The 57,671-nt window shown below is 51.5% G+C and carries 51 protein-coding genes and 2 tRNA genes (2 of these 53 only partly in view); 30 read left to right on the top strand and 23 right to left on the bottom strand.

The window, feature by feature from the left end; all coding sequences use genetic code 11:
• From Pr1d_RS14625 to Pr1d_RS14605, 5 genes are all read left to right on the top strand, one after another.
• On the top strand, nucleotides 1–1,187 hold the 3' portion of the coding sequence (locus tag Pr1d_RS14625) for a ribulose-bisphosphate carboxylase large subunit family protein (protein ID WP_148074219.1). The gene continues 109 nt to the left of window position 1, outside the view; only the last 1,187 of its 1,296 coding nucleotides appear in the window; the start codon falls outside the window, past its left edge; it ends in the stop codon at nucleotides 1,185–1,187.
• Entirely contained in the window at nucleotides 1,184–2,572 is a 1,389-nt protein-coding gene (locus Pr1d_RS14620) for a four-carbon acid sugar kinase family protein (protein WP_148074218.1), read from the top strand. Before Pr1d_RS14625 ends, Pr1d_RS14620 begins: the two co-directional genes overlap by 4 nt.
• A 37-nt stretch (nucleotides 2,573–2,609) precedes the next feature.
• Nucleotides 2,610–3,269: an aspartate/glutamate racemase family protein gene (locus Pr1d_RS14615; RefSeq protein WP_148074217.1), complete on the top strand. Its 660-nt coding sequence runs from the start codon at nucleotides 2,610–2,612 to the stop codon at nucleotides 3,267–3,269.
• Nucleotides 3,270–3,461: 192 nt separating this feature from the next.
• Nucleotides 3,462–4,595: a bile acid:sodium symporter family protein gene (locus Pr1d_RS14610; RefSeq protein ID WP_210417715.1), complete on the top strand. Its 1,134-nt coding sequence runs from the start codon at nucleotides 3,462–3,464 to the stop codon at nucleotides 4,593–4,595.
• Nucleotides 4,596–4,722: 127 nt separating this feature from the next.
• Nucleotides 4,723–7,809: a DUF6298 domain-containing protein gene (locus Pr1d_RS14605; protein WP_148074215.1), complete on the top strand. Its 3,087-nt coding sequence runs from the start codon at nucleotides 4,723–4,725 to the stop codon at nucleotides 7,807–7,809.
• Nucleotides 7,810–7,832: 23 nt separating this feature from the next.
• Here Pr1d_RS14605 and Pr1d_RS14600 read toward each other — a convergent pair whose 3' ends face one another.
• Nucleotides 7,833–9,803 carry an aceric acid hydrolase gene (locus Pr1d_RS14600; protein WP_168205240.1) on the bottom strand — a complete coding sequence of 657 codons (1,971 nt, stop codon included), beginning with the start codon at nucleotides 9,801–9,803 and terminating at the stop codon, nucleotides 7,833–7,835.
• 340 nt (nucleotides 9,804–10,143) lie between these two features.
• Between Pr1d_RS14600 and Pr1d_RS14595 the strand changes: the two genes are divergently transcribed.
• From Pr1d_RS14595 to ltrA (Pr1d_RS14560), 8 genes are all read left to right on the top strand, one after another.
• Nucleotides 10,144–11,652, top strand: a complete 1,509-nt coding sequence (locus Pr1d_RS14595) for an MGH1-like glycoside hydrolase domain-containing protein (RefSeq protein ID WP_210417714.1) — start codon at nucleotides 10,144–10,146, stop codon at nucleotides 11,650–11,652.
• Nucleotides 11,649–14,060 (top strand): glycoside hydrolase family 95 protein, encoded by a 2,412-nt coding sequence (locus Pr1d_RS14590; RefSeq protein ID WP_148074213.1) that lies wholly within the window; start codon nucleotides 11,649–11,651, stop codon nucleotides 14,058–14,060. The genes Pr1d_RS14595 and Pr1d_RS14590 overlap by 4 nt, the downstream gene beginning before the upstream one ends.
• 286 nt (nucleotides 14,061–14,346) lie before the next feature.
• Complete coding sequence (locus tag Pr1d_RS14585; protein WP_148074212.1) at nucleotides 14,347–16,218, top strand: adenylate/guanylate cyclase domain-containing protein; 1,872 nt, start codon at nucleotides 14,347–14,349, stop codon at nucleotides 16,216–16,218.
• A 168-nt stretch (nucleotides 16,219–16,386) separates the two neighbouring features.
• Nucleotides 16,387–16,460 (top strand) — tRNA-Asp (locus tag Pr1d_RS14580).
• A 164-nt stretch (nucleotides 16,461–16,624) separates the two neighbouring features.
• Nucleotides 16,625–16,698, top strand: a tRNA-Arg gene (locus Pr1d_RS14575).
• A gap of 260 nt (nucleotides 16,699–16,958) precedes the next feature.
• A complete protein-coding gene (locus tag Pr1d_RS14570) occupies nucleotides 16,959–17,636 on the top strand; it encodes a hypothetical protein (RefSeq protein WP_148074211.1) in 678 nt (225 codons plus the stop codon).
• A 127-nt stretch (nucleotides 17,637–17,763) separates the two neighbouring features.
• Entirely contained in the window at nucleotides 17,764–18,135 is a 372-nt protein-coding gene (locus tag Pr1d_RS14565; RefSeq protein ID WP_148072168.1) for a hypothetical protein, read from the top strand.
• Nucleotides 18,129–19,607 carry a group II intron reverse transcriptase/maturase gene (gene ltrA, locus Pr1d_RS14560; RefSeq protein ID WP_148072169.1) on the top strand — a complete coding sequence of 493 codons (1,479 nt, stop codon included), beginning with the start codon at nucleotides 18,129–18,131 and terminating at the stop codon, nucleotides 19,605–19,607. Before Pr1d_RS14565 ends, ltrA (Pr1d_RS14560) begins: the two co-directional genes overlap by 7 nt.
• Before the next feature lie 106 nt (nucleotides 19,608–19,713).
• Here the strand turns inward: ltrA (Pr1d_RS14560) and Pr1d_RS14555 are convergent, their stop codons facing one another.
• From Pr1d_RS14555 to Pr1d_RS14545, 3 genes are all read right to left on the bottom strand, one after another.
• Nucleotides 19,714–20,928: an IS256 family transposase gene (locus Pr1d_RS14555; protein ID WP_168205239.1), complete on the bottom strand. Its 1,215-nt coding sequence runs from the start codon at nucleotides 20,926–20,928 to the stop codon at nucleotides 19,714–19,716.
• A 356-nt stretch (nucleotides 20,929–21,284) separates the two neighbouring features.
• On the bottom strand, nucleotides 21,285–22,631 hold the full coding sequence (locus tag Pr1d_RS14550) for a hypothetical protein (protein WP_168205238.1): 1,347 nt from the start codon (nucleotides 22,629–22,631) through the stop codon (nucleotides 21,285–21,287).
• A 23-nt stretch (nucleotides 22,632–22,654) separates the two neighbouring features.
• Nucleotides 22,655–23,179: an RNA polymerase sigma factor gene (locus Pr1d_RS14545; protein ID WP_148074209.1), complete on the bottom strand. Its 525-nt coding sequence runs from the start codon at nucleotides 23,177–23,179 to the stop codon at nucleotides 22,655–22,657.
• Between the two features lie 1,717 nt (nucleotides 23,180–24,896).
• Between Pr1d_RS14545 and Pr1d_RS14540 the strand changes: the two genes are divergently transcribed.
• From Pr1d_RS14540 to Pr1d_RS14475, 14 genes are all read left to right on the top strand, one after another.
• A complete protein-coding gene (locus tag Pr1d_RS14540) occupies nucleotides 24,897–26,165 on the top strand; it encodes a nickel-dependent lactate racemase family protein (protein WP_148074208.1) in 1,269 nt (422 codons plus the stop codon).
• A gap of 193 nt (nucleotides 26,166–26,358) precedes the next feature.
• A complete protein-coding gene (locus Pr1d_RS14535) occupies nucleotides 26,359–27,408 on the top strand; it encodes a sigma-54 interaction domain-containing protein (RefSeq protein WP_148074207.1) in 1,050 nt (349 codons plus the stop codon).
• A gap of 326 nt (nucleotides 27,409–27,734) precedes the next feature.
• The gene (locus Pr1d_RS14530) at nucleotides 27,735–28,217 is read left to right on the top strand and encodes a response regulator (RefSeq protein ID WP_148074206.1); all 483 of its coding nucleotides are present in this window, start codon (nucleotides 27,735–27,737) and stop codon (nucleotides 28,215–28,217) included.
• A 2-nt stretch (nucleotides 28,218–28,219) separates the two neighbouring features.
• Nucleotides 28,220–28,414, top strand: coding sequence for a hypothetical protein (locus Pr1d_RS14525; protein ID WP_148074205.1), 195 nt, complete (start codon nucleotides 28,220–28,222; stop codon nucleotides 28,412–28,414).
• Between the two features lie 191 nt (nucleotides 28,415–28,605).
• Nucleotides 28,606–29,325: a PEP-CTERM sorting domain-containing protein gene (locus Pr1d_RS14520; protein ID WP_148074204.1), complete on the top strand. Its 720-nt coding sequence runs from the start codon at nucleotides 28,606–28,608 to the stop codon at nucleotides 29,323–29,325.
• A gap of 55 nt (nucleotides 29,326–29,380) precedes the next feature.
• Entirely contained in the window at nucleotides 29,381–30,019 is a 639-nt protein-coding gene (locus Pr1d_RS14515; RefSeq protein ID WP_148074203.1) for a hypothetical protein, read from the top strand.
• A 53-nt stretch (nucleotides 30,020–30,072) separates the two neighbouring features.
• Nucleotides 30,073–31,152 carry a DUF7901 domain-containing protein gene (locus tag Pr1d_RS14510; protein ID WP_148074202.1) on the top strand — a complete coding sequence of 360 codons (1,080 nt, stop codon included), beginning with the start codon at nucleotides 30,073–30,075 and terminating at the stop codon, nucleotides 31,150–31,152.
• A gap of 91 nt (nucleotides 31,153–31,243) precedes the next feature.
• Entirely contained in the window at nucleotides 31,244–31,885 is a 642-nt protein-coding gene (locus Pr1d_RS14505; RefSeq protein WP_148074201.1) for a hypothetical protein, read from the top strand.
• Nucleotides 31,886–31,977: 92 nt separating this feature from the next.
• Nucleotides 31,978–32,679 carry a hypothetical protein gene (locus Pr1d_RS14500; RefSeq protein ID WP_148074200.1) on the top strand — a complete coding sequence of 234 codons (702 nt, stop codon included), beginning with the start codon at nucleotides 31,978–31,980 and terminating at the stop codon, nucleotides 32,677–32,679.
• 85 nt (nucleotides 32,680–32,764) lie between these two features.
• Nucleotides 32,765–33,469 (top strand): hypothetical protein, encoded by a 705-nt coding sequence (locus Pr1d_RS14495; RefSeq protein WP_148074199.1) that lies wholly within the window; start codon nucleotides 32,765–32,767, stop codon nucleotides 33,467–33,469.
• Between the two features lie 46 nt (nucleotides 33,470–33,515).
• Nucleotides 33,516–34,193: a PEP-CTERM sorting domain-containing protein gene (locus Pr1d_RS25780; RefSeq protein WP_168205237.1), complete on the top strand. Its 678-nt coding sequence runs from the start codon at nucleotides 33,516–33,518 to the stop codon at nucleotides 34,191–34,193.
• 164 nt (nucleotides 34,194–34,357) lie between these two features.
• Nucleotides 34,358–35,173, top strand: a complete 816-nt coding sequence (locus tag Pr1d_RS14485; protein ID WP_168205236.1) for a PEP-CTERM sorting domain-containing protein — start codon at nucleotides 34,358–34,360, stop codon at nucleotides 35,171–35,173.
• Nucleotides 35,174–35,237: 64 nt separating this feature from the next.
• Nucleotides 35,238–38,684: a PEP-CTERM sorting domain-containing protein gene (locus Pr1d_RS14480; RefSeq protein ID WP_148074197.1), complete on the top strand. Its 3,447-nt coding sequence runs from the start codon at nucleotides 35,238–35,240 to the stop codon at nucleotides 38,682–38,684.
• Between the two features lie 69 nt (nucleotides 38,685–38,753).
• Nucleotides 38,754–39,536 carry a hypothetical protein gene (locus Pr1d_RS14475; RefSeq protein WP_148074196.1) on the top strand — a complete coding sequence of 261 codons (783 nt, stop codon included), beginning with the start codon at nucleotides 38,754–38,756 and terminating at the stop codon, nucleotides 39,534–39,536.
• Between the two features lie 322 nt (nucleotides 39,537–39,858).
• On the opposite strand, the gene Pr1d_RS14470 is transcribed toward Pr1d_RS14475, so the two are convergent.
• The gene (locus Pr1d_RS14470) at nucleotides 39,859–40,077 is read right to left on the bottom strand and encodes a hypothetical protein (protein ID WP_148074195.1); all 219 of its coding nucleotides are present in this window, start codon (nucleotides 40,075–40,077) and stop codon (nucleotides 39,859–39,861) included.
• Between the two features lie 113 nt (nucleotides 40,078–40,190).
• On the opposite strand from Pr1d_RS14470, the gene Pr1d_RS14465 reads away from it, so the two are divergent.
• Entirely contained in the window at nucleotides 40,191–41,405 is a 1,215-nt protein-coding gene (locus Pr1d_RS14465; RefSeq protein ID WP_168205201.1) for an IS256 family transposase, read from the top strand.
• Between the two features lie 106 nt (nucleotides 41,406–41,511).
• Here the strand turns inward: Pr1d_RS14465 and ltrA (Pr1d_RS14460) are convergent, their stop codons facing one another.
• The 3 genes from ltrA (Pr1d_RS14460) to Pr1d_RS14450 all read right to left on the bottom strand — a co-directional run bounded on the left by ltrA (Pr1d_RS14460) (nucleotide 41,512) and on the right by Pr1d_RS14450 (nucleotide 44,097).
• Nucleotides 41,512–42,990, bottom strand: a complete 1,479-nt coding sequence (ltrA, locus tag Pr1d_RS14460; protein WP_148072169.1) for a group II intron reverse transcriptase/maturase — start codon at nucleotides 42,988–42,990, stop codon at nucleotides 41,512–41,514.
• On the bottom strand, nucleotides 42,984–43,355 hold the full coding sequence (locus tag Pr1d_RS14455) for a hypothetical protein (RefSeq protein ID WP_148072168.1): 372 nt from the start codon (nucleotides 43,353–43,355) through the stop codon (nucleotides 42,984–42,986). The genes ltrA (Pr1d_RS14460) and Pr1d_RS14455 overlap by 7 nt, the downstream gene beginning before the upstream one ends.
• Before the next feature lie 124 nt (nucleotides 43,356–43,479).
• Entirely contained in the window at nucleotides 43,480–44,097 is a 618-nt protein-coding gene (locus tag Pr1d_RS14450) for a hypothetical protein (RefSeq protein WP_148074194.1), read from the bottom strand.
• A 66-nt stretch (nucleotides 44,098–44,163) separates the two neighbouring features.
• On the opposite strand from Pr1d_RS14450, the gene Pr1d_RS14445 reads away from it, so the two are divergent.
• On the top strand, nucleotides 44,164–44,733 hold the full coding sequence (locus Pr1d_RS14445; RefSeq protein WP_148074193.1) for a hypothetical protein: 570 nt from the start codon (nucleotides 44,164–44,166) through the stop codon (nucleotides 44,731–44,733).
• 21 nt (nucleotides 44,734–44,754) lie between these two features.
• On the opposite strand, the gene Pr1d_RS14440 is transcribed toward Pr1d_RS14445, so the two are convergent.
• From Pr1d_RS14440 to Pr1d_RS14420, 5 genes are all read right to left on the bottom strand, one after another.
• Nucleotides 44,755–45,423, bottom strand: coding sequence for a DUF4956 domain-containing protein (locus Pr1d_RS14440; protein ID WP_210417713.1), 669 nt, complete (start codon nucleotides 45,421–45,423; stop codon nucleotides 44,755–44,757).
• 35 nt (nucleotides 45,424–45,458) lie between these two features.
• Entirely contained in the window at nucleotides 45,459–46,241 is a 783-nt protein-coding gene (locus tag Pr1d_RS14435; RefSeq protein WP_168205235.1) for a polyphosphate polymerase domain-containing protein, read from the bottom strand.
• Nucleotides 46,225–47,205: a DUF1559 domain-containing protein gene (locus Pr1d_RS14430; protein WP_168205234.1), complete on the bottom strand. Its 981-nt coding sequence runs from the start codon at nucleotides 47,203–47,205 to the stop codon at nucleotides 46,225–46,227. The genes Pr1d_RS14435 and Pr1d_RS14430 overlap by 17 nt, the downstream gene beginning before the upstream one ends.
• Before the next feature lie 332 nt (nucleotides 47,206–47,537).
• Nucleotides 47,538–48,659, bottom strand: coding sequence for a glycine oxidase ThiO (gene thiO, locus Pr1d_RS14425; RefSeq protein WP_148074190.1), 1,122 nt, complete (start codon nucleotides 48,657–48,659; stop codon nucleotides 47,538–47,540).
• 33 nt (nucleotides 48,660–48,692) lie between these two features.
• A complete protein-coding gene (locus Pr1d_RS14420; protein ID WP_210417712.1) occupies nucleotides 48,693–48,986 on the bottom strand; it encodes a glutaredoxin family protein in 294 nt (97 codons plus the stop codon).
• 301 nt (nucleotides 48,987–49,287) lie between these two features.
• Between Pr1d_RS14420 and Pr1d_RS14415 the strand changes: the two genes are divergently transcribed.
• Nucleotides 49,288–49,983: a hypothetical protein gene (locus Pr1d_RS14415; RefSeq protein ID WP_148074189.1), complete on the top strand. Its 696-nt coding sequence runs from the start codon at nucleotides 49,288–49,290 to the stop codon at nucleotides 49,981–49,983.
• Nucleotides 49,984–50,043: 60 nt separating this feature from the next.
• Here the strand turns inward: Pr1d_RS14415 and Pr1d_RS14410 are convergent, their stop codons facing one another.
• The 10 genes from Pr1d_RS14410 to Pr1d_RS14365 all read right to left on the bottom strand — a co-directional run.
• Complete coding sequence (locus Pr1d_RS14410) at nucleotides 50,044–50,460, bottom strand: F0F1 ATP synthase subunit epsilon (protein ID WP_148074188.1); 417 nt, start codon at nucleotides 50,458–50,460, stop codon at nucleotides 50,044–50,046.
• A gap of 12 nt (nucleotides 50,461–50,472) precedes the next feature.
• Nucleotides 50,473–51,915 (bottom strand): F0F1 ATP synthase subunit beta, encoded by a 1,443-nt coding sequence (gene atpD, locus Pr1d_RS14405; RefSeq protein WP_148074187.1) that lies wholly within the window; start codon nucleotides 51,913–51,915, stop codon nucleotides 50,473–50,475.
• 63 nt (nucleotides 51,916–51,978) lie between these two features.
• Entirely contained in the window at nucleotides 51,979–52,866 is an 888-nt protein-coding gene (gene atpG / locus Pr1d_RS14400; RefSeq protein WP_148074186.1) for an ATP synthase F1 subunit gamma, read from the bottom strand.
• Nucleotides 52,867–52,948: 82 nt separating this feature from the next.
• Nucleotides 52,949–54,490 (bottom strand): F0F1 ATP synthase subunit alpha, encoded by a 1,542-nt coding sequence (gene atpA, locus Pr1d_RS14395; protein WP_148074185.1) that lies wholly within the window; start codon nucleotides 54,488–54,490, stop codon nucleotides 52,949–52,951.
• Between the two features lie 51 nt (nucleotides 54,491–54,541).
• A complete protein-coding gene (atpH, locus tag Pr1d_RS14390; protein ID WP_148074184.1) occupies nucleotides 54,542–55,168 on the bottom strand; it encodes an ATP synthase F1 subunit delta in 627 nt (208 codons plus the stop codon).
• Between the two features lie 9 nt (nucleotides 55,169–55,177).
• A complete protein-coding gene (atpF, locus tag Pr1d_RS14385; RefSeq protein ID WP_148074183.1) occupies nucleotides 55,178–55,828 on the bottom strand; it encodes a F0F1 ATP synthase subunit B in 651 nt (216 codons plus the stop codon).
• A 61-nt stretch (nucleotides 55,829–55,889) separates the two neighbouring features.
• Nucleotides 55,890–56,138, bottom strand: coding sequence for an ATP synthase F0 subunit C (gene atpE / locus Pr1d_RS14380; RefSeq protein ID WP_148076392.1), 249 nt, complete (start codon nucleotides 56,136–56,138; stop codon nucleotides 55,890–55,892).
• A gap of 137 nt (nucleotides 56,139–56,275) precedes the next feature.
• Nucleotides 56,276–57,184 carry a F0F1 ATP synthase subunit A gene (gene atpB / locus Pr1d_RS14375; RefSeq protein WP_148074182.1) on the bottom strand — a complete coding sequence of 303 codons (909 nt, stop codon included), beginning with the start codon at nucleotides 57,182–57,184 and terminating at the stop codon, nucleotides 56,276–56,278.
• 16 nt (nucleotides 57,185–57,200) lie between these two features.
• Entirely contained in the window at nucleotides 57,201–57,635 is a 435-nt protein-coding gene (locus Pr1d_RS14370; protein WP_148074181.1) for a hypothetical protein, read from the bottom strand.
• Nucleotides 57,632–57,671 carry the final stretch of an AtpZ/AtpI family protein gene (locus tag Pr1d_RS14365; protein WP_148074180.1) on the bottom strand. It continues 311 nt past the right edge of the window, so 40 of the gene's 351 nt are visible here — the last part of the coding sequence; its start codon lies beyond the right edge, outside the window — the gene reads right to left on this strand; it ends in the stop codon at nucleotides 57,632–57,634. The genes Pr1d_RS14370 and Pr1d_RS14365 overlap by 4 nt, the downstream gene beginning before the upstream one ends.

Genomic DNA, 57,671 nt, shown 5'->3' with positions numbered 1-57,671 from the left:
GTGAAACTGCAGCCCTAAAAGAACGCTTTGCCGCTCGCGTTGAAAGTATTAGGGAGATCGAAGAATGCAGTTCACCAAGTCTACCTGGCTGCTCGGCCAATGCTAACAGCTATCGTCGTGCCGAGGTAGTCGTCTCCTGGTCACTTGAAAACGTTGGGTACAACCTGCCAACGATTGTCTCGACAGTGCAGGGCAACCTCTATGAAATGCGACAGTTTTCTGGCCTGAAATTAGTAGACTTGGAGTTCCCTCCGACTTTCTCATCGCATTTTAACGGTCCCAATTTTGGAATTGAAGGTTCTCGACGGTTGACTGGCATCCAAGATCGTCCGCTCTTAGGGACAATCATCAAGCCAAGTGTGGGGATGTCTCCCCAGGAAACTGCCGAACTAGTGAGGACACTTGCAGAGGCGGGGGTCGATTTCATCAAAGACGATGAGCTAATGGCTGATGCTCCTCACTCACCTTTTAACGAACGTGTTGCAGAGGTTATGCGTGTAATCAATGATCACGCAGATCGCAGTGGCAAGAAGATCATGTTTGCATTCAATCTCAGCGACGAGATGGATCGCATGCTAGATCACTATGATACTGTGATTAGTCATGGTGGTACCTGTGCGATGGTCAGCCTTAATAGCGTCGGTATCGCGGGAGTCAAGAAGATTTGTGATCGAGGAAAGCTCGCTATCCATGGACACCGCAATGGCTGGGGGATGCTCAATCGACACCCCTTGTTGGGTATTGATTTCAAAGCCTACCAAAAACTATGGCGATTGGTCGGAGTCGATCAGATCCATGTCAACGGTCTTCAGAACAAATTCTGCGAATCAGATGATTCGGTAATCCGATCCATCAAGGCATGTCAAGAACCGATGTTTGGTGGATGGGAGATTCTGCCAGTTGTATCTTCCGGCCAATGGGGGGGGCAGGCACCAGAGACTTATCGCCAGACACAATCTATCGACCTATTGTATCTCGCCGGAGGAGGAATATTGGCGCATCCCGATGGTCCTTCCGAAGGAGTGAAAGCACTCCAGCAAGCTTGGGAGGCTGCTGTTGCCGGCCTTTCCCTGGAAGAAGCGATTGTAGAATCTCCAGCTTTGTTGCGATCTACAGAAAAATTCTCGAAACATCTTTGCACTGGTTTAGATCAGACTCCAACATCTCAGGGAGCCCTGGTCCAATGAATGAATTGTTGCTCGCCTATTATGGAGACGATTTCACCGGCTCCACCGATGCATTGGAATGTCTAGCTCGAGCAGGAGTCCGATCGGCTTTGTTCACTCAGCCTCCCACTCCAGAGATGCTATCTCGACACAACGGATTGCAAGCCATAGGAGTGGCTGGAACAACTCGTTCTCTTGCGCCTAAGGCCATGGAGAGCGAGTTAGTCCATGCATTCACCGCATTTCTAGAGCACCGTCCACGTCATATTCACTACAAAGTGTGCTCAACGTTCGATTCTACTCCTGAGACTGGAAGCATAGGCTGCGCAATTGATGTTGGCCGACGAGTTGTCGGCTCGGCCTATGTTCCACTCGTAGTAGGTTCGCCGTCGTTGGGACGCTATTGTTTGTTTGGTAATCTGTTTGCAGCAGCTGGAGTTGGGCATTCGGGGGAAGTATACCGACTTGATCGACACCCCTCGATGAGTTGCCATCCCAAGACTCCCATGACAGAAAGTGATCTTCGTGTTCATCTAGCAGCACAGACACAATCGAAGACTGATTTGTTCAGTGTGCTGAAGCTCGCATTGCCTGATGAACAGCAAAAAAAAGAGCTGGATCATCTCATTGCTGCAGGCGCTGAGGTCGTGCTCTTTGACGTTCTAAATAACCAACATATAAAGCACATTGGTAGCTTAATCGACGAGGGAAGTTGCCCCGGACAGCCACTTTTTTCCGTGGGTTCTTCTGCGATTGAAACGGCTCTGTGCTCGAAGTGGACATCGGATGGCACAATTTCCCCAGTAACGCATTGGGATATTCCGGAAAAGACAAACAATGTCTTGGTTGTATCTGGCAGCTGTTCCCCCATTACAGATTCCCAGATTGCTTGGGCAGCCAAGAACGGGTTCGCAGAAGTAGCAATTGATACACCGGCGGTAGCTGCCAAGGAAGGTACGGAAGAATCTATCCAGCGGTCAACTCGCGAAGTAATCGGATTGTTAAAATCAGGGAAAAGTGTCGTCGCACATACGAGCAAGGGGTCTTCTGACCCGCGCATAGCAGCTACAGTAGAGGTGTTCTCCAAATGGAGCCCTAATGGTCAGCCAATAGCAGCACACAGTTCGCAAGTTCTTGGAACTGCGATGGGGCACTTGGTAAGACAGTCTTTAGCGGAAACATCAGTACGAAGACTTTGTGTGGCAGGTGGCGATACCTCCAGCTATATCGCTCAGGAAATCGGTGTCGAGAGTATTGAGATGCTCTACCCTTTGGCAATAGGAGCTCCATTATGCTCCGCTCGGGCTCCAAGGTCTCCTGCCGACGGAGTCGAGATTAGTTTTAAAGGAGGTCAAGTCGGACGAGAGGAATACTTCGGGTCGCTGCTCACAGGAACAATCCAATAGGTTGTATCGATCCCAACGATCGAGATTAGATAAAAACATGAATCGTAAAACATTAGCTTTGGTTCACACTTCATCATCTCTGGAACCTGTTTTTGAACAGTTGTGTAAAGAGAAGAAACTTGATGTGGATTTAGTTCATATAGCGGATTCGACTTTGATTCGAGATGTGATTGCGGATGGAGAATTGACTGCCGATACTTTGGAGCGAGTACTACATCATCTCACCGCCGCTGAAGACACGATCGCCGACTACATTATGGTGACTTGTTCTTCGATAGGCCCTGCGGTGGATGCTGCCCAGTCTCGGCTCCACAAGCCAATTTTGCGTGTCGATCAACCCTTGGCGGAAGAGGCAGTCAAACTAGGTGCCAAGATTGGCGTGGTAGCAACCTTAGTTACTACCTTGACGCCAACTGCTGATCTCATCCGACGCCAAGCAGAGAAGGTTGGGAAGGAGATCAGTATTGAAACAGAGTTGTGCAGCGGTGCTTTCGACGCATTTCTCATCGGAGACCTTGAGAAGCATGATCTCGCCGTGAAGGATGCTATTGAGAGGCTTGCTCCGAAGGTCGACGTCATTGTCCTGGCCCAAGCTTCCATGGCCAGAGTGGCAAGCCAGTTGGAGGCTGGCGCTGTCAGTATTCCTATTCTGTCGAGTCCTTCTTTGGCTGTAGACTATCTCGCAAGTGTGTTATAAACGCCTAGTATGTCAATTGCGTATAAACTCTGCTTAGTAGTTGCAGGCTTGGCTCTTATCTTATGTTTGCTGGGAGTATTTTTCTCCTCTGCCCAACTTTGGCAACCGGCGGCAGTGGTTGCTTCTGTAGCAACTGCTCTCGGCCTCGGTGCGTTTCCAAACTATTCCGGCTATCGATTCACACTGTGGATCTTGGCAGCCGTAGTCTCAGCATTAATCTATCCAACCCACTTCCTTCACTTGGGCCCCTTTGATCTTAAGCTGTTTCAGATACCAGAAATCGACTTGCAAAATAAATGGGTGATTTTGGTTATCGTCCAACTGGTAATGTTTGGCATGGGAACAAAAATGGGCTTCAGGGACTTCGCAGGTGTGGCGAAAATGCCATACCCGGTCTTTATAGGCGTGGGACTGCAATTTCTTATTATGCCGTTGATGGGCTACGCCTTGGCCAAGTTTTTTGCGTTTCCTCCAGAAATAGCAGCAGGGGTAGTGCTTATTGGCTCATGTTCCAGTGGTCTAGCATCAAACGTGATGTGTTATCTTGCTGGCGCAAACTTAGCACTCTCGATCACGCTCACGGCAGTAGCCACATTGCTTGCCCCCCTAGCGACAACCTTTTGGATGCAACGACTTGCCGGAGAGTTCGTAGAAATTGATTCCTTGGCAATGCTGGGGCAGATCGTCAAAATTGTGCTCGTGCCAATTGGCGCTGCCCTGCTGCAAGACTACTTGAAACACGCGACTCTCCCGATGAGAAAGATAGTAGTCGCTACTGGAATGATCTGCGGGGTGGTTTGTATCCTATTGGTAATAAATAGCTGGCTCATAAAGGACGCTTATGTTCTTCCTCTGTCGCCTGCTGCTTTAGAAGCACTCGTTATTTTCAGCGGAGCAGTGACCTTTGCATTAGCTTATCACTTTATCGCGAGTCGGTTACCTTGGATTGATCGCAACATGCATGTTATTTCTATGTTCGGAATCGTTTTCTTTACCGCGGTCACTACAGCAGCCGGAAGAGACAATTTACTGGTAGCTGGTATGGCTCTTTTCCTCGCGGCTGTTATTCATAATTTTTCCGGCTATACACTTGGCTATTTGATGAGTCGCCTCGCAGGACTCGACAAGAAGTCGGCAATTACCGTAGGTTTTGAAGTCGGAATGCAAAACGGCGGGATGGCTTCTGGATTGGCAGGCTTGATGGGAAAGTTGGGTACAGTCGGCTTGGCAGCGGCAGTGTTCAGTCCATGGATGAATATCTCAGGATCGCTCCTAGCCAACCAGATCCGCCGTCACAACGAGTCGAAAGCATCAAATTCCGATTGATTTCATAACCCAATTTATTACTTCAGAGGACATTCCAGTGCAACGATATCTGCAAGCTCTTATGATGTTGGTTTTCAGGACTTTTGGAAAACTCTGTCTGACTTGCGTATTGTGTTTAGTGGTTTCTTTGGCATTTACTTCTGCTCAGCCATCAGTGAGGCCAGATGACAACGGCAAGTTGAACTACGCGCAGGATGAGCAAGGAAATGCGATACCCGATTTTTCTTACTGTGGCTACGACATGGCTTCCAGTGATATTCCGCAAGTTACCGTTCGGGTCGTTGTGAAACCGGCAGATGGCGATGATGGAGAACGAATCCAGACAGCAATAGATTATGTAGCTGACTTGCCAAAAGACAGTGATGGCTATCGCGGTGCCGTGGGGCTTGCACCGGGGGAGTTCCAAGTCGCCGGACAGATCCTAATCAGGACTTCCGGAGTTGTACTCCAAGGATCCGGCGCCAACAAAGGTGGGACTACCGTTCTAGCTACTGGACAGGATCGACGGGCACTGATCAAGGTTATGGGAGTAGATGACCGTACGATCCAAGATGAGCCCGGTATTCAGGAAATCAGAGACGACTATGTCAATGTGGGCGCATATATATTCAACGTCGGATCCGCTGATTCATTTGCGGTCGGGGATTCTGTGTTGATTACTCGTCCCAGCACAGCAGAGTGGATTCAGGAAGTTGGAGGAAGAGCGGAGGGGATAGGTTGGAAGCCTGGTTCGAGAGATATTTATTGGGATCGAAAGATAACCCAAGTTGATGAGGATTCTATAACTGTTGACGCTCCCATAACTACGGCGCTGGAAAAACACTTTGGTGGGGGCACCGTACATATCTACGACTGGCCTGGGCGACTCCAGCACGTAGGCATCGAAGACGTTTGCCTTCAGTCGAGTTATTCCGAGGACAATCCTAAGGATGAAGACCATTCGTGGTTTGGCATCACGATGGACAACGTGCAAAATGCATGGGTACGACGGACAACTTTTGAACACTTTGCCGGGGGAGCCGTCTCGCTAGGCCGCAATACGAAATCGATCACTGTGGAAGACTGCATTTCCCTTGCTCCCATCTCAGAAATTGGTGGCTATCGGCGGCATACTTTTTTCACTCTGGGCCAATTGACCTTGTTCAATCGGTGTTGGTCAGAATCGGGACGACACGATTTCTCAGTGGGGCATTGTGCTCCTGGCCCGAATGCATTTGTTCAGTGTCATGCCGATCGTGCTCTCGGAGAAAGCGGTCCCATCGAGAGTTGGGCCTCGGGAGTTCTCTATGATAATGTTCGAATCGATGGAAGCGATCTGCAACTACAGAATCGCTGGAACGATCCGCCTGGTACGGGTTGGGCCGCCGCGAATTGCCTCCTTTGGCAGTGTCGAGCAGCAAACGTCCGCTGCTTTCGTCCACCTGATGCGAACAATTGGACAATAGGTGCGTGGGCGACTCCTGCCGGAGATGGAGTTTTCGAGAGTTCGAGTGATTTCGTAAAGCCGCAGAGCTTGTATCAGGCACAGTTAAGACAGCGTTTGGATGAAAGTGCGGCGGCTCGCCTCGATCTGATATTGGGTAAGCCAATTGCTGCCACCAACCCAAGCTATCAAGAGGCAGCGCATTTTCTTGAGCAATCGGAGCTCCCAGCCAAACAACTTGTGGATTTGATTGAGGACAACATCGCGCGGGCGACAGAAGAGCTGGCAGTTAAATTTGAGGCCGGCGAACTCAATGATGCGGTTGATCTTGAGAATCTTCCGAATCAAGAAGCCTTGCAAAAAGTAGCGTCTGAAAAGGAAGTATCCGTTGAGAATGGTTGGCTCGTTGCAAACGGCCAACTGATAACCGGGAAACGCCTCACGCCCACCTGGTGGAGAGGCAAACTTCACCCTGAAGAAGCTGAAAGTTTTGGTCATAATATCTCTCGGTTTGTCCCTGGCAGAGAAGGTGTCGGCCTCACGGAAGATATTCAAGACGTGGTAGAGGATATGGTTGCTAAGAGCACAGCAGTTTATGAACATCACTACGGTTTATGGTACGACCGCCGGCGCGATGACCATTTAATGGTGAGACGGGCCGACGGAGCGGTTGCTCCACCATTTTACGAACAGCCATTCGCAAGAAGCGGGCAGGGATTAGCTTGGGATGGATTGAGTAAATACGATCTGACCAAGGAGAATCCCTGGTATTGGCACCGCCTCAAAGCCTTTGCACAGCAATGTGAAGAAAATGGACTGGTACTCGTTCATCAAAACTACTTTCAGCATAACATCCTGGAAGCGGGTGCGCACTGGGCCGATTGTCCCTGGAGGCCGGCGAACAATATCAATGAGACGGGCCTCCCTGAGCCACCTCCTTATATTGGCGACAAACGTCTTTTCATGGCTCAACACTTCTATGATGTTGCCAATCCCAATCTCCGCGAGCTACACCGACGGTACATTCGCCAATGTTTAGATGCGTTTAAAGATCGCTCCAATGTCATTCAGATGACAAGTGCCGAATTCACTGGACCCTTGGAGTTCGTTCAGTTTTGGATCGACACAATCGTCGAGTGGGAACAAGAGACTGGTAACAAAATACTTCTCGGACTTAGCTGCACGAAAGATGTACAAGATGTGATTCTGGCAGATCCAGAGCGAGGACCTCATGTTGACATCATCGATATCCGCTACTGGACATACGATAAGGATTTCAAACTGTACGCGCCTGAAGGGGGGAAGTATCTAGCACCACGTCAACATATGCGGCAAATGAGACCACAGGCCTCCTCTTTCGACTCGATCGTAAAGGCAGTAAGCGAATACCGCAGCATCTATCCGGAGAAAGTAGTTCTGTACAATGCTGATCTCGTTTGCCGAAGTCCTAACGCGGGATGGGCAGTCGTAATGGGAGGAGGTTCATTGCCGAATGTGAGCCTGCCACCGGAATTAGCCCGCGAAGCACCACGAATGCTTCCGGTTGACAATGTAGTGAAGGGCAACGGCCAGTGGTCCATGGCGTCCCAAGATGGCGATCTTCTGGTCTACACAGAAACTTCATCAGATGAGCTTGCGATAGACTTTGCAACCAATGCTAAAACTCTACGATTGCGATGGATCGATACTGAAACCGGAGAAATAGTTGAAGATACCGAGATTCGATCCGAGAAACATTTAGAGCTGTCACCGAAATCTAAAGCAATCTGGATTTCAGAGGTTAAACCATAGAGAAACCCATCGACCGCGCTGCTCTACCGCACAGGTAGCCAAACCGACATTTCTGATTGCCCGCGATTTGCCCAAGCATAGTACGGAATTAAACGAAGTTCGAACTCTTTGGTAGTACGTTTACCCGCTTCACGATATAGCTTTTCACCCCATTCGGGGGTACTTGAGACTAGTGCCGTTCCTTCGATCAATGTGATACCCTGAAGGAAATCTGCATCATAGCGTTCTTGAAGCTGGATGTCTTGAGGGATAATCACATCCTCAATGTTTACGCCGCTTGGTAAATCGACTGATTCCAAACAATATACGATCGGACCTCGCTGAACGGCTACCTGATTCGTGGTTTCTTCAACTAGCGGATTTGCTCTCATTAACTTTGCCTGCATGGGTAGGTTGAGTTCGACGCGGTCACCTATTTTCCATCTGCGGCGGATTTGGCAAAAGCCTTTTACTATGCTCAATGTTTCTAGCTGTTCGTCATTGACAGCGACAGTAGCCCCGTCCGCCCACTCTGGTATCCGCAGATTAATCGCGAATTCCTGCTTGGGACAAGCTTCAATTTGCAATTGGACAATTCCGTTCCAAGGATAGGCAGTCTGCTGTGAAATTGTTAACGGTTCTCCAAGGAACTCCATGGAAACCGTGTTGGCACCATACAGATTGAGCCAAAAAGTATTTTCACTCTTGCTGTAGGCGTATCCGCTGATCTCAGCAATGGTGCGCAATAGGTTGGGGGGGCAACAAAAGGAAACAAAAAAGGGCTGGCGTGTCCGAGGATATCTCAAACTTGTCGGCAAAGGATCAACGACTCGCATCGGATTGACGTAGAAATACTCTGTGCCGCTCAGACTCACACCACTCAGGATGCTGTTGTATAGAGCCAGCTCCAGGACATCGACGTATTTGGCATCACCGGTTAGCTGAAACATTCGCCACGACCACATAAGATTGGCGATATTCGCACATGTCTCGTTGTGCGAGGTGGTATTGGGCAACTGATAGTTTCGTCCGTACGACTGATGTACGCGTGTAATATGCTGCTGATCAGCTGAACCATCCGGAGAGGCGCCATCGTAAAGAGCCCCGCAAGCTCCCGTTATATACATTTTCTTGGAGACCATGTTGTTCCAGGCCGCCTCTAGAGGTTCCAGGAGATCTGATTCACCTGTCTCCGCGTACAGGTCAGCCGCACCAGCGTAGAGGTAATTGGCCCTTACAGCATGTCCCACTGCTTCTCGCTGTTCGACAAACGGAATACGATCTTGATTATCGTCACCCCCGTCAGTTACAAGATTTCGCATTGCCAGAAAGTTCTTTGCCAAATCCAAATAGCGAGCCTCGCCAGTCGTGCGATAAAGCTCCACAGCACCCATGTAATGAGATGGACAGATAGAATTGCGGGCCTGTTCGGGGGTGGGATTGCGAAAAGTCTCAATCAGATAGTCCGCTGCTTTCTTGGAGATATCGAGAAGGGTAGTCTCACCGGTTACTCGATAGTGGATGCATCCCGTCGTCATCAGGTGACCCATGTTATACATTTCAAAAGCATGTCGATCTTGGAACGGCTTCGCGTTTGTGTCACCGTTGCGTTGAGCAATGAGTACCGGAGTGTGAATATAACCGTCAGGACGTTGCGCCAGTCCAATCGCCTCGATGGATTGATTGATTGCATCCCTCAATTGCGAATCATCCGTCACCGCTACCGTTGCTATGGCAGCTTCAAGCCATTTGTAGAAGTCGCCATCATTCCATTTTGCTCCGTGATGATCTCCATCAGCCAGGCCAGCCGCAATGAGGAAATGCTCTAGAAATGGTTTGTACTCATGCCCTTTCATCAGTTCCCACATCGCCGGGATAGACTTTTCTCGGCATACATTCATTCGGTCTGCCCAAAACCCTTCGGTCCAATGAACTTCGTCGAGACCGACCGGACTTGTGACGGTGAATTTGCTGTTTGACGTGTCAACAATGTCCGCCGCAGTGAGTAAGTTCATTTCGAGAGATATCATGCCGACGAGAGTCAACCTGACGAACCCCAAAAGAACAAATGAAGGTCTAAGCATTGTGGGATATCACCGTGAGTTAAAAAGACTTTATTTGCAGAAAATGGACTACTGCCTGCAATAATGATTCTACGTTAGTTTCGTTTCTGGTTCCACTCAATTGAAAGCAGCTTGTTCGATTCCCTTTCCAGAGCTAGTATGAATCTAACGTTGACGCTTCACTGTCTAATTCGGTGATTTGCGATTTTTCACTCGACAAAGCTGTCTCATCTAGGATTACCGAGAGCAAACTGTGAAACAATTGTTGCTTGTTATTACGGTGATATTTCCCATGCAATGGATGTCAGTCTCAATCTGCGCTGAGCCTGCAATCCTAGAGCCAAATGGTTTTCGTCAATATGTTGAGAGGTTCAACGACTGTGATAGCGAGCAGATAGTCAATCTTATTCCTAATTCAGAATCCTGGCAGTGGATTGTCGATCAAGCACCTCTGTTTGAATGTCCCTCCACGCGGCTTGAAGAGACTTACTATTTTCGCTGGTGGACCTATCGAAAACACATCAAACAGACTCCGGCGGGAATGGTGCTGACCGAGTTTATTCTCCCTGTTAGCCATGCTGGAGAGTACAACACAGTTTCATGTGCTTTTGGACATCAAATTGCCGAAGGACGTTGGCTACGCAGCCAAAGACTGCTCGATGAGTACACACTGTTTTGGTTCCGTTCCGGCCCAGACGGTGGCCCAGCCGACCATTTCCATAAGTTTAGCAGTTGGGCGGCAGCAGCATTGTACGATCGGTATCTTGTCACTTTGGACCGTAGTTTCATCATCAACATTCTTCCCGATTTGGTCGCGGATTACGCAATCTGGGAGGAAGAACGCCAAACGCCTGACGGTCTCTTCTGGCAACACGATGTTAAGGATGGCATGGAGGAATCTATCAGCGGAGGCCGGCGAGAAGAGAATATCCGCCCCACAATTAACAGCTACATGGCTGCCAATGCCTTGGCGATTTCGCATATAGCAGCACTAGCGGGCAATATGGAACTTAGCAAGGAATTCGCAGGGAAAACTCAAGTATTGACAGCTGAACTGAATCAGAAACTCTGGGATAGTGAGGCGCAATTCTACAAAGTTTTGCTCGAAAGCGGAGAATTCTCCACAGCCAGAGAAGCCATCGGCTTTATTCCATGGATGTTTAACCTTGCCGACTCGGAACATGCCATAGCTTGGTCACAATTGAAAGATCCGGAGGGATTTCGGGGGCCCTGGGGAATAACGACAGCCGAAAGAAGACATCCCGAATTTCGCACCCACGGCACAGGCACCTGCGAGTGGGATGGTGCCGTCTGGCCTTTCGCTACAAGCCAGACCTTGAATGGGCTAGCAAATCTGTTGCGAAATAAACCCCAATCAATTGTTACTAAGCAAGACTTTTTCGAGCAGTTGTTGCTATATGCCGAGGCCCAGGAGCAAGACGGCATGGCATACATCGGTGAGTACTATGACGAACAAACGGGGCAATGGTTAATTACTGGCCCCAAGGCGGAGAGAAGTCGCTTCTACAATCACTCCACCTTCAATGATCTCGTCATATCCGGACTTTTGGGGATTGTTCCTCGAGCGGACAGAATCTTAGAGGTCGATCCACTCATTCCGGAGAATACTTGGGATTGGTTTTGCCTCGATAACGTGAAGTACCATGATCACACGCTAACCATCCTCTGGGACCGCACAGGAGAACGATACCATCGTGGGAAGGGGCTCATCGTACTTGCTGACGGGGTAGAAATCGGGCGAGCTTCCGCAATTGAACGGCTAACAGTGGAATTGCCATGAACAAACGTGCTCTGTCGTTGCTTCTTGTGAGTTTAGTATTGTCGCTCTGCTCATCTTACCCATGGTCTGAATCTGCTTCAGCATCCGAAAGCGAATCTACATCAGATTCCCAGACTCCCAGACTTGAGCTTTGGTACACTTCTCCAGCCAAGAAATGGACCGAGGCCCTGCCACTTGGAAACGGTCGGATGGGTGTTATGGTCTTTGGAGGCCCCCAGCAGGCAAGATACCAATTCAATGAGGACACGCTTTGGTCCGGAAGCCCTCGTAGCTATGCGAACCCTGGTGCGGCCGAATACTTACCTCAGATTCGATCACTGTTATTCGAAGGCAAACAGCGTGAAGCGGAACAAATGGCAACGAAACATTTTATGTCGGTTCCCATCAGGCAAATGGCATATCAACCGTTTGGGGATCTCATTCTAGAGTTCCCTGGTCACCAGGGCTACGAAGAGTATCGTCGATCACTCGACCTCGACTCGGCGGTAGCAACTACGCAATATCGGGTGAACGGCGTCTCTTATAAACGAGAGTGTTTTGCCAGCTATCCTGCCAGGGCTATCATTATTCACCTTTCTTGTGATACTCCGCGGGGCCTTTCTTTTTCTGCCTCTATGACAAGCCCACAGGAGGATATCAGCAGTACTCTCGTTGATGACCAGACGCTGACTATGACTGGGCGCGTGAGAGATGCCGAGATTAAGCAAGTCGGCGAGATCGCGAGCAAAATGCTTTTAACCTCACATTTACACGTGCTAGAAACGGATGGAATTACCTCAGCTTCAAATGGCGTCTTGCACGTGAAAGACGCCAGCAATGTAACTTTAGTCCTAACTGCATCTACAAACTTTGTGAGTTTCCGAGACCTCACGGGAAATCCACAATTGCGCAGCCGACAGGACCTGGAACATATCCAGAACAAGTCCTATCAAGTTTTGCGCGAAGAACACATTTCTGACCATCAAGAACTATTCGAAAGAGTATCGCTCAACTTAGGGAATCCGCCGAAAATCGATTTGCCAACCGATAAACGAGTAATTAGATATGCGGATCATCCCGATCCAGAGTTGGAAGCATTGTTCTTTCAATACGGCCGCTATTTGATGATCGCTTCCAGTCGACCCAATTGCCAACCTGCCAGTTTACAAGGACTATGGAACAATCAACTTAATCCTCCTTGGGATAGTAAATACACGGTCAATATCAATACAGAAATGAACTACTGGCTGACTGAACCGTGCAATTTGTCTGAGTGCGGCGAGCCGCTGTTTCTCGCACTTGGCGACTTGGCGATCTCGGGCAGTGAGACTGCCCGAGAGCAATATGACGCGCCGGGTTGGGTATTGCACCACAACTTTGATCTCTGGCGAGGTACGGCACCGATTAATGCCTCCAACCATGGTATCTGGCCAACGGGGGGGGCGTGGTTGTGTCAGCACCTCTGGTGGCACTATCTCTATACCGGCGACCGCGACTTTCTAGAGACGACAGCCTATCCCATTATGAAAGCTGCCGCAGAGTTCTTTGCAGACTATCTTGTTGAAGATCCACGGCAGGATTCTCACTGGCTCATTAGTGGTCCCAGCAATTCGCCAGAGCAAGGAGGGTTGGTGATGGGTCCCACGATGGACCATCAGATCATTCGCGAGTTATTTAAGAGTACAATCGAGGCTTCGGAAATCCTTGAAGCCGACCAAGACTTTCGAGCCAACCTGATATCGCTACGTGCACGCATCGCTCCTAATCAGATTGGCCAATATGGCCAGCTCCAAGAATGGCTCGACGATGTGGATGATCCAGAAAACGAGCATCGCCACGTCTCTCATCTATGGGGAGTCTTTCCAGGTGAGGAAATCTCGATAGATACTCCAGGACTTCTGGAGGCTGCAAAGCAATCACTCAATTTCCGGGGGGATGAGGGGACGGGATGGGCACGCGCCTGGAAGATCAATCTGTGGGCACGCATGCGAGAGGGAAATCGAGCTCATAAAGTATTACATGGATTGCTGAAGCTCACGGATTCGCCCCTCACTGATTACCGAGGTGGAGGCGTCTATCCAAACCTATTCGATGCCCATCCTCCGTTTCAGATCGACGGCAACTTCGGTGCGACAAATGGAATATGCGAGATGCTATTACAGTCCTATCGCAGAACTGATGATGGGTTGTGGTTGATCGAACTCCTGCCCGCCTTGCCAGATGCCTGGCCAAAAGGCAAGGTCACTGGATTGCGTGCACGTGGTGGCTTTGACATTGATTTCTCTTGGCTAGAGGGTCAGCTGAGAGAAGTTGTGATTCTCAGCACAAGCGGCGGTGCATGCTGTCTGAGTTACAATTCGCTGCAGACGACTGTAAACTTTGCACGAGGAGAAACAAAGAAGTTCGATGGATCACTATTGTTGAAGTGATTCTGGGCTGGGAGAACTAGATCAAGACGTTGTGGCTTCTTTGTCCTGAGCATTTGCTGATCTATCCATAGTTTTGTGGGGTAAGTTCTGCTTGATCTCTATTGGGGAGAAGATTCAGACTCCCCGAGAGGCACCCTAAACCTCATATTTTTCCGTTCAATCTCTTTGTAAGATCCGCTATTCATCAAGAACTAGTAGGCTGGCGTAGTTTCTTTGATTAACATAGAAGTGTCAGAGTTTCCGTCGACATCTAGTATTCCACTTTGAAACGTGCCCCAGTCGGCATATGCCAGAATCATCATTGCAAAGAGCGACCGACCGCGATAGTACCGATCAGGATAAGGTAATACTGTCGGTCTTATTCTATCATCGCCACCAAAGAGTCTTTGCCACTCCGCTGGATACGCGTTTGGAAATCGGGAGGCAGCGTTCTGGCGAGCCATCGCCACGTAGGCGAATCGACCGCACCGGTTATGCTCGCATCGTATTAGCGCCCTTTGACGACGTGGACATTTCCCGTTCACACCTCTCGCTCGTTGCCTTGAATGAGAATGAGATTGAAGTAACCAATCTCAGTCGATCGCAACCGGTGCGTTTGTCGCGGGAGAAGATGCTTAGTCCGGGTGAGAAGGCGATTATTTCTCCCCCCTTGTTAGCCCAATTCAGCTCCTATGCAGTGCGCGTAGAACCGCCCCTTGAGGAAGACCTTGACCTTCAGCCGTTGCCGGAAGCTACGATACCCCCCGGTCCGAAATCTGTGGAAAGTGGGCTTGGGCGGTTAAACATTGACACGATGGATGAGCGTTTGTTGCTGCGGTGGCTGGAAACGGTGTTGGGGGTATTTCAGAGCGCCGCAAACTCGCGTGATTTCCCGGTGCTGGCGGCTAAGGCACTGGTGAAGATCGTCGGACTTGACGCAGCAGCCATGATTGAATGCGATGAAGCAAAACGCTGGAATGTTGCGGCACTCCATTCAATTGTCGAAGGACAAAGTGAGGAAACTTGGGTCCCTAGTCAAACGCTGCTTACACGAGTACTCCAGGAAAGGAGGACTTTTCGCCATGTGCCGGCGAATGTACCTGACACGGCCAAGAGCCTCCAAAATGTTTTGGCACTCGTAGCTGCTCCGATTCTCGACGGGGAGGGGCAGGTACTAGGAGTTCTTTACGGAGACCGGCGCGGCGGTGGATCTGTCAATGAGATTCCTGAGATCAGTCCTTTCGAGGCAAAGCTAGTTGAAGTATTAGCCAGTGGTATAGCTGCCGGTCTTGCGCGAGTGAAAGAGGAAAAGGCTGCGATGGCTGCTCGAGTTCAATTCGAACAGTTTTTCACTCCCCAGCTTGCTGCTCAGATGGAGGAAGACCCTCAACTTCTCGATGGCCGTGACGCAAACATTACCGTTCTTTTTGCCGACATTCGAGGATTCAGTAGAATCAGTGAACAACTCGGCCCGGCACGTACGATGGCCTGGATCCAGGATGTCATGGGTACTTTATCCGAATGCGTTTTAGAGTCTGATGGTGTTTTGGTCGATTTCTTGGGCGATGAAATCATGGCAATGTGGGGGGCTCCAATTGCTCAGTCGGATCACGCTGATTTAGCCTGTCGGGCGGCTATGAAGATGATCGCCTCCCTGCCAGAAATAAATAATCGTTGGCAGAAGGAACTCTCATCTCAAGTTCATATCGGAATCGGTATCAACTCAGGATTGGCACGAGTTGGGAACACAGGATCCAAGCAAAAATTCAAATACGGCCCGTTGGGGGATACTGTCAATATCGCAAGCAGAGTCCAAGGCGCGACCAAATATGTTGGTACCGACTGCCTGATTACCGGTTCAACACTCGCCAACCTGTCGAATTCACATACGACCCGGAGACTCGCATGCGTGAAAGTAGTCAACATCGAGCAACCACTAGAACTCTACGAACTTATTCCCGATGTTCCGGAGAACTGGCAGATACATTGCGACCGCTACCAGGAAGTTCTGAGTGCTTTGGAAACCAAGAACCACACTCTGGCAGGTGACCTTTCAGAAAAGCTGTGCAAGGACTTTCCAAACGATTTGGCAGCTCAGGCCCTAGCTACGCGCATTGAAGAGGCATGCAATTCCCAGGCGACGGCCGATAGTGCTGTTTGGAAGCTTCCGGGTAAATAGTGCCAACTGAAGTCAATTTCCCAGCCTCCAGCTCTCTATTTGGTTCGCTGAAGGCCCCTTGTCAATTTCCGCCTCAACCGCTATATTTCCGGGTCTGATTTGCAGATAAATATGCTTTCTAACTTGGGCCATTGAAGTGCCGCAGGAGGCTTTTTATTTTGAAATCAAGGCGCCGTAGCTCAATTGGTTAGAGTACTGGACTGTCGATCCAGTGGTTGCGGGTTCGAGCCCCGTCGGCGTCGCTTCTTTTTTTGTAGTCAGTGCTACAAGGTAATTGCGGATCGAGTCTTGCAGGTCCGTTTTCTTCTTTCTGGGATCTGGTCCGTCACTCGTCAATTGATTCGATTGTGTTCCGTCGTCGGACTCCACTACCTAGGAGCACGCAAGACGCTAGAATAGCGATATTGCCCCGGTAGCTCAGCTGGATAGAGCATGGGATTTCTAATCCCAGGGTCGCAGGTTCGAGTCCTGCCCGGGGTGCTCTCCTGTTGAACCGTATTGACGCGATCAAGGTTTTTCTTGTCTATAGTTTGGGGGAGCTTTTTCCAAATCGGCCAAGTATCATCGTAACATCTGAGGAATGCACAACGCATTCCGTCAACTATCCTTTATGCCCGCGCGTCGATTCAATGGGCTTACGACGCACTATGTTGGATAATACGAAGTTTCGGAGGCGGATCGCCTGGGAGGCGGCTCGAATGTTGTACTAACGCCAGGTATCCGAATACTATCGTGCTCAGATGAAGGCGGCTCGGCAACTATGCCGAGGTTGGGCAAGACCGGCCGATCTGCCAAGTAATGCCGAAATCCGTGATCAGATTCAACTCTTTGCCAGGCTTTATGCAGGTGAGCAGCGGATACCCGACCTGCTGCACATGCGAATTGCAGCGCTGCAGATGATGCGGTTACTATCGCGTTTTCGGCCATGCCTGATTGGCAGCGTCTTGACTGGCCGTATCCGCAAGGGTTCTGACATCGATCTCCATCTGTTTTCCAATAATGTTGAGGCGGTGACGCATGTACTTGATCAGGAAGGGTTTGTCTACGATGTCGAGCGCAAGCGGGTTCGCAAGGATGGCGAGCAGCGTGTTTACCAGCATGTCCATATTCTCAGTGAACATACCTATGAACTGACCATCTATGCGACGAACTTAGCGCACTATGTCTTCAAGAGTTCGATCACCGGCAAAGCGATCGAGCGCGCAAGCATTGCCGAGTTGGAGCAGTTCTTGCAGCGCGAGTATCCCGACTTCGATCTAGATGCGGCGATCCTCGATGCCGAGCAGCAGGTCGACCGCTTTCAATTTTTTGAAGCGTTGCTGCTTCCCCTGGAGAATGTCAACCAGAATCTCAAGTACCATCCGGAGGGGGACGCGCTTTACGGTAGTGTCCGTCAAGATGCGCACATTTGTTTTTAGGGTTTAGCCCTGTCGGTAGGTCCGCCCCCAACTCCGTAGCTGCGTAGCAGCGGAGGAGGTGCGCTGTGCATGGTCGAGCGATTGAGGGTGGAAGTCCCCTGTGGATCCTAACGGAGGTAACCACGAGGTGAAAGCAACTGCACGAGACGGAGTTTGGACATTGGACAATCGAAGTCTATCCCGCGAGGGCGTGTGGGGAGGAAGCCGTAGCCGAACTGCAGCACCGAACGTAAGTGAACCCTCAAACGGGCTTCTCGGACCTGGGTTAGCGTGCCTTCCAGCGCGACGCCCGATATCCGTTGGTGGCCGAGGAGTAGTGAGGGCGGAGGCGGCAGGACATTGTTCGATCTTACCCCAGGAGATCTCTGCGGGTCCGCCTATCGGTATTCCGGAAGAAGGCAACGACGACCGGTTGATGCCCGCAGAGAAGTCGGATCGCCCCATAGTAGTGCTGAAGCTGGGTAATGCCGGTGGAGCGAAGGGGGCGACAAGTTGTTAAGTGCTGGAACATGCCAACTGGCTTTCGCGTTTGCCGACAGCCCGCATGGGGGCAAGGACGAGAGAACCTCGGACGAATCCAAGGGAAAGTCGCACCTGCTGCTCAGAGCGAATACCAAGGAGGTAGATCATCCAGCCACCTGGGTAGCCGACGACACAAGTCGGTCACTGGAACAAGTAGCCTCGGTGTCTAATTTGGCCCGGGCGTTGCTTAACGTCGCGCGCAATAAAGGTGCGGCAGGTGTGGACGGACGTGGTGTACGGGAAGTGGTTGAGGCTTCGCCCCAACTGCTTGCTCAGCTACGCCGTGAATTGCTTTCGGGTACCTACCTGCCTGGCGACATTCGCCGGGTCTGGATTCCCAAGTCCGGTGGCGGGCATCGGGGCCTAGGTATTCCGAATGTCGTGGACCGCTGGGTTCAGCAGGCCGTACTCCAAGTTTTGGAGCCGATCTTCGAGCCGACGTTTCACGACAGCAGTCACGGATTCCGTCCGAGGCGTGGTGCACAAACGGCCATTGCTGCGGCCAAGCAATATCTGGCAGAAGGATATGCCTGGACGGTCGATATTGACCTTTCAAAGTTCTTCGATCGTGTTCACCACCAGCGGCTATTAAACCGCTTGGCGAACCACGTAAAGGATGGGCGTCTCCTAAAGCTAGTGCATGGCATGCTCAAGGCGAAGGTTGTGTTGCCCGATGGCACACGAACGGCCACGACCGAAGGCGCACCGCAAGGTGGTCCGCTTTCTCCGCTACTTTCCAATGTAGTTCTTGACGAACTCGATTGGGAACTGGCACGTCGTGGACTTCGGTTCGTGCGTTACGCCGACGACTTCAGCGTGTTCGTGAAAAGCGAACGTGCCGGTCGTCGGGTGATGGACTCCGTCAGTAAATTCATTGATAGACGCTTGCGTCTGCTGGTCAATGAAGACAAGAGTTCCGTCACGGGTCCGAATTATCTAACTTTCCTCGGCTTTCAACTCGGCAAGAATGCCGAGGGCCAAGTCATGGTGGCAATCTCTCGCCGAACTAAGGAGCGAATGGATGCCCGTATTCGTGAGCTAACGCCACGAGTCTGGGGTCAATCGCTGTCGACGTGCTTCGAGAGAACCGAACGCTACCTGCGAGGATGGATTGGATACTTTCGGTTGTGTACCGAAGATTCCCTGCGACCGCTCCACAAGTTCGACGCCCACATTCGGCGTCGTATTCGGGCGATTATCATTCGTCAGAAGAAGCGGGACCGGTATCTGTTCCGCCACCTGCAAACACGTGGCGTTTCTCGGAAGTCGGCGGCTAAGACCGCCTTCACTCGTGCTGGCGTTTGGAGACGCAGTGTCAGCTATGGCATCCATCAGGCGTATTCCAACGCCTGGTTCGCCGAACGATTGATGCCGCTCACCGACCGTTGGCATGCCTTGAACCCTTCCCGACAGGTCTTCATCAAACAGCAACGACTGTTTGAAACCTAAGGCAGCAACTTGAAGAGCCGGATGCGTGACCCGCAAGTCCGGTTCTGTGAGAGGCTTGGGGGAGAGATCCCCCGGGCCTACTCGACGAGTTGGGGGCGTGCGCGGCCTACGAGGCCACTCCGCTGGTCTCCTTCGTTGTCTCTTGCAATCGCTCCATATCGAGGTACTTGCGCGTGCCCCATTTGGTACCAGCGACGTGTCGCAGTCTTGCGGATACCAGCATCAATGCGCTGTTGCCGTCCGGGAAGGCACCCACGACGCGCGTCCGCCGGCGGACTTCGCGCATCAATCGCTCCAAAGCGTTGTTCGTGCGAATCCGCGTCCAATGCTCGCGAGGATAGGACATGTACCGCAACGTCTCGCCCACGCCCTCCTCGACCACCTTGGCTGCCTTGGTGAGCTTCATCGCTCGCAGCTTCTCCACAACGTCGCCCGCCTTCTTCTTGGCCGCCTCGCGGTCTTCCTGCGCGTGAATTGCCTTGAGCATCGCCATCACCTCCTTCATTCGATGACGAGGAACTTCCGAGCCAACGTTGCGATACCAGTGGACCACACACCGTTGCCAGTCTGCCTCCGGATAAAACTCGCCCAAGGCTTCTACCAACCCTAAACACTTGTCGCTGGTCACCAGGCGAACTCCCTTCAGGCCACGCTCCTTGAGATGCCGGAGGAACTTCCGCCAACTCTCGGTATCTTCCTTCGTCCCTTCGCAAACACCCAGAACCTGCCGATAGCCGTCCTGGTCGACGCCCACGGCAACCAATACCGCCACGTTCTTCACCTCGCCGCCCCACGACCGTTTCAGCCAAATACCATCCAGGGCCACGTAGGCAAAATCGCCCTCGATCGGCTGGTTTCGCCAGGCTTCGATCCGCTCGTAGAGCTGCTGATTCAGCTCGCTCACCGTGCTCGGAGAAACTCGTGTTCCCCACAACGCCTCGGTGATGTCCTCCACCCGGCGAACGCTCACCCCGGCGAGGTACATCTCCATTAGCGCCTCTTCGACCGACGACTCCCGTCGTCGGTACCGCTCAATAATCTGCGTCTCAAATGGCAAACTGCGGAGTCTAGGAACCTTGAGCGTCACTTGGCCTGCCTTTGTCTGCAGTCCGCGATCGTATGACCCGGCCCGCGTATCCACGCGGTCGGGGCTCCGCTCGTAACGCTTCGCTCCACAGAGTTGATCAGCTTCGGCCTCCAACAGTCCATTGAGCGTCTCCTCGACGCTCTTGCGAACCACCTCGTCGACGTGCCCTCGAATCTGAGCCTCGTCGATCCGAACCATGCTTCCGTTTTCAGTACTTCCTGTTAAACTCGCCATCGTGGCAGTCTCCTTCGCTTGGGGGAATGAATCGTAACAATCCAATTCCTACCAAGCAGGGGCTGCCCAAACAATCTGCGCAATAATTAGGACGTTATCGGCAACGACCTAGCCGGTCGATCTTCCAAGCCCAATTCTCTGCCACGCTTGCCAAGCTTGTGAAGAAACTGCGCAAACATCGCGCACTTTCTTCCTCTGACACGGCGAACCGAGCCATCTCGCTCGCCATTCGCGAGCGAAACACCGCCAAGCGGGCTTCAGATTGCACAAGTAGCAAGGAGATGGTACCCGCTCTTCAATTGCGCCTGTCCTTTTTGCTATGGCGAGTGGTGAATTCCGTAGCTGGTGCAGCCAATTCACTGTTCTAGCAAGTTAAGCGGAAGCTGAGACTCAGTTATATCTTTGACTGAGAGGTCACCATAAAAAGCTCGGAGCTGCTTGCCTTGGCGAAGTCTGTACCAACCTACAATCTTGTCAGCTTGCCCAATTTCCACTCCCGTGCCTACATAATAGAAACTATTCGGCACAGTCTGGTCTTCCTCAAACTGCTTAACAGGTGACCGATAGATCTCTCGCATCATGATCTTGTCGCGAATGTCGATCATCGCTTGTTCCACTTTCGTGCGATCTTTTGGATCTTTATAGCTCGCAGCATTGAACTTATCGCTGTCAAATGCATTGTAGGGAGATTCAGGAAACACTTGGTTGTTAAATCGAGCTGCGGCTCCTAAGTAAGCGATCATCTCGCCTTCTGTGACGGTTGGTTTCGCCATTTTTTCGAACGCATAGTCTGCCGGAGGATCCAAGCTAAACTCAGATGCGGCGATCTTTGTGTCGAGTACTATTTCGTGTGTCAGGCCGCCGATGGGCTCCATACGGTACCACTCATTCTTGGACACACTAGCTCCATTTTCCAGGGTTTCAAATTCGAGATCTACCTCATTCGGACCCCACATGCCGACCAGTTGCTTTGTTGATGCATCAAAGAAAAAATCAGTCCGATGGTCGTTCTGGTCCAACCCATTTAAAGTTATCACTCGGACGACATTTGCCTGGATCCTGTCAATCTCTTTTTGTCCTTGCAGAGAAACCGATTTCACCCGACATCCTTCGCCATCGCCAGGGTACTTGCGTTCACGAATCATGTCTCCAACCCAGGCGAACGGACTGCGCAAATCGCGTCGGAAAGGCGGAAATTTTAGCACAGCCTTTTTTTCTCGGAGATCTAAAGTCAGCATTCTCCCTGCGTTCAGATCCGTGATTTCAACACTATACGGCTTGCCTTCTTCGTCCAAAAACGTTTCGCGGTATTGACCTGGGTGGCGATACGCATATAAGCGTCGTTCTTTTCTGATCAAGCTTTTCTTGCCGTCTTTGTCGGAGAGGCGGATATATATAGTTGACGTCCATTTCATTGTTTGGACGTTGTCAATACCTGGAATAGAGTTTGCAAACGCACTTTGGCTAAGAGTGTTGCTGTCTGGACCTATCCACATCAGCCCACAGACAATAAGCAATGAAGCAGCAAGTACCTTTGAAATGATCATCACAGTTCTCCTATCGATGTATTTTGATAATTCGTGAGTATGAGCTGGTGGAGCAAGGGATTTTAGAACTGCAGTTGCGTCGGGATGCCGTTTGCACCAGGAATCGAAATCTGGTGTGGGTGCTGTCCCCAAAGATGCACGTAGCTGTTCTTCCAAATCCTGATCCTGAGGTGACATATTCATTGCTTTGTCTCCGAAGAATTGAGGATTGTGGCCAGTTTGTTTCGAGTACGTTGCAGGCGACCATGAATCGCTTGGGTAGAAAGATCAACTACATCAGCAATTTCTTTATACGACAAACCACTGAAGTAGTGGAGCAAAACAATTTCGCGAGATGATTCATCGAGTTGCTCCAATACTTCATGGATCTCCTGTTGTAATGCAGGCAACCTGATATTGCTGGTAGGTACCGTATCATCAGTTAGTGCTTCATGATTTTGTTGTGCCTTTCCCAATCGTGATGCCGTGCGGCGGCAAATTGTTCCAAGCCACTGTGGAAACTTATCCTTATGCTCCAAAGTAGATAAAGTACGACATGCAACGGCAAACGCCTCTTGTGCAACATCTTCGGCCAAATGTTCGTCGAACAGACGACTTCGAGCGATCCCAACCGCCATGCGATAGTATCGTTCATACAAAAGGCCAAAACTTGCTAGGTCGCCTCGGCTAGCAGCCACGACGAGATCTGCATCAGATTGCTGCAAAGGACAGTCTCTTTGTTGACATGTTGAAGACAATTCGAATCGTCATGAGGATAGTGTCATGATTCCCTAAGAAATGAGCGCAGGTTATGAAAATATTATAGATTTACGTGAATAATCTCATGGCATACGAGACATTGGTGCACCAAATGGCCATTATTATCGCAGAAGAAAGGACAGGCATCTTTCGGAAAGCATCTCTAAGAGAGCGTCGGCGTAAACCTTTTCCTGGTAAGAGTTTATGGGAAATCCCACTTAAAGAAACAAAAAGGACATGCACATTTCGATCATTGCAAAACGCCGAGAGAGCTTAGAACCTGTGGTCTCTAAAGCACTTACGATGATACAGCGTCTTATCAGAGCCCCAATTATGTCTGCCCTTTTTTCCCTTTCCCGCTACTTTTGCGGAGCAAAAGGCGACTCTGCGGGAACGCGGTGCGAATGGCAGGCGGAGCCTCGCAGATAGTGCATTCCAAACCGGAGAGTGCGAACCAGGGGAATAGGTTTTCAACGACTCGAGAGCGACTTTATAGTTGCATCTACTCTGGCACAAGTCACGAGTGACCTCGCCGGAACTGCCGCGATTCGCGGCCCGCATGGATTCCCTCGCCCGCAGCCCCCAGTATCCCGATCTCCTCCGGTCACTCACGTTTACGGCTAACCAACTCAAAGTGAAAAGCAAGACTACGGTAACCACGGATAACAAGGATTTCTCGGATAGAGCAAGTCCCACGAAAACGGGACGAAACTCATTCGATGGTTCAAAATCACACCCACCATCTGCTCAAACCTACTCGATGAATATATGTACGGTTTCGTCTCCATTTATCCGTGAAATTCGTGCAATCCGTGGTTCTCCTTTTCAGTTTGAGTAACCAATCGTTGCTGCGCGGCTGTTTTCCGCTTGGCACAAAAATCGTTGTGGAATTTCTCCCCGGCATCTTGATAATGGTACGTGCGATAAGTAATCGGAACGCACTATCGCCCGTATGGACTTACGGGTTTGCTCGTGACAGGTCCGCGCGCTAAACGAGTTTGGCGATTTGGACGAGCAAGAAGAGGCTAGATTCGTGGGGTTTAGTTTTCAAAACCCTATCGCCCGCGAGGCAGCGTGATTCGCGTAAGTCATGATCGGCCAACGAGTTGAAGCCCAACGAACCGGGAGAATGAGAGGAGGTTTTGTTTTGTAAGAAAAGTTTTCGACAAAATGTGCGGCGACAAAACGTCCCCTGCGGTGCGCTGGAATGAAAAAGATTCATCCAGTTTTCACAGCCCACGCAACAAAGGAATGACCAATTTCGTCTGAACTCTTGTGAATCCAGCTACAGTGTGTTTCCACACCATCGCTGGCTCGGAGCACTTGGTAATTTGTACCGGGGAGTCGGGGTTTTTGTTACAAAAATAATGGCCAAGACCTATAAGGCCTCTATAAAACAAGGGGTAAATCGGTGAAGATGGTTTAGTTTTTCTTGTTTTTCGGTTTCCAAGAAATGAGTGGGGACAAAACCAAGAAAAGAGGGCTTTCTCAGGCTGCTTCCTTACTAGCGATTCGAGTTTGCGAGTACCACTCAAAACCGCGAATTCATGTGAGGCGAATGACGAGTCACCAGCTTTTCGGGTAAGCTGAAGGAAGATCAAAGCGATACACAAGCCGAACCGCACAGATTTTGTAAATGCCATGAGACTATTCTTCTGCCCTATATACTTTGAAAGTTAGTCGATGCTGTACTTTGCTACGGGTTCGCCAACCACTGAATTGTCAGACGCAGACATTCGTTCCGCTCTGTTTGACGTCTATGATCGACTTGGCAAACGAGAACGTGTCATTGCTGTCCCTCCAGACTTTACGCGTTTTAATAGTCGGGCTGGACAATTGACCTGCCTCACGCACGAGTACTATGGAAACTCCTTGGCCGATGTACTCCCAGCCTTAGGCACCCACTTTGAAATGCCCAGGTGGCAAAAGGAAAAGATGTTTCCGGGGGTTCCCGATGCTTTATTTCGCTATCACAACTGGAGAAAAGATGTTGAGACCATTGGCACAGTACCAGCAGATTTTGTCACCGAAGTTACCGAAGACATTTACTCTCAGCCGTGGCCTTGCCAATTGAATCGGCTTATCTCTCAGGGAGACCATGATCTAATCCTCTCACTGGGGCAGGTTGTGCCGCATGAAGTTATTGGGATGGCCAACTACAACAAGAATCTCTTCGTAGGAACCGGAGGATTGCGTGGCATCAATGAGAGTCATTACATCGGCGCCGTGTATGGCATCGAGCGCATTTTGGGGCGTGCGGACAATCCCTTGCGTAAGATACTAAACTATGCCCAAGACAATTTCTGCCAACATTTGCCGATCATCTATGTGTTAACAGTAGTGGGCTACAACGAAAAACGTCAGTTGGTAGTTCGTGGGCTCTTCATAGGAGACGACGTCGAGTGTTTTGAGCAGGCAAGCGAGCTGTCACTTGCTGTCAACTTTGAGATGGTGTCTGAGCCACTCAAGAAAGTTGTTGTCTACCTTGATCCGGAAGAGTTTCACAGCACTTGGTTAGGCAATAAGTCTATATATCGCAGCCGGATGGCCATCGCGGATGGAGGTGAGTTGGTTGTGCTGGCACCTTCGGTTCGCACCTTTGGCGAGGACCCCCAAATCGACGTACTTATCCGCAAGTATGGCTATCGAACTACGCCCGAGGTACTCAAGTTTGTCGAGGAGAACGCAGACTTACGTGAGAATCTTTCTGCCGCTGCCCATCTGATTCATGGTTCTTCTGAGGGTCGCTTCCAAGTCACCTATTGCCCAGGGGAACTTAGCCGCGCCGAAATTGAAGGGGTCGGGTACAACTATGGCGATCTGGCGGAATACTCACACCGCTATCCTGTCGAAAACATGAAAGATGGGTTGCAGACGATTGATGGCGAAGATGTTTTCTACATCAGCAATCCCGCCCTCGGACTCTGGGCCCATCACTCCCGCATGGGGTAGATGTATTAATGTCGACCTAAGTTGATTCATAGCAAGGGCTTGCATTTTTTCTGAAATCGCATGGCAAGATGATTGCATAATGGGAATATGATCCGCTACAATCCATTCGACTAGTTACTGGTCAGCATTAACTCGTCTTCTCATACGTATTACTTGACTTGTGGAACAGTCAAGCGGCAGGGGGGCTAATGAGATGACTTCGCAGGACATACTACGCCGAAACAGCGGCGTAGAGATCGTGGGGGAATCCCTTGCTACGAGAGCACTTCTTAAATCCGTCTCTCGTGTTGCGAAGTTCAATTCAACGGTACTTATCACCGGAGGCAGTGGCACGGGCAAGGAATTGGTCGCCCGGCAAATTCATGCGAAGAGCCCTCGAACAGGGGAGTTATTTGTTCCTGTCGATTGTGCCTCTATGACTGGCGAATTGATGGCCAGCCAACTCTTTGGGCACGTAAAGGGGGCATTTACAAGTGCCGACCAAGGGTCTCTTGGCTGTTTTCGTGCTGCAGATCAGGGAACTATTTTTCTTGATGAGATTGGCGAACTGCCCCTTCCTTTACAAGCTAAGCTTCTGCGAGTCATTCAAGAACGAGCAGTGGTTCCAGTCGGTAGCCATCAGGCCATCCCGGTCGATGTCCGGATTCTCGCCGCCACAAATCGAGATTTAAAGCAGGAAATGCTTGCCGGACGGTTCCGAGAAGATCTGTATTATCGCCTTAGCGTTATCAAGATTCGCACTACTCCACTCTCTGAACGAAGTGAAGACATTCTCATATTGGCTCCTCAGTTCCTGGCCGAACTGGAAGCAGAAGGTCATCCCCGCCAGCAGCTCAATCGAGCGGCGATGGAATTATTGCAGTCCTACGATTGGCCAGGCAATGTTCGGGAGTTAAAGAACGTCATTGAGCAGGCGGCGGTTGAATCGGAGGGAGAATGGATCACCGAAGAGGTGGTCATGTCCGTGTTAGCGAATTCGGTTGGAGAGCGGGTAGAACTGGGTAATCCTCGTGTCCCTGCAGAAGAACACTCGGTTCGCAGCTCACATTTACTCGATAGTTCCGTCCGTCTTGACTACTCCGCTCCGAACGAAACCTGGCCATGCCTTGCTGAGCTTGAGCGACTCCATATCGCGCATACGCTCAAGCACACTTACCAGAATAAGAGTGCCGCAGCTCGGCTATTGGGCATTTCTCGCCAAGCTCTCTTGCGCAAATTAGCCAAGTTGGGAATTCCTGGATAAGCTGATCTCAAAGCTACTGTCACCAGACAGTGGAAGGGAGGTCACGCGCAGGCCAACGTAGCCTACGTCCGATATCGGACACTTCTATCACGATTGGGCTCTCTCGTAACCGGTCACATCTATCACGTATCCGGACAAGGGAAAAATGCTTCTTCCGCAGTCTGTTGCAATTTCTCTCTAACTTCGATCTGCAAGTTAGGCTAGTCACAGAGTTTAGCGTGATTAGTCATGTTTAGTTCCGATGATTGGCGCATCACTTGCCTTATCTCTGGTAGTACTCGCGAGTCTGAAATGCTCGCAGACCAACACTTGAAAGGTAGGTGCTCATGATGTCCCCACGTATTGCAAAAAAAAACCTCGATCTCTTGGTTGTCGATAGCAAGGCCGAAGACTATCGCGACCTCTCCTTTGAGGTGCAAGATGCGAACCTTAATTGGAAACATGCCAACGACGGCCATCACGCGCTGCAACTCTCGTCGGGTAAGAATATCCGACTCTGGTTTTCCAATATGCAATTGCCTGATATGTCAGGCATTGAACTACTGGAAATCGTTCGGGCTAAGCGCCCTGCGACTCTCTTCTATCTGGTCAGCGACGAGTATTCAGCCGAGGAAGAACGGCAAGCTCGAGCTGCAGGAGCGGCAGGATATCTAAGTAAGCCTGCCGATCACACTTGGCTTGAAATCTGTTGTTCAACCTTGGCTCGAATGAGGGCACGTGCGAGTCCCCAGTCTCGAAAGGATGCTCTCGGTGCTGCTTACTCTAATCCTTCAATCCTCTTCCCCACTCACTCTCACAAGGAATCCTGAACATGTCTACGCTCGAAATCCAAGAAATTGAAGACGACTTCTTTTCAAGTGTTGATGACGCAATCACCTTCGAAAGAATCCGTCACCATCGTGATGGCCGCATGCCAGTCGGCAGCTCGGCGGCGGCTATTCGTTCTTCGCGCCGCAAACAACCCTGGCGTCGCAGTAGCCGCAAAATCATTGGCCTGGTCTCATAGTCTGAGAACTAAGCAGGATTTCGCAAGCGATTGCTCAACAATCGTGAGTGAGTATGCCGGGCCAATGAAAGTTCATCCCAACGAGGTCAACAAGAGACGCCCATGAATCAAGTTAACGCAATAATGCGCGACCCAACTACTCTTTTACACTTTTTTCTTCCAACGCTTTGTGATTTTCAAGGAGCAAACCCATGACTATCAAACAATATAGCAACTCATTTTATTCTGCATTGGTTGTAGGCACCATGCTAACCAACCCAGCACTGGCAGTTTTCACGTCCGTAGTACATCAGGACATTCCCCCGCATTGCGATCGGTTATTCATTCCCACCGACGTCGATGAGATCGGCGATCTGTTGGTTTTCCCTCCTGATGAATCGCTTGAACATATTGCTCTGGGGCAAACTCCGGTAATACCTTGTCCACAATTCAACAACACTGCTCAACCCGAGGAATTGGTTCAGATCATAAACTTCACGGGAAGGGAATTGAGCGAAGTCTGGTACGTGGCAAATGTCGAAACCAGGATTAGCAACTACGACGGATATGCCAACGATGCTGCATTCCCTCCAACTGCGAACGACCCAGGCCGATTTGCTTTCCGAATCGACAATATCTTTTCTGATCCAAATGGCGGGCACCATCCACTGGTATTCGAAAGCGGAGTGCAGGACGGTGTATGGCAACCCTTCGAAATCTGGCAGTTCGTCTTACAAGACTACAGCAATACTTTAGGACTTGCTCCCGACCAGTTCAACTCGTTCGGCGTGGGCAATGCCTCTACGTTCGTTGCCGGTACTCCGCCCTCATCGGGAAGCATTATTGCTATCCCGAGAATACCTGAGCCAGGAAGCATCGCCCTAGTAATGCTCAGTCTTGTGTCGCTAGTTGTGACAAAGCGGTGGAAATAGCTCTTTCAGACCATATACCGACAATACTCAACCATTTTCTCAAAGGAACGAACTCATGAAACTACCCAAAATTATCTCTGCTACGTTTACACTCTTTTTCCTGTCAATGGCTACCACTGCCTCTGCCGTACCCATTACCGGATTGTTTAATACTGGAGTCGACAACAGCGGAAATGCCTGGGGGGCCGGCGGTGTGTCTGACATTCACTATAACGCCATCCTGCAACCATCGACGCTGTTTACACCAGTAACCGTCGCAGACACTGCATTTCCCTTTCCTCCCTGGGTGCCGAACAACGCCAATTCTCGCTGGATTGGTCCTCGGGCCAATAGCCAAGGTCCCGCTGGAAACTACATCTATCGCACTACCTTCAATCTTCCTGCAAATGCCAATCTTAGCACGGCCATGCTTGGAGGATTATGGGGCACTGACGACCCCGGAACGGATATCCGGATCAACGGGCTTTCGACGGGGCAAACGTCTGCTGCTTTTACATCTTTGGTGCCGTTCACTGTGACCAGCGGCTTCAACGTTGGGCTCAATACACTGGACTTTTACTTGACTAATGCGGGAGGCCCTACCGGATTGCGCGTCGATCGGATGCGCGGCAAGTACGACCTTATTCCTGAACCGGGAAGTTGCGTCCTGGCAGCCATCGGATTGGGGGGCCTGCTTGTGCGACGAAGAATGTAGTTTCTTTTCGAATGTATTGCTCTTACTTTCACCTTTTTTCTGGAGATGATCTGATGAAAACAAACTTTCAACAACCCTCAATTCCACGTCTGCTCTGTGCGGTTGCTCTGCTGGCTCTGATGACCAGCCATGCCAGTGCCGATCCATTACCTGGTCAGATTCTGAAGTTTCAGCAAAACCCAATGATAGGCACAGGCGTCGGAGTCAATGCAGATGGAACTCCTGCAATTTACAACGGTCACGATGAACTCAGCACGGCATGGCTAACTTCCCCAGTGCCACCTAATCCGGCAGCGCCGCTGGTGTATCAAGGAGTTTCTATGGCAGACGACTTTGCAGACAACTTCAACTCGCCAATCGTACATATTTCCTGGTGGGGATCCTATTTGAACAACATCATTAATCCCAATCAGACCGTAACAAAATTTCTTATTGCTTTTGAAGACGATGTGCCGGCCAACCAACCTGGGCCGGATGGTCAAATCTTACCCTATAGTCGTCCCGGCAATGTGCTTTCGAGTCAAATTGTTAATCTGACGGGAGCGCTTGCTCCTGGTTCTGGAACTTATACAGAACAACAAGTAACGTTCAATCTTCCAGAGAATATCTACAAATACAACGCCGAACTTCATTTCGACAAGCAGTTTCCGGAAAAAGCAGACACCATCTATTGGTTGAAGGTCGTTGCCCTAATTGATGCACCACGTGATGCAACCGCACCAAATACTGAGTGGGGTTGGCACAACCGAGACTACACCGTGCAGAACACTTTGGCCTCGCCAAATGTTACCCCGGGAGAAACAGATCAGCAGCCGCTCATCGACCCTACTTACCCGACAAGTGTCTGGCACTTTCAAGATGATGCGGTCGAGTCCCGAGTGCTCATCGAAATCAACGATCCCAACATGCCAAACATGCCTACCAAAGTGGATCAGATAAACCCATTGGATAGGTACTATGCCGACGGTTTGGATGGCCCTGGTCCGATACCTGGCACCAATTTTGGTGGCATTGGTCAGTTTTCTAAAGATCTGGCCTTCGAGCTCTACACGATTCCCGAGCCAACCACTTGCATGCTGCTGCTAGCTGGTTTAGGCGTCTTCGTGGCACACCCTTCGAAGTGTGTTTCCTAATGTGCTTGGCTCAAGGTTTCTCGCCTCCTCCTCGCCAAACGAGGAGGAGGTTGGGAATTTACTCTCTACTCAGATCTCAGGAGATCAAGTCGTGAATCAATCATCTTTACATCATGCAATCGCCAGTGTTGTGACGATCTTTCTGGCCGGCCAGGCCGCACTAGCACAAGGAACTGCCAATTCGCCTTCGACGCAGCATGTCGTAGACGTAACAAACAGCATTGTTTGGATCGGTGGCCCGAACGACACGATCAATGGCCCCTTACCTATTCCCATTGACCTTGACGCAAACGGTGGCCCTTGGAGGAAACAAATCTATAGTAACTCAACGAGCCCTTTCTTTGGCGGCAGCCCTGTTTTCCGCGAGACGATACTTAACGCGGGAACAGAGCCTTGGACTGATTGGCATGAAATCAACTTGAACCTCGGGCAAATCGGCGCGAACTGGGGATCGGGTAACGCCGCAACTGAAGTGCGCGTTGACGGAACTTCGATTTCATTTACCGCTTCCGTAAGTGGTCAAACGTTGAACCTGGACAATTTCTCGCAACCTGTACTTCCCGGACAAGTGTTGGAGATCGAAAAGCACTTCGAGATAACCACGGATAATGTCGTCGGACCCAACACGTTGTTGTTCACATTGGCCGAGTTTCCGACCACGACTATTCCGGAGCCTGCAACACTGATTCTCTTGGTCGGCTGGTGCTTAACTAGCCCTCGATTTCTAAGATAAAGCTGAAACCAGTGAACTTCTCTATCTCGCTCCTCTGCGGCTTGCAACAAATAACTCTTATATTTCTTGACCATTTATTGAGGAAACATCTCATGAAACAATCCTTTGCGACTGGCTATATCCGGAGTATTGCAATTGCAGTCCTCTGTTCAATAAGTACTCCCACTTTTTCAGCACCTATTGTGACTTACAACATCCCTCAGACAGGAAGCAACTATACAAATATTCCTCCCAGTGGAGTGGCAATAGACATCTCAGCCTCAACACTTGCTGCAACCAACACGCTAACTCCGAATACTTTTGGCAATCACTTTTATTTTCGAAATTGGAATACTACTATCAACTCGGCCAAGTACTATCAAAACACTCTGACAGTCGCTCCTGGAAAGACTCTATTCTTAACCGATGTTAGCTATTCTGTCGAAGCGACCAATCCAGTTTCTTTTTTTTCTGTACGATCCAGCCTTGATGGATTCACTTCAGACATAGATTTGTTTGCCGCTAACGGAGTCGTGGTCACCAACCGCACCTCGAATCTGACTGGCTTAGGTCCGATCACGGGCGCAATCACCTTCCGGTTTTATGCAACAGCGCCCAACCCAGGGGCACGTATGGGATTTGCCAATCATCTTCCAGGAGCTGCTGGGGCAGGTAGCGAGATACCGGGCCGTAATATTCGGTTCTCAGGCCTTGTGGTTCCTGAACCTGCTTCCTTGCTTCTCGGATTGATCGCTTGCATTGGGCTTTGTGCTCCACAGCGTTCCCGAAACAGAGTTAGGAGGTTTCCCGACTGAAGTGGAACATGCTCCTTTCGCGTTCCCTTCGGTTCGCAGCTGGCAATTGCAATTTATCCTGACCACCTTTACTGGAGAATGCCTTATGTCATCTCGTGATTTTGCTTCTATGCTTTCGGCGATTGCACTAACTGTTACTTGTACTCAAGCCTTCGCGTTTCCCACTCAAGTTCGTCATCAAGACGATCCGATGCATTGCGATCAGCTTTTTATTCCGTTTGATGTCGATGAACTAGGCCTCGGTAGCGTATTTCCTCCCGATGAATTAATCGACTACTTCTCACCAGGAAAATCGACAGTAAACCCTTGCCCTACGCATGATGACCCGGCGATCGATAACCCACAAGTCAATATGTTTAACGGCACAGGGCGAAGCTTCGAAGAGGTCTGGTACGTCGCCGACCCCGAGACGACGCTGTCCAACTACGACGGGTACTCCAACGACGCATTTTCCCCAACCAACCCGGGGTGGCCCGCCTTTCGGATCGATCACGACATCTCTGATCCGGGCGGGATGAATCACCCGCTCGTCTTTGAGAGCATGACTGTCGATGGCATCTGGGAAGCGGGTGAAGAATGGCGATTTGTGATCCAGGACTATGTCAACTCCGCTAACCTCCCTGCCGCTGCGTTTACATCCCTGGGCGTCGGTAGTGCCTCTGCCGATGTACCCGGTATCGTCCGCTCGTCGGGCAGCATCATTGCTATTCCCACGATCCCCGAACCGGCGAGCATCGCGCTCTTGTTGTTATTCGCTTGCGCCGCACCAGGAGTTTCTCGACTTCGATAGACCCAACACTTTCTGGAAAATCACAGTACCCAACGAAAGCAGACTCATGACTCTTTTTGAAACTCGCTCCATTTTATTCACAATTCTCTTGCTCTCATTCAGTCTACCGATCCAGGCAGGTGAGATCGTTAATTTGAACTGGTTTTCTGGTGTTGCATCGGTGGCCGGCACAGTAATTGGTCCGCTTGTAGACCCAAATAATGACGATGTGGCCGGGGACTCGTCAAATGTGTTTATCGTCGCGCAGAAACACTATACAGGAATAGGGCCTGTAGATATTGAATTTGACGTCGTTCCTTCCGGTGGAGTCAACGAATACTTCGTCATGGAAGGGGTCGACAACAGCACGCCGTGGGATTGGTCCTCCTATCGCATTGTATTGGGATTCGGAGTAGGAGCAGATTTCGAAGAGTCAGATCCCGGCGATGAGCTTGACTTCGACGCCCCCGATTACAATTCACCTCCTGATTTTTCACTCAATTTCTCCACTGTCGACGAGAGCGAAGACGTGCTACTCGCCAGCGGCGGCATCCATTCCAACACTCTTGGCTCCAGCTACGCAGAATACACCTTCTCGTTCGACGTCCCCGACCTACCTCGGGGAGTGACCAAGTTCACACTCCGTCAACAACCGATCGCCGTGCCTGAGCCGGCTTCGGTTGCGATCGCCGGCTTGACAATCCTTGCGATGCTCGCTTGGCGACGAAAGGGTTGCATGAGCTAGATGCTGGAAAAACTTTTCTTGAGGCATTTGCCATTCTCTCAGATAGGGGGAATGGCTGGGGCCTCGCCTGATTCAACATGGTCCAATCACAGATACGATTTTTTACTTTACTCCGTTCCAGATCTGGAATCATCTACCAAACCCTTTTTTACCTGAAAGTTTATATGACACGCATACTATTCGCTGGTCAGCTCTTGTTGATTTCTTGCTGTGGAATTGCTCCACTTGGCGCGGCAAACATTGCCTTCGATTCTGCTGCCGATGCTGTCTACAACAATGGTTGGCAGGCAGGCGACAACGGTGGCTTCGGCTTTACCCCGTGGGCCTTTCTTCCCCAAGGTAGTGCTGGCCAGTTCATGGGGACTTCGACCGCTAATGGCGATGGCCTAGACGATGGAAACTCCCAAGGTATCGCTGGCGATTCAGACATCGACACCGCAGGCCGCTCGTGGGGACTCTTTGCCCGCAACGGCAACAGCGCCATCGCAGCTTTCCGCCAATTGACCGGTGGACCCTTGTCCATCGGACAAGCGATTGAAATCGATTTTGACAATGGTAGCGTAGACACAACCCAATTCGCAGGGTTGCAGTTCATCACTAACAGTGATTACATCCTATTCCGATACCACGGGGGAGATTCTACCTACGAGGTTTACTCTCAGAACCTCACCGCCCATCAGCAGAGCACTCTTGGTTTTGCCGACGAAGGGCTCTCCTTCAATCTGCTGCGAACTGGTTCGACGACCTTCGACCTGAAAGTCACATTGCGGAATGGAAACTCGCAGACCCTCCCATTAACCACATTGGATGGCAATGTCATGGGAATCGTCCTGCAAAATTCCGCTTCCGGACTCAGTCCCGCAAACGATGCCTTTTTTAATAGTATGCGAGTGGGGGTGGTTCCTGAGCCGTCGAGTGTGGTGATGCTGGCCTTTGGGTGCGTGGGATTGACCAGGAGGTACCGCCAATGGAGAAAATGACTGCGATTTTGTTCGGATTTGTATTTCTTAACCAATTCAGCTCAATAATTAGAGAAAGAAACTAATGAATATTAAACCTATCAATTACGACATTACTCTGCATTCTCAAGCAGAAGCAACTCCAACGAATCCCACGGAATTGCTCGACACCAACGGAAGATCTTGGGGATCGCACCCAACATACTTCTCCAAACTACTCACTTTCTCGATTGCACTGCTGAGTGTTGTGTGCCTTAGCCAAGCTCGGGCGCAAGTATTCCCACTGCTGACGGATCCCGGCTTCAACACCCCGCCCACGAACGCACCCATCGCATACACAACGGCTTACAACACACCTGTCTTCGACACATGGGGAATAGAGTCGGGGGCCTTTGTCCCCGTACTCTTGAACTCAGGTCTAAATCTAATTACTCCCAAGGAGGGAAATGGAATGTTGCGGGAGAATGCAACAGGGGGCGTAGCGACCCAGGCGATTCAGTTTGTCGATCTGTCAGCGCCGATATTTCAAGCAGCCATAACAGCTGGAAATGCAACAATCGACCTCTCCGCCTGTTTCAATGTTCCTTCGGCTGCAGCGGGTGCAGGTGGATATGTTGCTTTGCGATTTTTTAATACCTTTAATCCCGTGGGTCCAGGAAGTGCGATTGCAACATTCACTGCTTCAAATCCTAACCTCGATGCCAATATTGGGACTTGGGAAACTATTGCGTTAAATAATGTAATTGTACCGACAGGAACGCTACGAGTTGGTGCGGAGGTTGGCTTCGGCAATGCGAGGCTCAATCAACGTCCTGGAGTCGTCGATCTGGCCGAGATGAATCTTACAATAGTACCCGAGCCCTCCAGTTTAGTTCTTGGCTTGTTAAGCATAATTGGACTTGCCTCCTCACGGCGGCGGTTGTGTCTGGCCGCAATCTCAAAATCGCTTCCTATGACGATAGGCGCTATCGGGCTGCTAACAATTTTTACCGCAGCAACTTCCCAGGCCCAGATCAGCCCCGGTATTTCGGCAGGTCCCCCAACCCTAATTCCTTTACCCGCCCCCACGCCACACTTCACTATTCCGCAAGGACCCAACGGCGATTTCACCCTGGGTGATCCAGCTAATCCGATTCCGGTGAGTTACAACCCGACTGCCGGTCCGTTTGAAAAATGGCTCGCTCCAAATCCGGATCAGGACGGCAACGGAAACGTAGACATCAATGATTTCTTACTGTTCCTGGCAAATCCAATTCTCAATTTGAATGAACATCTGATCGTTGGCCCAGGACCTTCTTGGACCGATTGGCACGAAGAGATTTTGACGCCAGATTGGTCCTGGGGCACTGTGCAAATCACGACTCCTGGGCCACCTCCCGGACCGAACAACCTTGTGATTCAAAACTCAGGGACGAATGTTGACTTCTTCTTTGATCCCCTCGCCCCAGGAACGCCTGTAGATATCCGCAAACAATTGTTCTTTCAGGGAACAGGATCTCAACAAATGCTCAACGATTTTTTGGCGGGCAATTACATGATTCAGGTTTCCGAGTATCCTACCGTGCCAGAGCCCGGCAGCTTGGTGCTCTTAGGAATGGGAGTAGTAGCAATTCTCAGCCGAATGCGACCTGAGAGAATCGCCACTACGCAGCACATCATGAAACTCTCCCTAGTAGGTCTGGCAACTCTATCGCTGTCCTTGGCAACCAGACCTGCAGTCGCGAGCCCTGTGAGTGTTTCTTCCCAAGACGATCCAATGTGTTGCGATACACTCACCGTGCCGATCAATGTTGACGAATTGGGCATTGCCTTTCCGCCGGATGAATTGATTAGTGCCAATGCCATCCCCACGCCAGACATTGCATGCCTTCAGCATGCGATTCCAGGCGTGGTCAACCGACTGGTACGGATGACAAACCTCTCAGGATTTGACTGGCAAGACTTATGGTATGTAGCAGACCCTGAAACAACCATCACTAATCGTGACGGCTTTGTGAACGGCGAATCAGCCTTCAAGATTGATTCGATTGGAGCAAATCGACCACTTCTCAACGAAAGTTTCTCGCCCGCCGACGGTATTTTTCAGGCGGGCGAAACCTGGGAATTCATCGTCGATGGATACTCCAACCTCTTGGGGCTCCCGGCAAGTGCCTTCGGCTCGGTAGGCCTCGTCGGGGGTGCCTCCGGAGGAGACATTGACTCTTCGGGAAGCATTATCGCCTTGGGAGTTGTGCCAGAGCCGGGAAGCCTCGTACTTCTTCTGGGTGGGCTGTGCGGGGTCTTGATAATAAGAAACCGACAATGTATTTCAGAATCAATGGCAACCAACTCGATCACGACGGGATGTTTGGTGATCATCTGCACTACCGGCTTTGCGATGCAAGCAAAAGCGCAGACTGGATGGACATTTACCTCGCTGCACACCAGCGGCATGACCTCTTCGTGGGCCAAGAGTATTGATGCTGGAATTCAAGTTGGTTCAGCTGCCGGTTCGACCCTAGGCTTGGGAGGCGTCGTCCCAGGCGGGGGGCCAGGAAGTGGAATGGAGGACGCGGTCCAATGGAGCTCATCTGCGGCAAGCTGGGTGAATCTCGATCCCGGGCCTGCAAGTAGTAGAGCGTTGGCTACGAACAAGGGTCTGACGGTTGGATACAGAGATACAGTTTCCTCTCAACGTTCTGCCTACGCGTGGGGGGGGACCGGTTCGAATTATCTCCCTGCGATTATTGATATACGCACCGATAATTCCGAAGCGCGTGGTGTTTATGGTAATACTATCGGCGGGTATTACAATTCGCGCGTTACTGGTCGTGTAGACCATGCCGCCGTGTGGAACTGGCTTGGAAGCACCACGCCAGCCACTTTGCAGGACGTTCATCCAGTGGGAGCGTATTCCTCTGAAATAAATGATGTGGGATCGGCATTGTGGGCAGTTGGATCGGCCCAATTTCCGAACGCCGTGACCGGCTTTAATGAGCGACACGCAGTAGTGTGGCATGGGAAAGGAATTGGTTGGACCGATATACACCCTGCGGGAGCAAGAGGCAGCGTGGCGTTGGGGAGCGACGCATTCGATTCCGTGGGATATGTACGCTTTCTCACCTCCCCAGATCGACCCGCCTTATGGCACCTGACAAGTAGTAGTTGGACCGATCTCACTCCGACTGGTGGAATAGGTGGCTGGGCGATAGACGCGGAAGCGGGTTGGCAAGTTGGCTTTGCCTATTTGAGTTCTTCGCCGACTGCTCATGCAGCACTGTGGAATGGAACGTCGACTTCTTTTTTCGACCTAAGTACTCTACTGCCACCAAACTATGTCAGTTCTGTGGCAGAAGGGGTAGATGTCACTCCGACTGGAATTTGCATCGTGGGAGAGGCCCTTAATTCAAACACCGGACAATTGGAAGCTGTGATGTGGTGCCAGACAATTCCCGAACCTCCCTCACTCTCCCTTGCAGGAGCAATTCCAATGCTCTGTTTCTTGTCTCGCCGTCACGGACGCCAGATAGGCAAAGGGTACAGGTCTCTCTGAGGAATTTGACTCGCACACCCTTCTTTTTCAATTGCAATTAATCTAAAGAAACGTCACAGGGAATTTCAAATGAGCATTAATTTTCTAGGCCTCGCGCGGGCGATTCCAGTCGCTCTGTATGCCGTTCTTGGACTGTTGGTTTTCTTCGGGAGAGCTTATGCAGGCCCAATCATCGTCGGCCATCTGGGAGGGACGGGAGCAGGGCAATTTGGATCGATTCTAACCTGGGATTATGCCATAGGGGGGACACCAACATCTGGTTTCAATAAGCAAAGCGTCGGCGACGGTCGTGCCGTAGAAGTCGTTGGCGGCCTGGTCTATTACACCAACACGAGTTCGTTTGGCAGCGGACCTAGCCCCGGGATACACGTGGCGCCGTACAACGGGGGAAATGGTGGGGCCGATCTCACCACGCTTCCCAATCCGCGTCCGGGATTCAACATCCAGGACCTGGACTTCTTCAACGGACGACTGTACGCATTGACCGGTTATCTACCCGGACCCCAGCAAGGGCCGCTCATCGTTTATGGCTTGAACCCTATGAACGGGCAGATTCAGACTACGGTCACCATCCAGGGTCCGCTCCCTGGGGCTGACGGATTTACTGTTCTTCCGAATGGAAACTTCCTGATCAACGATAACGACGCCGTCAACGTATATCGTGAGTACGATGCTTTGACCGGTCTGCTTGTGCCATCTGCTCCGGTCATTACAGTGAAGTCGCCAACTAATAGGGCCACAGGTGTGGACTACTTCAACAACAGTCTCTACTTCTACGGTGTGTTTTTCACGCAGGGAGGTTTGGGCAAACCGGGTCTTCTGAACACGGACCTGAACGGGAATGAAATATAAAGAGTCCAGGTCAGCCCAGTCCAGACAATCGAAGATATCTCCGTCATCCCGGAGCCGTCGTCACTGCTGCTTTGCGGCTGCGCAGTGGCTGGAATTATGATTCTGAGCCGGAGGATAGGTCGGAGGCAGACCTAAATTATGAATGCAATGAGAACTCTCTCGACTCATGTCTCATTCAGCTACACATTGTGCTCAATTCACTAAGATAGGTGATTGCTTCTTCGAGTTCAGGAGTTTTGACTCCAACTTGGCGACCTGCTCGGTCGTATTTTCCAAGCAAAACCAACTCGTCATAGTCTTCTGATTCCTTGAGCCAACGAGCTTAGCGCCATCCGATTGATCCATCGTCGGTTGAATGAGCGAGCATATGGTTTTCAATTAGCCGCGCCGTCCTCTGGGTGATCATTCCATCGAGTGCTTCTAAACCCGTGATAACGTGGTCGCTTTGATCGATCCCTTTGCCCACGGCGAGTAGCAATGCCGCTGTCAAGAATTCTTCGTCGTAGGAAAGTTCATCACAGGTAAGATCAAAAACTTGCAAACTGTGGTAAAGCGGATAACGTCCTAATTATTGCGCAGATTGTTTGGGCAGCCCCTGCTTGGTAGGAATTGGATTGTTACGATTCATTCCCCCAAGCGAAGGAGACTGCCACGATGGCGAGTTTAACAGGAAGTACTGAAAACGGAAGCATGGTTCAGATCGACGAGGCTCAGATTCGAGGGCACGTCGACGAGGTGGTTCGCAAGAGCGTCGAGGAGACGCTCAATGGACTGTTGGAGGCCGAAGCTGATCAACTCTGTGGAGCGAAGCGTTACGAGCGGAGCCCCGACCGCGTGGATACGCGGGCCGGGTCATACGATCGCGGACTGCAGACAAAGGCAGGCCAAGTGACGCTCAAGGTTCCTAGACTCCGCAGTTTGCCATTTGAGACGCAGATTATTGAGCGGTACCGACGACGGGAGTCGTCGGTCGAAGAGGCGCTAATGGAGATGTACCTCGCCGGGGTGAGCGTTCGCCGGGTGGAGGACATCACCGAGGCGTTGTGGGGAACACGAGTTTCTCCGAGCACGGTGAGCGAGCTGAATCAGCAGCTCTACGAGCGGATCGAAGCCTGGCGAAACCAGCCGATCGAGGGCGATTTTGCCTACGTGGCCCTGGATGGTATTTGGCTGAAACGGTCGTGGGGCGGCGAGGTGAAGAACGTGGCGGTATTGGTTGCCGTGGGCGTCGACCAGGACGGCTATCGGCAGGTTCTGGGTGTTTGCGAAGGGACGAAGGAAGATACCGAGAGTTGGCGGAAGTTCCTCCGGCATCTCAAGGAGCGTGGCCTGAAGGGAGTTCGCCTGGTGACCAGCGACAAGTGTTTAGGGTTGGTAGAAGCCTTGGGCGAGTTTTATCCCGAGGCAGACTGGCAACGGTGTGTGGTCCACTGGTATCGCAACGTCGGCTCGGAAGTTCCTCGTCATCGAATGAAGGAGGTGATGGCGATGCTCAAGGCAATTCACGCGCAGGAAGACCGCGAGGCGGCCAAGAAGAAGGCGGGCGATGTTGTGGAGAAGCTGCGAGCGATGAAGCTCACCAAGGCAGCCAAGGTGGTCGAGGAGGGCGTGGGCGAGACGTTGCGGTACATGTCCTATCCTCGCGAGCATTGGACGCGGATTCGCACGAACAACGCTTTGGAGCGATTGATGCGCGAAGTCCGCCGGCGGACGCGCGTCGTGGGTGCCTTCCCGGACGGCAACAGCGCATTGATGCTGGTATCCGCAAGACTGCGACACGTCGCTGGTACCAAATGGGGCACGCGCAAGTACCTCGATATGGAGCGATTGCAAGAGACAACGAAGGAGACCAGCGGAGTGGCCTCGTAGGCCGCGCACGCCCCCAACTCGTCGAGTAGGCCCGGGGGATCTCTCCCCCAAGCCTCTCACAGAACCGGACTTGCGGGTCACGCATCCGGCTCTTCAAGTTGCTGCCTTAGGTTTCAAACAGTCGTTGCTGTTTGATGAAGACCTGTCGGGAAGGGTTCAAGGCATGCCAACGGTCGGTGAGCGGCATCAATCGTTCGGCGAACCAGGCGTTGGAATACGCCTGATGGATGCCATAGCTGACACTGCGTCTCCAAACGCCAGCACGAGTGAAGGCGGTCTTAGCCGCCGACTTCCGAGAAACGCCACGTGTTTGCAGGTGGCGGAACAGATACCGGTCCCGCTTCTTCTGACGAATGATAATCGCCCGAATACGACGCCGAATGTGGGCGTCGAACTTGTGGAGCGGTCGCAGGGAATCTTCGGTACACAACCGAAAGTATCCAATCCATCCTCGCAGGTAGCGTTCGGTTCTCTCGAAGCACGTCGACAGCGATTGACCCCAGACTCGTGGCGTTAGCTCACGAATACGGGCATCCATTCGCTCCTTAGTTCGGCGAGAGATTGCCACCATGACTTGGCCCTCGGCATTCTTGCCGAGTTGAAAGCCGAGGAAAGTTAGATAATTCGGACCCGTGACGGAACTCTTGTCTTCATTGACCAGCAGACGCAAGCGTCTATCAATGAATTTACTGACGGAGTCCATCACCCGACGACCGGCACGTTCGCTTTTCACGAACACGCTGAAGTCGTCGGCGTAACGCACGAACCGAAGTCCACGACGTGCCAGTTCCCAATCGAGTTCGTCAAGAACTACATTGGAAAGTAGCGGAGAAAGCGGACCACCTTGCGGTGCGCCTTCGGTCGTGGCCGTTCGTGTGCCATCGGGCAACACAACCTTCGCCTTGAGCATGCCATGCACTAGCTTTAGGAGACGCCCATCCTTTACGTGGTTCGCCAAGCGGTTTAATAGCCGCTGGTGGTGAACACGATCGAAGAACTTTGAAAGGTCAATATCGACCGTCCAGGCATATCCTTCTGCCAGATATTGCTTGGCCGCAGCAATGGCCGTTTGTGCACCACGCCTCGGACGGAATCCGTGACTGCTGTCGTGAAACGTCGGCTCGAAGATCGGCTCCAAAACTTGGAGTACGGCCTGCTGAACCCAGCGGTCCACGACATTCGGAATACCTAGGCCCCGATGCCCGCCACCGGACTTGGGAATCCAGACCCGGCGAATGTCGCCAGGCAGGTAGGTACCCGAAAGCAATTCACGGCGTAGCTGAGCAAGCAGTTGGGGCGAAGCCTCAACCACTTCCCGTACACCACGTCCGTCCACACCTGCCGCACCTTTATTGCGCGCGACGTTAAGCAACGCCCGGGCCAAATTAGACACCGAGGCTACTTGTTCCAGTGACCGACTTGTGTCGTCGGCTACCCAGGTGGCTGGATGATCTACCTCCTTGGTATTCGCTCTGAGCAGCAGGTGCGACTTTCCCTTGGATTCGTCCGAGGTTCTCTCGTCCTTGCCCCCATGCGGGCTGTCGGCAAACGCGAAAGCCAGTTGGCATGTTCCAGCACTTAACAACTTGTCGCCCCCTTCGCTCCACCGGCATTACCCAGCTTCAGCACTACTATGGGGCGATCCGACTTCTCTGCGGGCATCAACCGGTCGTCGTTGCCTTCTTCCGGAATACCGATAGGCGGACCCGCAGAGATCTCCTGGGGTAAGATCGAACAATGTCCTGCCGCCTCCGCCCTCACTACTCCTCGGCCACCAACGGATATCGGGCGTCGCGCTGGAAGGCACGCTAACCCAGGTCCGAGAAGCCCGTTTGAGGGTTCACTTACGTTCGGTGCTGCAGTTCGGCTACGGCTTCCTCCCCACACGCCCTCGCGGGATAGACTTCGATTGTCCAATGTCCAAACTCCGTCTCGTGCAGTTGCTTTCACCTCGTGGTTACCTCCGTTAGGATCCACAGGGGACTTCCACCCTCAATCGCTCGACCATGCCCAGCGCACCTCCGCTGCTACGCAGCTACGGAGTTGGGGGCGGACCTACCGACAGGGCTAAACCCTAAAAACAAATGTGCGCATCTTGACGGACACTACCCGTTGCCAGCCGGATGGCGTTGTCGACGTGGTGCACGCCTCGGCGACTGGCGACCCGTTGTAACCGTGCCGCGTCCGTGGCAAAGTAGTTGCCCAGCAAACGGGACTTGGCCAGTAGTCTGTGAAACCGCTGTTCCCACAATTGCCGGCTCGTGCCGAGCCGGTCGAAGATGCCGGCCACTTCCTCCGAGAGTCGTGCCTTGCCCTGACGGCACAACCGACTGGTGTAGTCGACCAACAGCAGATAGCTCCCTAGGGAAAAACCTTCGATCATCCCTTCCCGAGGTCCACCTTTGTTGCGCAAGTCCTCGATGGGGCAGAGCCAGTGGTCTGCCTCCAACAGGCCGATGGCCCAAGAGCCAGCCACCGAGCCGTGGGCTGCCTCTGAGAGTGCGGGGATTTTTCCCTTTTCTCTGGCATGGCAGACCCGTTGGCGAATCGAGGTATGTGGGCTGGTTTCGGGGGTGGCCGCCACTCCCGCCGCGACGGGGTTGAGGTCGATGTACGCACACGTGGCCAGGAGAGCCTCCTCTCCTGGCGAGCAGGACTCGGACAGTCGCGATCCGCTTTTGCCGAGCTCCACTCTGCAGCCGCGTCGCGGCTAAACTTTGTAATTGCCTGTGAACCCTCTTTTGCAGATAATAGGTATATGAGTACTTCGCTGAACTCCCCTGCCCCGCGTCGTGAACCCCACCTGCTCAAGTTCGGGCTCAAGCAACTTTTTCTGATTGTCACGCTAGCTGGCTTATTCTGTACGCTCATTGTCCTGACTCACGGCCCTTGGCCACTGGTGATCCTCGCGGTAACGCTGCTTCTGCTGGCTCACGTCCTGGGGAACCTGATTGGCACTCGTTTGCGCGACACTTCTCAAGAAGTTCGTCAGTGGCGGGCCACTGATCCACGGCAGGTCCCCGACCATCCTCATTCGACCCCAGAACCTTACGAGATGGCCAAGTTATCCCTTCCTGAAGAAACCAACTTGGCCAATTTCAGCCAGTTAGTAAGAGGCATGCGGTGGTTCTTGCTTACGGGGTTCTTGATCGGAACCTTGTTGGGGGGCACACTGCTAGCCGCTACCATCGGAAACCGCGTCGGCTGGTCGGGGTGGGTGGTTGGCACGATCTCTAGCGCAGTGTTGGGTACCTGGGTCGCCTTCTTGGGGGTGAGCTTCACAGCGATTGCTCGGGATGCTCTGCGACAAGCGCACAGTCGTCAGTAAACTTTACCGAGGTATAGCAGGCTAGATCCTGCGAGTCACATTCACTCCGTTAATGCTCTCTTGTTCGTGGAGAAAATAGTAGACATTGATCTCGACTGTATCGTTCAGGAAGTTGATTTGGCCCAATTCAATCCTGCTAATCTTTAGCCCGGTCCGTTCTTCTAGGTCTGCCAGGAGCTCTTCGTATCTGGCTGGTTTCGCTAGTTCGATCTTCTCATAAAGAATCTGCTCTCGCATCTCTCGTTTAACGAACGAGAGATTCTCTAGAAAAGCAGAAAGGAGGACAATAACTATGTTCGTGAATGCCAGCTCAGCATAGCTCATTTTCTTGTTTGCCAAGGAATTTACGACAGCAATTCCGATGACCATAAACAAATAGGTCATCTCCTTGATAGGTATGGTATCCGTACGATACCGAAGAATTCCAAAGATGGCAAAGAGTCCTAACGCCATGCCTAGTCCGAGGTCAAACTTTTTAAGTGTAAAGCATATGAAAAAGACCATGACGTTAATCATGAAATACGTAAATAGAAAATCTTTGGTGCCGGAGTTTTTGTAGTAGACCAAGCAAACAAGTATCGTCACAACAACGCAATTGATGCCAAAACGCACTAGGAGTTTCAGCATGTCGTCATCATAGAGTGGAATCTCAAGTGGTTCCAATACAGCGAGAGCTAGAGATTCCAACATTCTGAAGCAGACCTATGTTAAGCGGTTCGGGCCGTCTAAGCGATTTTCTTAATCGCCAGAAGTTTGCGTTTGAAACGGTTGTATTTCAGATGAGGCTTGAGCAGTGAACTCCCAAGACAATACTTACTCACTCGCATGGGCCGAACGCCCAGATTTCGAAGGTGTTTGCGAACTGGGGAAGAACGATCGTCCTTTTCCTGTTTTACTTCGGCGATGACGAGATCAGGCAACTGTTCGTGGGTGCCTGAAAGATGGAAGTCAAGTCCCAAGTCAAATGTCACCCGTTCAGCACAAAGCTGGTTTACGAGTGTGATGCGAGAAAAGTAGATCCACAACTGCGGTTTTAAGTCAGGCAAATCTCCGGTCTGCGAGAGAACAAAATCGCCCAAATTCGGAGAAATATTTTCCTCGATTGCAGGGATCGCAATCCGTCGCTTCTTGGTGCGGCCTTTGCTGTTTTTCAGCTTGATCTCAAAAAAGCAGCAGCCGTTGGACGAATACTTGCGCATTCGAATTTTCTTTCGATTCAGCTTGCCGTTATGATGGTCAAGATAGCTCGTGAGCTCCGGCGTGTCGAAGTAGAGTGTGGCATAGGGAGACACACAGACCCCCTCGACTTCCAGCACACTATACTCGGACTTGAGTTGAGATAGCAAATGTAGCAGGTGATCACGCCCCAGGACGTATTTCGTATCTACGCGGTCCATCAGCGCCACACTGTCCATCTCGGACAGGCTGATCCGGTTCATGGAGCTAATCGCGTGATGTATATCTGCCGAATCACGAGCAGTCGCATTTTGCTCAGAGAGCAGATTCATCGATGATCTCCCCCCCGTCGCGTGAACAAAGACTGCGGATCGTGTCGGCGTCGACCTCCTCAGAGACAAAATGAACGGATCCATCTGCCATGAGAATCTGTGCTCCACCAGGGTGTTCGGAATAGATGCGCTCTTCGCTCCAGGCGTCTGGTGGTAGCTTTCCGTTGACTTGTCCTCGAATATGGCTGACGTTGCTACCTGAGGCCCATGCCCCATTGAGAGCATCAATCTCGCCCGAGCCCTTCAAGTCGACTCCGCGTCCAGTACACTCACCGACACATGCTGAGTACGACAATCCGTCGGTGATATTGGCTGGTCGCACTCTGGGAGGCTCAATGACAGTGTCCTCATCTGGCAAGCCTTTCGTGCCGACCAATACCCCACGTTGCCTTCCGTAGGGTTGCCCATCTGTTGGGTTGATCTTATCTCGATGAGGTCCTGAGATACCGAGATAGTCGATGCATGCCATCCCGTCGCCCTGGCCAGTTCCCAAACCGGTTAGGTAGCCATCGTTCGTTCGATGGGATTCTATGAGACTCGTACTGGGACAGAGGTAGGTATCGATCACAGTCCCTGTTGAAGGCAGATTGGCAGGGTCGGTAAGAGGTATCTTGAAGTTTATGCCATCGAGGACGATGCCGGACTCCATATAATCAAGTAAATATGCCGACCATCCTATGGAAAAAGTAGTCGGTAGATCACGCGGTCCCGACCATTTCTTGCCCGGAGGAAAATAGCCCACAGCGCTAACGTGATTGTTAAGCCCTAACCCAATTTGCTTGAGATTGTTCTGGCAAGTCGAGCGCCGCGCTGATTCGCGAGCAGCTTGTATTGCGGGGAGTAGCAATGCGATCAAGATACCGACGATGGCGATCACAACCAGCAACTCTACAAGTGTGAAGGCACTGAACTTTGGGGAAGCAAAGCGGAAGTATCCAAGCGAGCGAGGCAAAGAACGTGGCATTGGGGATGATTCTATTGAGGAAACTACCATTGTTGCCAATCGTCTGAGAAGAAGAATTGAGAGGAATCAATCCAACCATGTTTGCCAAAAACCGCGCCGGTGAGTTAGCGGGGAGGGGAAAGGTTGATCTGTTAGTACTCGTATTCTAATCTAAACAGAATTATTAATCAAAACTTAACATAATCTACATAAAGAATTTACACAATCCAAAACCACTGATACTGCACTTAGAGCTTACTTTGATAGTATCTAGCGCACTCAAGAGACGCTAAAGATCTGCAGGTCAGCGTTGCAATAAACCACGTGTGAATTGCACCCAACGGACTAGTTATTCAGGTTTGGCCCTGCACCCGCTCGATCCCTAGCGCGGTTACATCTACTTGTGGGCTCTTGCCCAAGATAAGGTCCCGCATCACCCTAGCCGTGCCTGTCGAAAGCTGAATCCCCGCACGAAAATGTCCCGTGGCGATCCAAGCATTCTCCCAATCCAGTAGCTGCCCCAAGTAAGGAAGCTCATCAGGGGTAGCGGGTCGCAGGCCGGCCCAGTGGTTCATTACTTGAAAGTCACGAAGCGTCGGACAGAGTTCATGGGCAAAATCAAGCAACTCTTTCCGAGCTTCAAGGGTGGTTTGTTGGTTAAATCCAACCTCTTCCTGAGTGGAGCCTACGAGAATACAGTCGTCTGAACGGGGCATTAGGTACCGGGGGCCCTTGTTCACTATCCGATGTAGGATTCCGGCGTGTCCATTCAATTGGAGTATTTGCCCACGAACTGGCTTCAGCGGCAAATTGAGACCCAGGCTAGGACCAAGTTCTTCAGTCCAGCAACCTGCGGTAAGACAAAAATTATCGGCACAGATTGGTGAAGTGTTGGTAAGTGCTGCCGAGATTCGGTTTCCAGATTTGTCGAACCCTGTAACCTGGCAATGGGGCTTCAGTGTGACTCCTTCATTCAAGCAGGCCGATTCAAGTGCCTGCAAATGGTGGCGAGAGTGAAGTTGAGCCTCGTTCGGCAGGAAAACCCCGTCGCCCAGATGTTCTATACGAGGTTCAATATCTGTCAATGCAGGTGGAGGCAACCGATGAAAGGGAACTCCCCATTGGTCCCAGATTCTGCATTTTTCTTGGAGAGATGGATCGCCAAGATACACTGCCCCCCTTGTTTCATAGCCATTATCAATCTCCGTGACTTCGGCCAGTTTTGTGTGCCACTGTCTATGCAGCTTCTCGCTCAACCCTGCAAGTTGGTCAAAGGCGCTACACGAAGGCCATTTGTCTTCAGGAGGTCCTGGGGGAAGCATGCCTGCGGCAGCCCAAGATGCCTCATGCCCCAATTCATGGCTATCTATGAGGCATACCTTGGCACCCTGTTGGGCAAGTTCCCAGGCAAGAGAAAGGCCGACGACTCCGCCACCTACGAGAACGATATCAAAAGAATCACCTATTTTGTGCATTTTCAGGTTATATGCTGAAATTTACTTGAGGACTTACGCATTCGACTCAGCAATTAGAAGTCGCTTTAGCAAAATTGGATCTACCTTACCTCGAAAGCGTATCTTCCCATCGATCTCGACAACCGGAACACATGTGTCGAACTTATTGCGAAGTTGCTCATTCTCATCGATATCTACTTTGCGAGGTGATAATCCATGTGCACATAGCAAGGCGTTGGCGTCATCGCACAAGTGGCAACCTTCTCGCGTGTAAAGGGTTACGTTCATTTGATCACATCTCACAGGGGTAGGTGTCGTGTGACTTTCCATCACGGTGTTTTTTTTCATAGATCAATCTTGTCTTGACCTTTAAGTCGACCCAATCGGGCACCGCAGGGGACTTGTGTCAAGCCCTTGCAAACCCCCTGTAAGAGGGGGTGCTGTCCAGTCCCTAAGTCATTGCCAAATATCATGTTATGACAATCTCGTGGAACCGAAACACCTGCCTGAGTACGATAGATGTAAGCTTTCAGTAGGCCCCATTTTACTTTTCAGGGTCCTGTGAGAGCCAAAATCATTCCCGGTTCTTCATGGCTCTCATCCGAGAGTCAGCCAGTTTTCCTCCCCCCCATTGGTATCGGATGCGACGATGACAACGCGGCGTCAACATCCTCTTCGAAATAGTAGCTATCAGGCTAAGAAGACGATTGTAACCTCTGTGGTCCGCCACTCACAGCGAGGTCGCAGGCAATTATTGGGTAGCAGGGACGCAAAAGCTCCATTTTCACCTCCCGAGGATTGGCACGAACCCACTGAGAACGGTGACCCCTATAAGATCATCGTTCAAGATCCAGGCCCCGGATACCGCCATGTGCTCACGCCCGATCAAGTACGAAAACGCCTGGAGCAGGTTCCTCAGGTATTTCTCCGTGATCTGGAGGTGATCCAGTTCAGCGGAATGACCCGCAAGAAACAGAGTTTCCCGTGCTATGGCATGCAATGGGGTGCAACATTGTATCTCTATCCGCTTGAAGAGTCACGAGAAGAACTGTTTTATGCTCCTCCTCGCCCCGAGGTCGTCAACGAAGCAAAGATGTTTGGGGGACGCTGGGACCGGCCTGACAACTGCTCATGGCGCCTCAGCTGGAGCGAGTCAGCAATTCAGGACTTTTACTTGAACAATATTCTGATCCACGAACTTGGCCACTTGGTAGACGCTCGAAACTCAACCTATACAGATCGTGAACGTTACGCCGAATGGTTTGCTATCCAGCATGGCTACCTAGCAAGTGGCGGCCGAATTGCCAGGCGGAAGTCCGTTCGTCGACGTCATCACAATTGTTGATGCCGCGATTTCGCTGCCCTGCACTGCCCGCCACGGTAGATTCTCGACTTTGCACAAAGGCTACTTGGCTTTCATGCCTACCCGCAATTGGGCCCGAGATTGAGAAACGAGCCGATCGCGAATGGCCAGAGCTTCCTCTCCGCCAACCTTGCGAGTGAGAGCCTCGGCTAGTTGTTCCGAAGCTGCCACCGTGTCTACGGCAGAATCTTTTAGGGATCGATTCGTGAGTACCGAGACCACATTGTCGACCACCTGCACAAAGCCACCGTCGACATAATAGCTTACCGTCTCTTTGCCGGTTCGAAGTCGCAATTCCCCATACCCTAGCCGACCAATCAACGGGCTGTGCCCTCTTCCAACACCCAATTCGCCATCAAACAAGGGGAGCGCAATAAAATCTGCGGTCGCATCCAACACCGTCTCTTCAGGTGTTACTACGATACAGCGGAGCGGGGCAGTTAGGGTGGCTTCTGACATTACGGGAACCTGTTATTTCTTTTCGCTCTTCTTCCACTGCTCTTCGGCCTGCTCGATCACACCAACATACATGAAGGCGCTCTCGGGAAGGTGATCCCACTTCCCGTCGCAGATTTCTTCGAAGCTGCGAATCGTCTCGGAAAGCGGAGTGATCTCGCCGGGCTTGCCGGTAAATACTTCCGCCACAAGGAACGGCTGTGAAAGGAATCGCTCGATGCGCCGGGCACGATGCACAATCATCTTGTCTTCTTCGGAGAGCTCGTCGACACCAAGAATCGCGATGATGTCTTGCAATTCACGATACCGTTGCAAGGTATTCTGCACGCGACGGGCACAGTTGAAGTGACGATCACCCACATACTGCGGATCGAGAATTCGACTTGCCGAAGCCAACGGATCGACCGCTGGGTAGATACCCTTCTCCGAAATCGACCGCTCGAGGTAGAGGAACGCGTCCAGCTGGCCGAAGGCTGTTGCTGGGGCAGGGTCAGTCGGATCGTCGGCAGGTACATAGACCGCTTGCACGGAGGTAATAGCTCCATTGCTGGTCGATGCGATTCGTTCCTGCAAGGCACCCATCTCACTTGCCAGCGTTGGTTGGTATCCCACAGCAGACGGCATACGACCAAGAAGGGCCGACACCTCGCTACCTGCCTGCGAGAACCGGAAGATGTTGTCAACGAACAGCAGAGTATCCGCACCAGTTTTGTCTCGGAAATACTCGGCCATCGTCAAAGCAGACAACGCCACACGAAGACGAGCACCCGGCGGTTCGTTCATCTGTCCGAATACCATGCAGGTCTGATCGATAACGCTGCGGCCCGTGTCCCCGATTTTGGCTTCTTGCATTTCGAGCCAAAGGTCGGTTCCTTCCCGAGTTCGTTCACCTACACCGGCAAACACGGAGTACCCACCGTGGGCAGATGCGATACGGGCGATCAATTCGGTGAGAATAACCGTCTTGCCCAGACCAGCACCACCGAACAACCCCGCTTTACCACCACGTACAAACGGAGTGAGCAGGTCGATCACCTTGATACCGGTTTCGAACAGTTCCGTTTTGGTCGAAAGAGTGTCTAGCTTGGGAGCTTCACGATGGATCGGCCAGTGTTCTTCGGCAGCAACAGGTCCACGGCCATCGACTGCTTCGCCGAGCACGTTAAACACGCGTCCGAGTGTTGCCTCACCCACAGGCACCGTTACAGGTCCTCCCGTGTCAACGCACTCTTGTCCACGAATCAAGCCTTCCGTGGTACCCAAGGCGACACAGCGCACCCGGCCCCCGCCGAGTTGCTGCTGAACCTCACCTGTGAGATTTAGCTTGACGCCCTTGTGTTCAGAAACCACCTTCACAGCGTTATAAATTGCCGGCAGATTCTCTTCGTCGAATTCCACATCAAAGGTGGAACCAATCACCTGAGTGATGTGACCAATATTTTGTGTTGCGGTTGCCATGAATTCTTAGGTCTCCCAGCGATGCGTTGTATCGCGGCTAAATAATTCCGTAATAGGTAAAAGTTATTTGAGTGCCTCGACGCCGCCGATCAAGTCCATCAATTCAGACGTGATTCGACCTTGGCGGGCACGGTTGTATTGCATGCTCAGGCTCTTGATCAATTCGCCTGCGTTCTCCGTTGCTCCCTTCATCGCCACCATCCGAGCAATCTGCTCGCTGACTGCCGAATCCAAAAAGCACTTGAACAGTTTCACTTTGAAACTAGTGGGCACGACTTCTTCCAATATGCTCTCCGGCGAGGGAAGGAAATCGTACTGAGGACCCGCGACGGCCGATGAATCATCAGTTGTTGAATCTTCAGTTCCCAACGAACCTAGCGGAAGCAATGTTTCAACTGCGACGTGCTGGCGGGCGATGCTTTCGTACTTGGTGTATACCACATCGAGTCGATCGATCGCACCAACGGTGTACTCGTCCAGAAAACGATTCGCGATCAATTCTACTTCGGCAAAGGAAGGCTTATCCTCGAAGTGAGTGTAGGATTGATCGGCCTGATAACCGCGAAATTTGAAACCACCAATGCCCCGCTTGCCGGAGATCTCCAGTCGGCAATCGGGAACTTCCGCTTTGAGTTCTTTCCACCGCTCTAAGGCAGCTCGAATCAGGTTCCCGTTGAAACCGCCACACAAACCGCGATTGGCTGTAAGCACCAAAAGAACGGCTCGGTCTGTCTTCTCACGCTTTTCCAAAAGCGGATGACTCACTTTGAGGCCCGTCTTGGTGAGATCGCTAACCAATTGTGTGATACGGTCCGTATAGGCCGTGGCTGCAGCAGCACGATCCATGGCTTTCTTGAAACGTGCCGTAGCGATCAGTTCCATTGTCCGCGTAATTTTACGGATATTGCGAACCGACTTGCGTCGCTTATCAAGTTCTCTGGGATTGGCCATTAGGAGGGGGTTAGCTGTTAGGTATTAGTAGTTAGTGAAGAAAGGCGAGCCGCGAGCGTTAGCGACCGGAGTAAAAAGTTCTTTATGCCGTCACCGCTTCTGGTTCTTGCTTCGTCGAGCCAATAAACTGCGTTCCGAACTCTTCGATGGCAGACTTGATTTTCTCAGTAAGTTCGTCGTCCAAATCTTTTTTGTTAGCAAGCTCTTCCCGAATTTCAGGTTTTTGATCGCTCATGAATGTGAGGAACTTCTGTTCCCACTCCTGAACTCGCTCGACTGGAACCTTGTCCAGGAATCCACGAGTACCGGCAAAGATCACTAGGACTTGATCCAGCACGTTCAGCGGCTTGTATTGCCCCTGTTTCAGCAGTTCCACCATCCGATAGCCACGATCCAAGCGTGCTTGAGTAGCAGGATCCAGTTCAGTACCTAATTGGGCAAAGGCTTCCAGTTCGCGGAAAGCAGCCAAGTCGAGCCGCAAACCGCCGGCAACTTTTTTCATCGCCTTGATTTGGGCCGCACCGCCGACACGCGATACCGAAATACCGGCGTTCATCGCAGGTTTGACGCCGGAGAAAAACAAGTCCGGTTGCAGGTAAATCTGTCCGTCGGTAATCGAAATCACATTGGTAGGAATGTAGGCCGACACCTCACCTTCCAAGGTCTCAATGATCGGTAGGGAAGTAATTGAACCCCCTCCCAGTTCCTCGGAAAGCTTACAAGAACGCTCCAGCAAACGGCTGTGACAGTAGAACACGTCACCTGGGAAAGCCTCGCGGCCAGGTGGGCGTCGCATCAAGAGCGACAACTCGCGGTAGGCCACGGCTTGCTTGCTCAAGTCGTCATAAACGACCAATGCGTGACCACCTTGGAACATATAATGCTCAGCCATCGCAGTTCCGGAATAAGGAGCGATGTATTGCAGTGGGGCAGGCGTGCTGGCACCCGAGACAATGACCGTCGTATAGTCCATCGCACCCGATTCACGCAATTTCTCAATCACGCCGGCAACGGTTGATTCCTTTTGGCCGATGGCCACATAGAAGCATTTCACCCCGGAATCACCTTGGTTGATGATCGCATCGATGGCGATAGCTGTCTTGCCAGTCTTGCGGTCGCCAATGACGAGTTCACGCTGTCCACGGCCAATCGGCGTCATGGCGTCGACGGCTTTGATGCCAGTCTGCAAAGGTTCACAGACAGGCTGCCGCTGGGACACGCCTGCGGCGATGATTTCTACGTCGCGGCGGTCGTTGGTGACAATCGGACCCTTGCCGTCGAGCGGATTGCCAAGGGGATCGACCACGCGACCCAACAGTGCGTCGCCTACTGGCACACTTAAGAGCTTGCCAGTGCTACGAACTTCTTCACCCTCATTGATCTGCAAGTAATCGCCCAAAATAATCACGCCGACGGAGTTCTCCTCAAGGTTGAACGCCAACCCGTTTACGCCATTGGCGAACTCGACCATTTCACCTGACATCACATCAGCCAACCCATAGACCTGGGCAATACCGTCGCCAACTTCCAATACACGACCTACGTCACGGACGTCGATCTGCGAGGAATAGTTCTCAATTTCCTTCTGGATAACTGAAGCGATTTCGTCGCTATTGAACTTCATTGAAGCTCTCCCGGGAATCTTATTGTTTGGATAATTATTCTGTTAACTCGCCTAAGGGCGATGGTGTCGTTGGATCGATTCGACTGCCGAAGTGATCATCGCTTGACGGATACGTTCTAAGCTAGTGCGTGTGGAAGCATCAAACACTCGATCACCGACCCGCACTACCATACCTGCTATCAAGTCGGGGTTGATCTTCACTTCGACGATTGGTTTCGAATCGAGCGTCTTCGCAAGGGTAGCAATGATCTCTTGCTCCAATGCTGGTTCCACAGCCTGTGCCAGTTCCAAGTGAACTGTCACTTGGTTGCATCTTTTTTTCCAAAGTTCGTTGGCAGAACGAACCACCTGCCGCAATATGCCCAGTCGATCATGTTTAGTTAGGACATAGAGGAAATTCAGTGTCGATGGAGACAGATTCTTTCCCAGCACCCGCTCCAGAATTCCAAGCTTCTCATCCTGAGAAACTAGCGCGGAGTCAAAAACTTTCTCCAATTTGGGATGTTTTGCGAGAACCTCGTTCACAACGGCATTGAGTTCGTCGATCAAACGCTGTTGAGAATCGTGATCCCCAGCGGCGTTTAAGGCCGCTTTAGCATACACACGCGACAGCATCTCGGCGCCAACGTCGAGAACAGACTCATTCGAGGAATCGTTGCTGAAAAAGCTTTCGGACATCAAATCCACTTAGTTCTGGCTAGGGCTCATGGAAGTCAACTTGCCCAACGCATCACGCACCAACTGCGACTGTTGCTCGGCGGAAATATTCTGCTTCACAACCTTCCCTGCCAATTCGACCGCCAGATTGGCGCTTGTCTCTGCCAGAGTTTTCATCGCGGCATCCGTAGCTCGCTCCACATCGCGTAGCGAGCGATCTCGCTCCTGATCGGCAGCATGCTTCGCTTCGGCGATGATCTGGTTCTTGGTGTGTTCCGCATCCCGCCGGGCCTCTTCCAGGAGTGCCCGCACTTCGTCGGCAGCACTGGCTAGTTTGGCTTCGTGCTCCAAGAGTAGCTTCTTCGCTTCTTCGTGCTTGACTGCCGCTTCGGCAATATTGCTCTCGATACGTTTTTCACGCTCCACAAGCGCCGCCGAAATCGCCGGCCAAGCAAACTTGCTCAGTACAGCAAACAACACAAGAAATACTATTCCCGTGAATAATGCTAAGTCGATATCGAAACCCAAAGGATTGGGATCGCCACCTTCGTGACCACCCCCGTGCTCTTCGGCGGTAGCAGCATGCTCATCGGTGGCAGCTTCGGCGGTCGGTGAATCAACGAGCCAGCCACTTAGCGCAAGCATTAAAAGCAAACAGGAACTCATCAATCGAAAGCTCATGCGCAGCACCCTATTGCAAAATCGCGTTTGCAGGTTGTTAAAGATTACTTGAGGCCAAATGCTACTTGTTAAAGAGCATACAAACGATCAAGGCGAAGAACGTTGCACCTTCGATCAACGCAGCAGAAATAATCATCGCAGTCTGGATATTTCCAGCAGCTTCTGGTTGGCGGGACATACCTTCAACAGCCTGTCCACCTATTCGACCGATTCCCAATGCGGCACCGATAATCACGAGACCTGCACCAAAAGCAGCTCCTAGATTCATGCCACCACTGACAGCGGCGACTTCACCAGCTTCTTGTGCCATGGCTGGACCAGTAACGGCCAAGGCAGCCCAACAAAACGACATTAATTTGACCAACTTCATCACTTTTGAAATCTCCTAGAACGAAATCGAGACCTGGGAAAAACTATACACAATCGAACTTATATTCAGCTGAGTGCTCAGTGGGGATGTACCGCTGCTCCGATGAATAAAGCCGACAGAAAGGTAAAAATATATGCCTGTAAAAAGGCCACAAACAATTCGAGCAAACTCAAGGCTGTCGCCCCGAGAACGCTGGCAGCGGTGACACTCCCCCAAACAGCCTGGCCAGCTACCGCACTTGCAGCAATAAAGGCCAATAGTACGGCAAGCACCACATGCCCCGCCATCATGTTGGCCAACAAACGAACGGCCAACACACAATGTTTTATGAACAAACCAAGTATTTCGATCACAAAAATTAGCGGAATCAACAGAATAGCAATCGGCTTGGGCAAATCCATATGGGGTACCTGAGCCTTCCAGAAGCCGACGACACCAAGCTTCTTCATGCCTGAGCCAATCACGACAATAAACGTGGCAAATGCCAACGCCGCAGTGACCGCCAACGCACCCGTCGGAGAGCCCATCCAAGGAATCATCCCCATTAGATTGCAACCCAACACGAACAAGAACATAGTCCACAGAAACGGAACAAACTTGTCAGCCTCGTGAAAACCGATGCAAGGCCGGGCGATGTGATCGCGTATATAAAGCAAAAAGACTTCGAGCATATTCCAAAGCCGCCCCTTGGCTTGCGAACCCCCTTTGAGTCGCATGGCCAGAAAGACGAAGAGAATAACTATAATCGCAGCGATCAAGACCTCAAGCACCATGAATTTGGTCAGTTTGAGGTCAAGCGGCTGAATGGTCTTGTCGATCAATTCATTGCCGGTGTTCATTTCAATCAACGGCTTGTCCAGCTTGAAGGGCTGGGGCAACTCGACATGGCCGTGCGAGCCCTCAGGTGCGATCGCCCTGGGCAAGTGAAAGCTCGTCGAATCTTCGACGTGGCTAAATAATTCTTTAGGATCGAGGGGATTGGCCATATCTAGAGATTCGCGTTCAGTTTGCCGCTGGCTTGGGGGAAAGGGAATCGATCATCCGGACCGAGAGAAACGTTTCCGCCGCCAACGACACTAAATAACTACCAATCAAGAAACCCACAAAGGAGTTTTGATTCGTCTGATCTTGGTTCAGGGCCAGCCAGAGACAAACCACCAAGGGCGGCGATAGGCGGCACCCCATGGCCAATAGCATTCCTGCCAGGCTTTGACCGATGGAACTGAAGAAGTAAGAAATCGTTAGTGCGGCCAACCCTGCAAATAGGCAAAGCATTGCTGCTGCCAGCAGAGCAATCCAGGCAGATTGCCCAACCCAAAAAGCGATCGGCAGGCAACAGGCGACAAAGATCGCCATGACTACGACTAGGAACAAGGCGCAGGAAACCAAGCTTCGCGATGCGTCGCATTTAGGCCAGCCTGGCGATGATTGAGTCACAGTTCGTCTTTCTTGGAACGGTTGGCTGAGGTGGTG

The organism is Bythopirellula goksoeyrii (genome assembly GCF_008065115.1).
GTDB classification, from domain to species: domain Bacteria; phylum Planctomycetota; class Planctomycetia; order Pirellulales; family Lacipirellulaceae; genus Bythopirellula; species Bythopirellula goksoeyrii.
Note: the sequence above shows the minus strand (reverse complement) of the source record. Positions and strands in the feature narration are given on the sequence as shown.

Coding starts and splice junctions, on each gene's coding strand:
- Pr1d_RS14620 (WP_148074218.1), top strand. CDS start 1,184: ATGAATGAATTGTTGCTCGCCTATTATGGAGACGATTTCACCGGCTCC.
- Pr1d_RS14615 (WP_148074217.1), top strand. CDS start 2,610: ATGAATCGTAAAACATTAGCTTTGGTTCACACTTCATCATCTCTGGAA.
- Pr1d_RS14600 (WP_168205240.1), bottom strand. CDS start 9,803: ATGAACTTACTCACTGCGGCGGACATTGTTGACACGTCAAACAGCAAA.
- Pr1d_RS14595 (WP_210417714.1), top strand. CDS start 10,144: ATGCAATGGATGTCAGTCTCAATCTGCGCTGAGCCTGCAATCCTAGAG.
- Pr1d_RS14590 (WP_148074213.1), top strand. CDS start 11,649: ATGAACAAACGTGCTCTGTCGTTGCTTCTTGTGAGTTTAGTATTGTCG.
- Pr1d_RS14585 (WP_148074212.1), top strand. CDS start 14,347: ATGCCAGAATCATCATTGCAAAGAGCGACCGACCGCGATAGTACCGAT.
- Pr1d_RS14570 (WP_148074211.1), top strand. CDS start 16,959: ATGAAGGCGGCTCGGCAACTATGCCGAGGTTGGGCAAGACCGGCCGAT.
- Pr1d_RS14555 (WP_168205239.1), bottom strand. CDS start 20,928: ATGGCGAGTTTAACAGGAAGTACTGAAAACGGAAGCATGGTTCGGATC.
- Pr1d_RS14540 (WP_148074208.1), top strand. CDS start 24,897: ATGCTGTACTTTGCTACGGGTTCGCCAACCACTGAATTGTCAGACGCA.
- Pr1d_RS14535 (WP_148074207.1), top strand. CDS start 26,359: ATGACTTCGCAGGACATACTACGCCGAAACAGCGGCGTAGAGATCGTG.
- Pr1d_RS14530 (WP_148074206.1), top strand. CDS start 27,735: ATGATGTCCCCACGTATTGCAAAAAAAAACCTCGATCTCTTGGTTGTC.
- Pr1d_RS14525 (WP_148074205.1), top strand. CDS start 28,220: ATGTCTACGCTCGAAATCCAAGAAATTGAAGACGACTTCTTTTCAAGT.
- Pr1d_RS14520 (WP_148074204.1), top strand. CDS start 28,606: ATGACTATCAAACAATATAGCAACTCATTTTATTCTGCATTGGTTGTA.
- Pr1d_RS14515 (WP_148074203.1), top strand. CDS start 29,381: ATGAAACTACCCAAAATTATCTCTGCTACGTTTACACTCTTTTTCCTG.
- Pr1d_RS14510 (WP_148074202.1), top strand. CDS start 30,073: ATGAAAACAAACTTTCAACAACCCTCAATTCCACGTCTGCTCTGTGCG.
- Pr1d_RS14500 (WP_148074200.1), top strand. CDS start 31,978: ATGAAACAATCCTTTGCGACTGGCTATATCCGGAGTATTGCAATTGCA.
- Pr1d_RS14495 (WP_148074199.1), top strand. CDS start 32,765: ATGTCATCTCGTGATTTTGCTTCTATGCTTTCGGCGATTGCACTAACT.
- Pr1d_RS25780 (WP_168205237.1), top strand. CDS start 33,516: ATGACTCTTTTTGAAACTCGCTCCATTTTATTCACAATTCTCTTGCTC.
- Pr1d_RS14485 (WP_168205236.1), top strand. CDS start 34,358: ATGACACGCATACTATTCGCTGGTCAGCTCTTGTTGATTTCTTGCTGT.
- Pr1d_RS14480 (WP_148074197.1), top strand. CDS start 35,238: ATGAATATTAAACCTATCAATTACGACATTACTCTGCATTCTCAAGCA.
- Pr1d_RS14475 (WP_148074196.1), top strand. CDS start 38,754: ATGAGCATTAATTTTCTAGGCCTCGCGCGGGCGATTCCAGTCGCTCTG.
- Pr1d_RS14465 (WP_168205201.1), top strand. CDS start 40,191: ATGGCGAGTTTAACAGGAAGTACTGAAAACGGAAGCATGGTTCAGATC.
- Pr1d_RS14445 (WP_148074193.1), top strand. CDS start 44,164: ATGAGTACTTCGCTGAACTCCCCTGCCCCGCGTCGTGAACCCCACCTG.
- Pr1d_RS14440 (WP_210417713.1), bottom strand. CDS start 45,423: ATGTTGGAATCTCTAGCTCTCGCTGTATTGGAACCACTTGAGATTCCA.
- Pr1d_RS14435 (WP_168205235.1), bottom strand. CDS start 46,241: ATGAATCTGCTCTCTGAGCAAAATGCGACTGCTCGTGATTCGGCAGAT.
- Pr1d_RS14430 (WP_168205234.1), bottom strand. CDS start 47,205: ATGCCACGTTCTTTGCCTCGCTCGCTTGGATACTTCCGCTTTGCTTCC.
- thiO (WP_148074190.1), bottom strand. CDS start 48,659: ATGCACAAAATAGGTGATTCTTTTGATATCGTTCTCGTAGGTGGCGGA.
- Pr1d_RS14420 (WP_210417712.1), bottom strand. CDS start 48,986: ATGAAAAAAAACACCGTGATGGAAAGTCACACGACACCTACCCCTGTG.
- Pr1d_RS14415 (WP_148074189.1), top strand. CDS start 49,288: ATGACAACGCGGCGTCAACATCCTCTTCGAAATAGTAGCTATCAGGCT.
- Pr1d_RS14410 (WP_148074188.1), bottom strand. CDS start 50,460: ATGTCAGAAGCCACCCTAACTGCCCCGCTCCGCTGTATCGTAGTAACA.
- atpD (WP_148074187.1), bottom strand. CDS start 51,915: ATGGCAACCGCAACACAAAATATTGGTCACATCACTCAGGTGATTGGT.
- atpG (WP_148074186.1), bottom strand. CDS start 52,866: ATGGCCAATCCCAGAGAACTTGATAAGCGACGCAAGTCGGTTCGCAAT.
- atpA (WP_148074185.1), bottom strand. CDS start 54,490: ATGAAGTTCAATAGCGACGAAATCGCTTCAGTTATCCAGAAGGAAATT.
- atpH (WP_148074184.1), bottom strand. CDS start 55,168: ATGTCCGAAAGCTTTTTCAGCAACGATTCCTCGAATGAGTCTGTTCTC.
- atpF (WP_148074183.1), bottom strand. CDS start 55,828: ATGAGCTTTCGATTGATGAGTTCCTGTTTGCTTTTAATGCTTGCGCTA.
- atpE (WP_148076392.1), bottom strand. CDS start 56,138: ATGGCACAAGAAGCTGGTGAAGTCGCCGCTGTCAGTGGTGGCATGAAT.
- atpB (WP_148074182.1), bottom strand. CDS start 57,184: ATGGCCAATCCCCTCGATCCTAAAGAATTATTTAGCCACGTCGAAGAT.